Origin of the sequence: Ruegeria intermedia, from assembly GCF_900129345.1 — a bacterium.
Classification (GTDB): domain Bacteria; phylum Pseudomonadota; class Alphaproteobacteria; order Rhodobacterales; family Rhodobacteraceae; genus Ruegeria; species Ruegeria intermedia.
Genome location: NZ_FQVK01000006.1, coordinates 111,303 through 165,848, shown reverse-complemented (window position 1 = coordinate 165,848; position 54,546 = coordinate 111,303). Strand labels below are relative to the sequence as shown.

Genomic DNA, 54,546 nt, shown 5'->3' with positions numbered 1-54,546 from the left:
CGAACGGATGACGGTCCAAGGGCACCGGTCGAAATGCGATCTGGTCAGAGTCTCGTGGATGGATCGGGAGTAGTCCTCCCACTTGCCAAGGCCGGCGACGTCGATGGGGCTGAGCTTCCAGTATTTCAGCGGGTCGTTTTCGCGGTCCAGAAAGCGCTTCAGCTGTTCGGCCCGGCCCACGTTCAGCCAGAACTTGAACAGGCGGATGCCGTCATTGACCAGCCCGTCCTCCAGCCCCGGAAGCTGTCGGAAGAAACGCTCGCGCTCGTCCGGGGTGCAAAAGCCAAAGACGTTTTCGACCACGCCGCGGTTGTACCAGCTGCGGTCGAAGAACACGAGCTCGCCGGCCGAGGGCAGGTGCGGAATGTAGCGCTGGAAATACCACTGGCTGCGTTCGGCATCCGACGGTTTGCTGAGCGCCACGACCCTTGCGCCGCGCGGATTGAGGTTTTCGCGGAACCGTTTGATGGTTCCGCCCTTGCCTGCGGCATCGCGCCCTTCGAAGATGATGGCGATACGTTGACCGGTTTCCTTGACCCAGGCCTGCAGCTTGACCAGTTCGATCTGCAGCGCGTCCATCTGCCGGTCATAATCCTTGCGCTTCATCTTCTGTCGGTAGGGGTAGGTCGCAGACAGAATTTCGCCGCGGCGGGCGTTTTCGATCGCCTTGCGGACATCCTTGGGTGCGGACTTGCGGTAATAGTCGTTGATTGCCCCTTTCTGGGTTCCGGTCATGAAGCGCCTCGTAACACTGTTCACCGGCCACTATGGCCTGCTGGCCGGGCTAACGCAAACCGGCACGGTGTGCCGCCCGCGCGATGGCTGCGGCCACCTCGGGCGCGGCGACGACCTGTGGCATGTGGCCGATGCCCTGCAGTTCGACCAACTCGGCGCCCGGTATCCGATCGCGCAGGCGCCTCGAGTGCCAGTCCAGCCCCACGGTGGTGTCCGCAGTGCCGTGGACGATCTCGGTCGGGACTGAAATCTCAGGATAGCGCGGCTCGAGTTCCGTGACTTCATCCAGCAGGTTTGCACGTTGTTTGGCATTTGCGTGCATGGACGCGCGGCGCAAAGTCAGACCGGGACCGAAATGCCGGGCATAGCCTTCGGGCGCCTTTTGCGGGGCGAATACGGTATCCAGCGCTTTTTCAACATACCAGTCCGGAACGAAAGCGGTGATCAATGGCAAGAGCACTGCGCTGCCCCACGCCGTCGATGAGACTCGGTTGAACGAATCCAGCGGCGTTTCCCATGGCACTGCCGCGGGTGCGATCAGGGCCAGCGCCGAAATATCTTCCGGTCGCGTCACCGCCCAGGCTAGGGCGACCGAACCGCCATAGCTTTGCCCCGCGACGATGGGCTTGTCGGCGCCCAATTGGGCTGCGGCCCTTTGCAGGATGTCCGCCTGTTCGACGATGGTTTCGCCGTCAGCATTGAAGCTTTGCGAATATCCAAGGCCGGGGCGGTCGAACACGATGACCCGAAAGGACTTGGCCAGCAGCGGTGCCAGCGCAAAGGTCATGTCGCGGGTGTTGCCGCTGGAGCCATGGATCAGCACGACGTCAGGCCCCTGACCCATGACCACCGCATGGACGGCGATACCGTCGATGTCCAGGATTTGCCCCTCGGGCGGAAAGTCGGCCTGGGCTCGGGATTCCCGCTGGGCCGCAAGCCAGAGGGTCACGACCGCCAGCATTGCCGCGGCCGCCGAGAACAGTATCAGCGCCTTAGCGGCCAATTTCGTTCATGTCGAACGGGGTGGTCTGGTAGATCTCGTTGATCCAGTTCCCGTACAGAAGATGCGCGTGGCTGCGCCAGCGGTTCTGCGGGGTCTGGCTGGGATCGTCGTCGGGGTAATAGTTGATCGGAACGTTGATCGGCGTGCCGTTGGCAACGTCGCGGTCATATTCCTGTTTCAGCGTGTCGCTGTCGTATTCGAAATGGTTGAAGATATACAGCGCCCTGTGGGCGCGATCCTCGACCAGGCAGGGGCCGACCTCGTCGCTGCCCAACAGGGTGGTCAGGCCGGGGGCGGCGTCGATCTCGTCCTGGCGGACCTCGGTCCAGCGGCTGACGGGGATCACGCAGTCATCCGAAAAGCCGCGCAGAAACGGCGAGGCCGGCGCAAGGTTGCGATGCCGGAAACAGCCGAAAGCCTTGGCCGGAAGCATATGCTTTCGCACCCCGTGGAAATGGTAGATCATCGCCATCCCGCCCCAGCAGACGCCAAAGGTGGAATGCACGTTGGTCTGGGTCCAGTCGAACACCTCGGTCAGTTCGTCCCAATAGGTCACGTCGGTGAAATCCAGATGCTCGATCGGGGCACCGGTGATGATCAGACCGTCGAATTTCTGGTCCTTGACCTCCTGGAAGGGGCGATAGAACTCTTCCATGTGCTCGGCGGCGGTGTTCTTGGTCTGATGCTCGGTCATCCGGATCAGCGACAGTTCGATCTGAAGCGGGGTTGCCCCGATCAGCCGCGCGAACTGGTTTTCCGTCTGGATCTTCTTGGGCATCAGGTTCAGCAGCCCGATCTTCAGCGGCCGGATGTCCTGCCGCATGGCCTGATCCTCGGCCATGACCATGACGCCTTCCTTGGTCAGGACGTCAAAGGCGGGCAGGTCTGAGGGGATCTTGATGGGCATGGCTCAAACTTCTGGTTGGTCCGGTGAAAGGCTCTAGTTAGGACGCGGCGCGGCGGGCCTCAAGGGTGCGTTCGATCAACTCGTCGAAATCTCCGGCATCGCGTACCTGTCCGATCTGGTCGGCGGTGACGGTCACGCCCCAGTTCTCGGCCATTGCCCGATACCGCGGCTGGCGATGCGCAAGCGCTTGGGCATAGGTCCAGCGGATGAAGTCATCGGGGTTTACGTCGGCCTCGGCGCAGCCGTGCCGATCCAGATAGTCCTTCCAGACTCGGGTCAGAAATTCGGCCTGGTAGGACATGGGCTTGGGGGCCTTGTCAAAGCGGCGGATCAACTCGGCGGTGTGTGCGTCGTCGCCCTTGATCCAGATCATCAGGGTATGCCGCGACAGTTCCGACAGCACCCGGTCGGCCGGGTCATCGGGATCGACCCATTCACAGATCGACCCGCCGGTATCGCAGATGAAATGCGGGTACCCGTACAACCGTTGCGCGCGGTCGATGAAGTACTCGGTGTCCAGCAGAGCGTGGATCTCGGCCAGCCGGAACTGTTCCTGCCGGCGCCGGTATTCGGGCATGGGCAGGCCGCCCAGGTCCGGGTTTCCGGGCTTGCCCAGATAGGCGGACACGGGGGTCAGGTTCTCGAACGAGATATTCGAGCCGATATAGATGGAATCGGTCAGCAGCAGATCGCGCAGAAACGGCACCTTCATCGCCTCGGCCTTGGCGTTGTCGGTGATGTATTCGCCCATGTAGCGTGTGCCGATCCGGTAATCGATCGAGTAATGAAACCAATCGCCGGATTCGCGCAGGATATTCGAGACATAGGTTTTGCCCAGCCCCGACATCCCGAAAAACAGCACCTTTTTTCGTGCAGCCTCGCGCCATTCCCGTGCCGAGCCGTAGATCATGTTCCGCCGTCCCTTGTTTTGCTCTAGCTAGAACGCAGGGCGGGCGGCGTCAATCGCGCCGCCCGGATCGGCTGAGGATCGTCAGGCCAACGGCAAGAATGCCGAAGCCCAGATAGGCGTTGGGCGGAAGGGCCTCGTTTCGGACAAGGGCGCCAAGCGTGATCGCCACCGGAGGGATGATCAGGGTCACCAGCAGCAGATTGCCGCTGCCCGCCGCCGCAAGGACGCGGTAGTACAGCAGATAGGCGCCGGCCGTCGCCGCCACGGCGAAATAGCCGATGGCCAGCCAAGTCTCGGCGGGCAGGAGCAGGGCGGGAGGACCGTCGACCACCAGCATGACCGGCAGCATGAAAATCGTGGATCCGGTCAACATGCCGGCGGCCGAGACTTGCGGCGGCAGCCCGGACAGGTGAAGCCGCGCCCAGACCGCCGCCATCGCATAGGATACGGTGCCGGCCAGAATCGCCAGTTGCCCCATGCTCTGCAGGTCAAAGCGCAGCAGACTGCCGATGCCGATCGTGATGGAGACGCCGGCGAATCCGAGTATCACTCCGGTCAGGCGGGTCGCCGAGAGCCTTTCGTCGGGAAAGACCGTCGCGGCGGCCAGAACTCCGAAAATGGCCGTGGCGGCGTTCAGGATCGAAGTCAGGCCGGTATCCACATGAAGCTGGCCCCAGGCCATCAGCGTGAAGGGCAGGGCATTGTTCAGCAGCCCCATGACCAGGAAGGCGCGCCAGACCCGCCAACTGGTCGGCACGGGCAGCCGCTGGATCAGGACCACGGCCCAAAGAGCCAGCGCCGCCCAGAAAACCCTGTGAAACACGGTGGTGATCACCGGAACCGAATCCAGCGCGATTCGGATTGCAAGGAAGGACCCGCCCCAGATCAGTCCCAGCAGCAAGAGCTCGGCCCCGGAGCGGGGTGAGAGTGTTTTTTGTCGTGTCATACCGGCATTTTCCACACCCCAGCAGGGCAATCGACCCGGATCATGCGAAAAACCCCGCCACTTGGGCGGGGTTCATGTTTTCAACCGTTTGACGGTCTTCAGTTCAGCGCATAGGTGATCTGGAAGCCGACGCTCCAGGCGCTGTTGCCTTCGAAGGTGGCGCGTGCACCGGGGCCAGCGCCGTCGGCGATCGCGTCACCCAGATCGGTATAGCGAACCCCGGCCGAGATCTTGGCCTTTTCCAACGAGTAGGTGCCACCGAGGCCGATGCTCCAGAACCCGTCGGTGGGGCCGAGGTTGGACACGGGCTCGTCGGTGGAGGCTTCATACCCAAGCGTCACGGCGCCCGAGAATTGCTCGTTGAACTGATAGCCGAGGCCCAGCGAATAGGTCCAGGTCGGATCGTCATAGTCGACCAGCGGGTTCGCCGGCGGGTAGTTCGGCGGGTCATAGACGGTCTGGGGCCAGTCCACCCAGCGAACCGAACCAAACAGCAGGGTCTTGGGGGCCACACCGGTCTGGAAGTCCAGGTTGACGGATTGCGGCGAAACCACCTCGCTGTTGGTGTCGAAGCTGGCCACGAAGCCGCCCGGAGCCGGCGGCGGCGGGTTCAGCGACTCGGTCTGCGACAGATCGTGCGAGATCTTCGAGTTGTAGGTCAGTGCAACACGCGCGGCGATTTCGGGTTTCTCCCACGCCACGCCGACCACGTAACCCAGCGCGGTATCTGCGTCCGCGTCGACTTCGTACCCGGCTGCGGCCGGAACCGCGACATTGGCGCTGAGCCGTTGAATTCGCAGGCCACCGATTGCACTGAATCCGCCGTCGAACTTGTAGCGCAACAGGGCAGTGATCGCATCGGTATCCGCCTTTGCCCGCAGCACGTCAGTCCGGCCACCCGGGATCGGGTTCTGCGACAGCGGATAGCCGGCGCCATACGAGACGTCCGCGGCAAACGGTTCGTCGTAGATCAACGCGAAGTCCAACTTTTCGTTGATCGCACGTTTGTATGCCAGATGGGGCGTGAAGAAGTTGTTGGCCACCTCGCCCGAGTCCACCCCGAGCATGGTTCCGGTCACACTGGGCGATGTGTAACCCAGACGGAATTGGACAACCGAACCCTCTTCGAAGATGACATTGATGCCTTGACCACTCCGGTCGATACCGCCTGCATGTACGGCGGATGCCCCAACACACAGAGCGCACGCTTGCAGCAGCGCCTTTTTCATTTAATCCTCCCTTTTTCTCAACACTGACGCGCCGCTTTCTTGTTTGGTGAGTGACGACGACAGTTCATTTCACGTATGGATAATCGCGCGTTGTTTAAAAAACCGTCAACATGTGACCGAACGTTAGCTGTCGCGCATACTTTGCGGCCGTGTTGCATAATTGTTACGGCTTTCGGCGCGGACGTTCAGAAATATCCCTGCAAATATCACGGCGGCCCCAAGCAGGGTCCAGTGGTCGAGCGGTTCGTGATAGATGACCATTCCCACGACCGCGATCGTCGGCAGGCGCGCAAAGTCAAAGGGAATCACGACCGTCGCGGGCGCGATGGCCAGCGCGTTGGTGATACAGAAATGTGCCAACAGCCCCGCCAGCCCGACCAACAGAAGGAACGGCGCTGTTTGCAGGGTCGGCGCGGTGATCTGCCCGTCGATGCCCGATGCAGCCATCCCCATGACGGCCTGCATGCTGGTCAACCAGAAGACGATGCAGCCGATGCTGGCAAACTGCGTCAGCTTCTTTGTGGAAATCGTTGTCAACGCGAAGAAAATCGCCGAAGCCGTCGCAGCCGCCACCCCCGGAGAAATCGGGGTGGCACCGGGGCGGGTCACGATCAGAACGCCGACAAACCCGATCACCGCCGACAGCGCGCGGGTCGAGGTCAGGCGCTCGCCCAGCAACAGCGGCGACAGCAGGATGACCCAGATCGGTTGCGTGAATTCCAGCGCGAAGACCTGTGCCAGAGGTATGACGCTGACCGCGTAGAACCACAGGTTCTGGCCCGCGAAATGTACCGAGTTCCGAACAAGATGCAGCCCGAACCGCCGGGTCGAGACCTGATGCCATTTGCCGGTCAGTGTCAGAATGGTGGCGACCACGACCACACCGACGATGCTGCGATACATCATGATTTCGAACGTATCGTGGACGGTGCTCAGCTCGCGCCCCGCAACGGCCATCGAGGAAAACGACGCAATCGCGCCCGTCATCCACAGCGCCGTTCTGAGCATCGTCCTTGCGTTCTCGTTCATGTCGAATCCCTGCGCTGTCGCCGGTGCAGCGAACCAGACGCAGGCGGTTGGAACAACAATAAAAAAGCCGGGTCAAAGCCCGGCTTTTCGTGTCATTCCCACTCGATCGTGCCCGGAGGCTTGGAGGTGATGTCATAGGTGCAGCGGTTGATGCCCTTGACCTCGTTGATGATCCGGGTGGCGGTTTCGCCCAGGAATTCGTGGGTGAACGGGTAGTAATCCGCCGTCATCCCATCGACGGATGTCACTGCCCGCAAGGCACAGGCATAGTCATAGGTGCGCCCGTCGCCCATCACGCCGACCGTGCGCACCGGAAGGATCGCGACGAAGGCCTGCCAGATCTCGTCATACAGGCCGTGCTTGCGGATCTGGTCGATATAAATCGCGTCGGCCTCGCGCAGGATTTCCAGCTTTTCGCGGGTGATCTCGCCCGGGCAGCGGATCGCCAGGCCCGGTCCGGGGAAGGGGTGGCGGCCGATGAAGCTGGGTGGCAGGCCCAGTTCGCGGCCCAGCGCGCGAACCTCGTCCTTGAACAGTTCGCGCAGCGGCTCGACCAGTTTCAGGCCCATCTTTTCGGGCAGGCCGCCCACGTTGTGATGCGATTTGATCGTGACCGACGGGCCGCCGGAAAACGACACCGATTCAATGACATCGGGGTAGAGCGTGCCCTGGGCCAGGAACTCGGCACCCTCGATCGTGTCGGCGTGTTTCTGGAACACGTCGATGAACAGCCTGCCGATGATCTTGCGCTTGGTCTCGGGGTCCGAGACGCCCTCGAGCTCGCCCAGGAACAGCTCGCTTTCATCCGCGTGGATCAGTTGGATGTTGTAGTTGTCGCGGAACATCGAGACGACTTCCTGCGCCTCGTTCTTGCGCAGCAGGCCGTGATCGACGAAGACGCAGGTCAGCTGGTCGCCGATCGCCTCGTGGATCAAAATCGCCGCGACCGAGCTGTCGACACCGCCCGACAGTCCGCAGATCACCTTTTTGTCGCCGACCTGTTCGCGGATCTTGCGGATCATCTCATCGCGATAGGCGCCCATGGTCCAGTCGCCCTTGAACCCGGCCAGTTTCACGAAATTCTCGTACAGTTTTGCGCCCTTGGGGGTGTGGTGCACCTCGGGGTGGAACTGAACGGCATAGAAATGGCGGCTGGTATCGGCCGTGATCGCGAAAGGCGCGTTGGGCGAGGTGCCGAACACCTCGAACCCCGGCGCGATTTGGCTGACATGGTCGCCGTGGCTCATCCAGACCTGTTCGTCGCCATCGGTGAACCAGCCCTCGAGCAGGTCGAGCTTGCCGCGCGGCGTCACGAAGGCCCGCCCGAACTCGGCGGTGCCATGGCCGCTTTCGACCTTGCCGCCCAGCTGATGCATCATCACCTGCTGGCCGTAGCAGATGCCCAGGATCGGAACGCCATATTCGAAGATCTCTTGCGGAACGCGCGGCGAACCTTCGCGGGTCACGCTGTCCGGTCCGCCGGAAAAGATGATGGCGCGCGGGGCCATGTTCCGCACGAAGTCCATCGTGACGTTCTGGTAGGGGTGGATTTCGCAATAGACGTTCAACTCGCGCAGGCGGCGGGCGATCAGCTGCGTTACCTGGCTGCCGAAGTCGATGATCAGAAGGCGGTCATGGGATGTCTCGGTCATACCCGGCCTTTAGGTCGGAAGCCTTGCATGTGCAAGCGCCTTGACGTCATTTGGCGGAAAAGAGTGACGCGGAGTGCATCGAATGACCGAAATCACGCTCAGGCCGGCGGTCTTGGGGGACGCGGACGCCATTCGCGCATGTATCCGGGCCGCCTATGCGGACCCGGCGGCGCGGATTCCCGATCTGCCGGATGTCGCGGCGGGACTCGAAGACGACATAGTGCAGCATGTGGCCATCTTGGCAGAGATGCAGGGCGAGACTTCGGGTGTCGTCATCTTCGGGCCCGTGGGGCGGGCGATGATGGTGTTCAACCTGGCGGTTTCGCCGGCTGCACAGGGGCAGGGGTTAGCTCGCAAGCTATTGGCGCAGGCGGAAGCCCAGGCCAGCAGGTCAGGGTGCGACCGGTTGAAGCTGACGACCCACCGCTTGATGCAGGATACCCGCGCGATGTACCGACATCTGGGCTGGAACGAGGTCGCCGCGCAGGGCAACAAGGTCTTCTTTGAGAAACCCCTGTGATCCCCGAACGCACCGGACTTGAGGGGTTGACCTGACGCGCCATGTCGCTTTTCCCCCCAATGCGCCGGAAATCACATCTGATGGCGCGTCAGATTCCAGTAACACACATACCAACCTAAACAGTCACACGGGGTCATCTGATGGCAGAGGCAAACACCCGACGCAGAGCGCGCGGTGGCGGCGGCGCCGCCCGCCGGGCCGAACGCACCGCGGTTCGGATCGAAACGGCGAAATACATCGAGCGCAACATTCCGAACTTTGAGGTTCTGAACGACGAGGCGCTGGAGATCATCGAAACCAACGCCGAGACCGTGCTGGAAGAAGTCGGCGTCAACTTCGTCGACAACCCGGCGGCGCTGGAGCGCTGGCGCAATGCCGGCGCCGATGTCGACGGGGAACGGGTGCGCCTTCCGCGGGGCCTTGCGCGCGAGTTGATCAAGACCGCGCCCAGCCAGTTCACGCAGCACGCCCGCAACCCCGAGAAATCGGTGGTGATCGGCGGGCGTAGCCTGGTGCTGGCCCCGGTCTATGGGCCGCCCTTCGTGCGCGATGCCAAAGGCGGGCGCCGCTATGCCACGATGGACGATTTCAACAAATTCGTGAAACTGGCCTACATGTCCAAGTGGCTGCACCATTCGGGCGGCACCGTCTGTGAACCCACCGACGTTCCGGTGAACAAGCGGCACCTGGACATGCTGATGGCGCACATGACGCTGTCGGACAAACCCTTCATGGGTTCGGTGACCGATCCCAGCCGGGCGCAGGATTCGGTCGAAATGTGCGAGATTCTGTTCGGCAAGGAGTTCGTGCAGGAAAACACGGTGATGACCTCGCTGACCAACATCAACTCGCCGATGACCTTCGACGACGTGATGATGGGGTCGCTGGAAGTCTATGCGCGCAACAATCAGGCCTGCATCATCTCGCCCTTCATCGTGGGCGGCGCGATGGCGCCGGTTTCGGTGGCGGGGACGCTGACGCAGGTTCTGGCAGAGGTGCTGGCCGGTGTGGCCTACAGCCAGATCATCCGACCGGGCGCGCCTGCCATTTTCGGCGCGTTCGTGTCTTCGATCGACATGAATTCGGGCGCACCTACGTTCGGAACGCCGGAAGCCGCGCACATCACCTATGGCGCAGGTCAGTTGGCACGGCGGCTGGGCCTGCCCTATCGGTCGGCCGGATCGTTCTGCGGGTCGAAGCTGCCGGATGCGCAGGCAGCGTATGAGACCGCGAATTCGTTGAACATGGGCTTGCTGTCGGGCGTGAATTTCATGCTGCATGCCTGCGGTTGGCTGGAAGGCGGCCTGGTCGCGGATTTCGAGAAATTCGTGATGGATGCCGACCAGTTGGGCGTCCTGCATGGGTTGGCCAAGGGGGTCGCCTATGACGAAAACGCGCAGGCAATGGATGCGATCCGCGAGGTGGGGCCGGGCGGCCACTATCTGGGCTGCGCCCATACCCAGGCCAACTTCAAGGACGCGTTCTGGAAGACCGAACTTCTGGACTACAAGCCCTTTGAGACCTGGGAAGAAGAGGGCGCGCGCGACACGCGAACTCTGGCCTCGGCGCGGGTCGAGCATCTGTTGGCTCACTACCAGCAACCGCATCTCGACCCCGACAAACTGGCCGCGCTGACCGCCTATGTCGAGGAAAAGAAAGCGTCGATGCCCGACGCCTTCTCCTGATCAGTGACAGGCCGAGGCGCGGCTGGCCTGATACAGTTGCGCCTCGCCCGCCAGTGCGATCAATAGGTCCAGGTGACGGACCAGGGAATAGGCCGGATCGTTGATGCGCCGCCGGTCCTCCATCTCGCGCTCCAACTCCATCAGTCGCATCAGCGCCGCCCCCGATCCGGGCAGGGCGCCAAAACCCAGCACACGCTGCAAATGCCTGTTGCGGTCGTAATCCCGTGCCCCCAGTTTGGCCGCCCGAGCCAACAGGCGGGGACGGCGAAGGGATGTGATCATCGAGGTCAGGTCCTGCATCGGGCAATCCTTTGTTCTGTGTTGGATGCCTCACTGTTGCACAACCTAGGCGGGTGTTGCCTTGTTGGGGCTCCCTCCGAACGATGGTTTCACCACTGTTTATGATTTTGAATCAATTCTGGTTGGCGCCGTTGGTGGTTAACGAACGAGTAACGAAACCAACCCTAGTTAGATTTGGTTAACACTTTATCCAACGGCGGATACTGGCAGTTTGGTTTGTCGACGAGGGCGTACACCAATGGACAACATCATGGCTTCCACCGTTCCAACCTGGGTCCCCGAGGGCGCGCAGCGCTATCTGGCCCATACCGAAGCGGGGCGGTCGATCCGGGATCTGGCGCGATCGGCCGGATGCCACGCGTCAACCGTTCTCAGGCAGATCCGGCGCATCGAAATGCGGCGCGACGATCCGCTGGTCGATGCGGCCTTGCAATCGCTGGCGGAAACTCACTTCGCCGATCAGAGCCGGCGGCAAGAGGAAGATGACGAACCCAAGCCGTCCGAACCGGCGGCCAAAGACGAAGAGTTCGACCGCGAGGCCCTGCGGGTGCTGCGCCGCCTGTGTGAAACCGGCGCGGTTCTGGCCGTTGCCGAGGACATGGACAAGGCTGTCGTGGTGCGCGACAGCGGAGCAGCCGGCGCGACCCGGACCGCCGTTGTCGATTGCAAGATCGCGCAGGCCCTGGCGTTGAAAGACTGGATCTCGTGCGACAATCCCGGGCGGATCAGCCGCTATCGGATCACGCCGACAGGGCGAACGGCGCTGGGTCAGTTGATCGCCGATGCGGAAAACCGGGCCAGGGCCAGGGCGGAATACGGCATGGCCGAGGCGCCGGCCGCGTTTCAGCATCGCGACGCGACACGACCGAGCTCCGCCCCACGCGCGCGTCGGATCCGCTATACCGCCGCCGAAAGCCCTCTGGTCGCCCTTGCGCGTCGGCGAGACCGGGACGGCAAGCCGTTTCTGGATGAAAGCCTGGTGCGCGCCGGCGAACGGCTGCGGGAAGATTTCGAACTGGCTCAGCTGGGGCCTCAGGTCACGCAGAACTGGGACAGGTTCCTGACCGGCGGCGGGCGCGTCGGGTTCGAGGGCGATGCGCCGGTTGCGCGGGGGTCTTCCGAGGCACGCGACCGCGTGGCCCGCGCGTTGTCGGACCTGGGGTCGGGGCTGAGCGATGTGGCCCTGCGCTGCTGCTGCTATCTGGAAGGGTTGGAGCTGGCCGAAAAACGCATGGGCTGGTCGGCGCGCTCGGGCAAGATCGTTCTGCGCATCGCGCTCCAGCGGCTCAAGCGGCATTATGAAATGCAGGCCGAGAGCGACCGGCGGATCGGGTGATCCGCCGCGCCCTTCATTGGTTTGACTTGCGAAAAATGCGGCGCGTGATAGTCAGGGGTTATGAATTTTACCCTCAGACAGCTGCAATACTTCCGCGCGGTGGCCGAGCAGCGCAACTTTGGCCGGGCGGCGCAGGCGTGTCATGTATCCCAACCGGCGCTGTCGGTGCAGATTCGGGCGTTGGAAGACATCATGGGCGGGCCGCTGTTCGAGCGGCGCGCCCGGGACATTCTGCTGACTCCGTTGGGCCGCGACGCGCTGGACCATGCGCGGCGAATTTTGGGCGCGGCCGAGCGGTTGGACCGGTTCGCGCGCGATCATTCCAGCGGGCACCGCAGCCTATCGGTTGGCCTGATCCCGACCGTCGCGCCTTACCTGCTGCCCGGTGTTCTGGCCGGGTTGCGGTCGGCGGATCTGTCCCTGCGTGTGCAGGTGCGCGAAGCGCGCACCGAACGGTTGCTGTCGATGCTGAAAGCGGGCGAGATCGACGCCGCCGTGCTGGCCCTGCCGGTGGGCGCGCGCGGCCTGGCCGAGGTACCCCTCTTCGAAGATCGCTTTCTGCTGGCTGGCAGCGAGACTCGTCTGAACAGCCTGACCGTCAGCCCAGACGCTCTGCGCCCGATCGACCTGAACGCGGCCCAGCTGATGCTGCTGGAAGACGGGCATTGCCTGACGGATCAGGCCCTTGAAGTGTGCGGGCAGGATCGGACCAGCGCCCATATCAACATGGGCGCGTCGTCCTTGGCCACGCTGTCGCGATTGGTGGCCGAGGGGTTCGGCCTGACCTTGATTCCCGAGTTGGCGGCGCGATCCGAGGCCGATGCCGTGCCGGGGCTGAAACTGCTGCGGTTCGGCGCCCCGGAGCCCGCACGGCAGATCGGCCTCGTACGACGCGACTCGTCAGACGGGGCGGAGTGGTTCGGTCAACTGGCCGAGGTGATCCGGCAGGTCGGTGAAAACATCGTGTCGGAAACCCGAAACTGAAAAGGGCCCGCGCGCGGCGAGCCCTTCGCATGGAGGCTGGGTGAAGGCTCAGGCCATTTCGGGCTGCTGCGCTTCCTCCAGGTGCTTCATCAGGTTCTCGGGCGACGAAACGCCATAGGGGTCCTCGGGGCAGTTGTCCATCAGGCCGGGCTCTTGGAACCACGCCTCGATCACGCCATCGTTGATGATGGCGGCATAGCGCCACGACCGCATGCCAAAGCCCAGATTGGCCTTGTCGACCAGCATGCCCATCTTGCGGGTGAACTCGCCCGACCCGTCGGGAATGACCTTGACGTTCTTCAGCCCCTGATCCTGCGCCCATTTGTTCATGACGAAGCTGTCATTGACCGACATGCAGTAGATCTCGTCGATGCCCTTGGCCTTGAACGCCTCGTAGTTGTTCTCGAACCCCGGCAGCTGGTAGGTCGAGCAGGTGGGCGTGAACGCACCGGGCAGCGAGAACAGGATGACCCGCTTGCCTGCAAAATAGTCGGCCGTGGTCTTGTCTTCCCAGCGGAACGGGTTGGGCCCGTCGATCGAGTCGTCGCGCACGCGGGTGTGGAATGTCACGTCGGGCAGCTTGGCTCCGGTTTTCATGGGGCATCTCCTGTGATTCACATTTGTTCGGCCCGTGGGTTAAAACGATTCCAAACCGGCTTCAACACGGGATGTGCTGCGTTTGCGAATATCCTCTTGTCCGCGGAAATCATGTCGAAATTTGCGTTGATCCCCTAGGAAGTTGCGCTCCTATTCTGCATCTGCGAAACGCCGACGCATGGCAGCTATGCATGGCTGGCGTAATACATCCGACCGGTTTATGTTATGCACCAACCAAATTGACTCAAAGTCAGGAAACCGGCCCCGTGCGCGATCTGAAAATCCCTGAACAACGTCACCCGGAAAAGGCGCATAAGCCCGACAATGCGCAGCCGAAAAAGCCCAACTGGATCCGGGTGAAAGCGCCCGGTGGCAAGGGCTATGCCGACACGCGCCGGATCATGCGCGACAACAACCTGGTCACCGTCTGCGAAGAGGCCGGCTGCCCGAACGTGGGCGAATGCTGGAGCCAGGGCCACGCGACCATGATGATCATGGGCGAGATCTGCACCCGCGGCTGCACCTTCTGCAACATTGCCACCGGGCGCCCCGATGCGCTGGACGCGTTCGAACCGGGCCGGGTGGCACATGCGGTGGAAAAGCTGGGCCTGAACCACGTCGTCATCACCTCGGTCGACCGCGACGACCTGGCCGATGGCGGGGCCGAGCATTTCGCACAGACCATCCGCGCGGTGCGTCACCGCTCGCCCAAGACCACGATCGAGATCCTGACCCCGGATTTCCTGAAATGCGATCCGTCGGTTCTGGAAATCGTGGTTGCGGCCAAGCCGGATGTGTTCAACCACAACCTTGAAACCGTGCCGGGCCTGTACCCCGAGGTGCGCCCGGGCGCGCGCTATTTCCACTCCCTGCGTCTGCTGCAGAGGGTCAAGGAACTGGACCCGTCGATCTTCACCAAGTCGGGCATCATGGTTGGTTTGGGCGAGAACGAACAGCAGGTGCGCCAGGTCATGGACGACATGCGCGCCGCCGATATCGATTTCCTGACCATCGGCCAGTATCTGCAGCCCACGCCGAAACATCACCGCGTGGACCGCTTTGTCACGCCCGAAGAGTTCGCGGCTTATGAAAAAGCCGCCTATGGCAAAGGGTTCCTGATGGTTTCGGCCACGCCGCTGACCCGCTCGTCGTACCATGCGGGCGATGATTTCGCGCGCCTGCGGGCAGCGCGGCAGAAAAAACTGGGGCAGGCGTGACGCCGGAAAAGCTGGCGCAACTGACCGAGTTGCGCCACGCATTGCACCAACGCCCCGAGGTGTCAGGTGAAGAGGCTGAAACCGCCGCCTTCATCGCCGAGCAATTGCGCGGTTTGGCCAGCAGGGTCCTGACCGGGATCGGTGGGCACGGGGTCGGGGCCGTGTTCGACTCGGGCCAGCCGGGGCCGACAGTCGGTATCCGCTGTGAACTGGACGCACTTCCGATTTTGGAAATGCCGGGCAAACCCTGGTGCTCGCAGGTTCTGGGCAAGGGTCATCTGTGCGGGCATGACGGCCACATGACGATGGTGTTGGGCGTGGCGCAGGACCTGGCGCAAACGCCCGTGCCACGCGGTCGGGTCGTGCTGATCTTCCAGCCCGCCGAAGAGACTGGACAGGGCGCGCGCGACTTTCGGAACGACCCGCAATACGCTGAAATACAGCCGGATTTCCTGTTCTCCCTGCACAACCTGCCGGGGCTGGAGCTGGGCGCGGTCGAGCTGTGCTCTGGCCCGGCCAATTGCGCCTCGCGCGGGATGCGGGTGCGGCTGACGGGCAAGACCTCGCACGCGGCGGCCCCGCAGGACGGGCTGTCGCCGGCCTCGGCCATGGCGCTGTTGATACCGACCCTGGCTGCCTTGGGGCCGGGCGGCGAACTGACTGAGGATTACGCGCTGACCACCGTCACCCACGCCCAACTGGGGGCCCCGACATTCGGCGTTGCGCCGGGTGAGGCCGAGATATGGGTCACGCTGCGCACCGTCTCGGACGCACGTATGGAGCAACTGGTCGATCAGGCCGAGGCGCTGGTCCGCAAGGCCGCCGCCGATGAGGGGCTGGGTGTTGAGATCACCTATGACGACGTGTTTGAGGCCTGCGTCAACCACCCCGAGACCGTGCAGATCCTGGCTCAAGCCTGCGCGCAGGCCGGGGTGCAACCGCGCCTGACCACCGTGCCGCAGAGGTTCTCGGAGGATTTCGGGCAGTTCGCCAAGGGGTCGAAAACCGCCATGTTCTGGCTGGGGTCCGGGGTTGACCATCCGCAACTGCACAACCCCGACTATGATTTCCCCGATGCGCTGATCCCTGTCGGCGCGGGTATCTTTCTGGCGGCAATCCGTCAGGTTCTGGACGCGCCGGTCACGGCCTGAGCTTGCGCGGCTGGCTGGTTGCCCATTCGGGCCACCAGCCCATGTATTCAACGCCGGCAATCACCAGGCACAGCACGATCAGGCCCAGCACCAGCTTGACCCGCTGGTCCGAGGGCGGATTGCGCGCCCATCGGGACATTCGCAGAAGGTGGCGCAGGATCATGGGGCCTCGAATCCGCGGCGGGATCAGTCTTGGGTAAAGCGGACCTTGCCGATGAAGGGCAGGTTGCGGTTGCGTTGGGCATAGTCGATGCCATAGCCCACGACGAATTCGTCCGGGATTTCAAAGCCGATCCAATCGGCGCGGAAATCGACCTCGCGGCGGCTGGGTTTGTCCAGCAGAGCAATCGACTTGAGCCGTTTCGGCTGGCGACTGCGCAGCAGGTTGGTGACGTGGTTCAGCGTGTGCCCCGTGTCGACGATATCTTCGACCACCAGCACGTCGCGCCCTTCAATTGCGCCGCGCAAGTCCTTGAGAATGCGAACTTCCCGGCTGCTTTCCATTGAATCGCCATACGAAGACGCCTCGAGAAAATCGACCTCGATCGGCAGGTCCAGTTCGCGCACCAGATCGGCGATGAACACGAAGCTGCCGCGCAGCAGGCCCACGACCACCAACTTGTCGGTATCGCCGAATTCGCGGGTGATTTCGCGGCACAATTCCTCGATCCGTGCCGCGATGGCCTTGGCCGAGATCATCTCATCTATCACATATGCGCGCTGGCTCATGGCTGCCCCCTTGATCTTTGGCGCGCAACATACGACATGACGCGCCATTGTCACGTTCCAAAATGTCCAGGTTGCCATGCCCACTCATTCGGAAACCCGTCACCTGCCATACACCGCGCAGCAGATGTACGATCTGGTTGCGGATGTGGCGAAATACCCCGAGTTTCTGCCCTGGTGTTCGGCCGCGCGGATCCGACGGACCTATGCGGCGGGCGAGGCGCAGGTGATGGAGGCCGATCTGGTGATCTCGTTCAAGGTGTTCCGCGAACGGTTCGGCAGCCGGGTGACGCTGTACCCCGAGCAGAAGAAGATCGACACCGAATACCTGGACGGCCCGTTCAAATACATGAAATCCGACTGGCATTTCGAGGACGCCCCCGAGGGCGGCTGCAACGTGTCCTTCCACGTGGATTTCGAGTTCAAGAACGCCGTGTTGCAGGGCATCATCGGCGTGGTCTTCAATGAGGCGATGCACCGGATCGTGCGCGCCTTCGAACAGCGCGCGGCCAGCCTCTACGGCTGAGGCTTTACCCGGCGCGCTCGCACGTTAGACTGCGCCGCATGACTGAATTTACACGCGCTCTTTCCGAATTCGCCGCCGGCCCGGTCAAGACAACCGCGCAGGCGCGGATCGTGACGTCTCTGTCCGCGCTGGACTGGCTGGCGGTTGGGCGCGCAGGGGTCAACGAGCCGGTCTCGCGCATCCTGCGAGGGACGGTGCTGGACGAAGGCGGGGCCGGACAGGCCACCCTGTTCGGCGGCGGGGCCGCGCAGATGCGCGCGGCGGCTTTGGTCAACGGCACGGTGTCGCATGCGCTGGACTATGATGACACGCATTTCGCCCATATCGGCCACCCCTCGGTGGCGGTCTTTCCCGCCGCGCTGGCCGTGGCCGAATGGCAGGACCAGCCCATCGTCGATTTGCTCGAGGCGGCCTTGGTGGGGATGGAACTGTCCATCCGCATTGGCCTGTGGCTGGGGCGCGGGCATTATCAGATCGGGTTTCACCAGACCGCGACGGCGGGCGCGTTCGGAGCGGCCGTGGCAGCCGCCCGCCTGCTGGGATGCGATGCAGCGGCCATGCGCCGGGTTCTGGGGCTGACCGCGACGCGGGCGGCGGGCCTCAAGGCGCAGTTTGGCACCATGGGCAAGCCCTACAATGCGGGGCAGGCGGCTTCGGTCGGGGTCGAGTCCGCGCTGCTGGTGCAGCGGGGGTTCGTTCCCAATCCCGATGCCCTGACCGGCCCGTTCGGGTTTGGCGCGACCCATCACGGTGCCGATGATACAGCCACGGCTCTGTCGGGACTTGGGGATGAGTGGCTGTTCGAAAGCGTCAGCCACAAGTTCCACGCCTGCTGCCACGGGCTGCACGCCGCGCTCGAGGCGGCGAGGGATCTCGACATCGCCGAACCCGAGGTGGCCGAGATCAAGATCCGCACCCATCCCCGATGGATGAGCGTCTGCAATCAGACCGCGCCGACGACCGGGCTGGGTGCCAAGTTTTCCTATCGGACTGTGATCGCGATGCAGGCGTTGGGATACGATACCGCCCTGCCTGAAAGCTACACGGAAAAGGTCTGCGCCGATCCGCGCCTGCAATCCCTGCGCGACCGGATCACGGTCGAAGCGGATGAAACGCTGTCCGAGACCGAGGCCCGCTTGGCGCTGCTGCGGCGGGACGGGGCGCGGCGCGAGGCAACCCACGATCTGGCTGCGCCGATGGCCTTGTCCGACCGCGAGGACCGGGTCCGTGACAAGGCCGCCAAACTGATCGGCGCGGACGAGGCCGATGCGATCTGGTCGATGCTGCGCACCGGCGGGCGCGCAGCGGATCTGGCGAAACGATTGGTTGACTAGACCACGCGCCAGTGCAGCGGGAAGCCGGGGTCGAACACGGTGACCGGGCCATCGCGTGTTTCGATCTTGTCGGGGTAGGTGACCGGATCGCCCTTCTGCAAGGTGATGGTCTGATCGTTGACGGGCAGCCGGTAGAACCTTGGCCCGTTGACCGAGGTGAACCCTTCCAGCTTGTCCAGCGCACCCGCGCGGTCAAAGACCTCGGCCACCAGAGACATGGTATTCGTGGCGGTGAAACATCCCGCGCAGCCGCAGGACGTCTCTTTGTTGGCGTCCGTATGCGGGGCGCTGTCAGTCCCCAGAAAGAACCGTTCGTCGCCCGAGGTCGCTGCATCGACCAGAGCCTTGCGGTGCTCTTCGCGTTTGGCGACGGGCAGGCAGTAATAGTGCGGCTTGATCCCGCCCACAAGGATGTGGTTGCGGTTGATGATCAGGTGATGCGCGGTGATCGTGGCGCCCAGATCGGTTTCGTTGGCGCGCACATACTCCACGCCGTCACGTGTGGTGATATGCTCCATCACCACACGCAGGCCCGGCGTGGCCTTGCGGATCGGGTCCAGAACGCGGTCGATGAACACCGTCTCGCGGTCGAAGATGTCGATCTCGGCATCGGTAACCTCGCCATGCACGCAGAGCGGCAGGCCGATCTCGGCCATCCGGTCCAGCACGGGGCGCACCTTGTCGAAATCCCGCACGCCCGAGGCCGAGTTGGTCGTGGCCCCTGCCGGGTACAGCTTGACCGCCTTGACCAGACCGCTGGTATGGGCCGCGGCCATGTCGTCGGGGTCGGTATCCTCGGTCAGATACAAGGTCATCAACGGCTCAAAGCTCATGCCTTCGGGCAGGGCGGCCAGGATACGGTCGCGATAGGACGCGGCCTGAGCGCCGGTGACCACCGGGGGCACAAGGTTGGGCATGATGATGGCCCGAGCGAAATGGCGGGCGGTTTCGGGCAGGACGGCCTGCAGCATGGCGCCATCGCGCAGATGCAGGTGCCAGTCATCGGGGCGGCGGAGCGTCAGAGTATCGGTCATGGCGCCGGGCTAGCACAGGCAGGCCGCACGGGAAAGTGACAACAAACCTTGCCAAGCGACCAGATTGCCGCAAGTCCCGGAAAGATCACGGTCTTGACGCGCAGCGGCAGCCATGACCTGTTGTGCCAAGGGAGATTGAGACACATGAGCCAGCCAGATTCCATCGATGCCGTTCAGAAGATGCTGGGCGAGCAGGGCTATGTCTGTGGCCGTGCGTTGGCCACTGTGGTGTTCCTGTCGCTGAGACTGGGCCGGCCGCTGTTTCTGGAAGGTGAAGCGGGCGTCGGCAAGACCGAGATCGCCAAGGCCCTGGCCTCTGGACTTGGCCGCCGCCTGATCCGGCTTCAATGCTATGAGGGGCTCGATGCGTCCTCGGCCGTCTATGAATGGAACTTTCCCGCCCAGATGGTGGCCATCCGCACCGCCGAGGCGGTCGGCGGATCCGACCGGAAGGGCCTGCAGGAGGAGTTGTTCAGCGGCGACTACCTGATCCGCCGCCCATTGCTTGAAGCGATGGAGCCCGACCCGGCTGGCCCGCCGGTGCTGCTGATCGACGAACTGGACCGCACCGACGAACCGTTCGAGGCCTTCCTGCTGGAGGCGCTGAGCGATTTCCAGGTGACAATCCCCGAGATCGGCACGATCAAGGCGCCCGAACCGCCCATCGTCATCGTCACGTCGAACCGCACGCGCGAGGTGCATGACGCGCTCAAGCGCCGCTGCCTGTACCACTGGGTCGACTACCCCGATTTCGACCGCGAGTTGGAGATCCTGCATGCCCGCGCGCCCGAGGCCGCCGAGGCGCTGAGCCGCGAGGTGGTGGCCTTTGTCCAGCATCTGCGCACCGAGGATCTGTTCAAGAAACCCGGCGTGGCCGAGACCATCGACTGGGCGAAATGCCTGCTGGCGCTGGACGTGATCAACCTCAGCCCCGAGGTGATCGGCGACACGCTGGGCGCGATCCTGAAATACCAGGACGACATCCAGAAACTGCAGGGCTCCGAGGCCAAGCGCATTCTGGATCAGGCCAAAGCCACGCTCGAACCGGTCTGATGACGTCGCGGCGCCAAAACACTCCGGGGGCCTAGCGATGGCCGAACAGCTTCCGCTGGAAATTCCGGCCGATCCGAAACTGGCGCAGAATATCACCCATTTCGCGCGCGCCTTGCGCAAGGCGGGACTGCCGATCGGCCCCGGCCGCGTGGTCGACGCCATCCGCGCGGTGCAGGCGGCGGGCTTCACCCGCAAGCAGGATTTCTATTGGACCCTGCACGCCTGTTTCGTGAACCGGCCCGAGCATCGCACGGTATTCGCCCAGATCTTCCGTCTGTACTGGCGCGATCCGCGGTATCTTGAGCACATGATGTCGATGATGCTGCCGGCCATTCGCGGCGTTCAGGAGGAACGCATGGCCGAGGCGGGCGAAAAACGCGCGGCCGAGGCCCTTCTGGACGGGGTCGAGCGGGACGAACCAAAAGGCGCCGAGCAAGAAGGCGAAAGCGAAATCGAGATTGACGCCACGCAGACCGCCTCGTCCGAGGAACGGCTGCGGTCGCTGGATTTCGAACAGATGAGCACCGCGGAAACCGCGCAGGCCAAGCGCATTCTGGCGCGGTTGCAACTGCCTGTGGACCCGATCGCCTCGCGCCGGGGTCAGGCCAGCCATCTGGGCCAGCGGATCGACCGGGCGCGCACCTTGCGTGCGGCCATGCGTCAGGGCGGCGAAATGCGACAGATCGCGCTGGTCAAACCGAAGCCGCGCTGGCCCAACCTGATCGCGCTGTGTGACATCTCGGGGTCGATGAGCCAGTACAGCCGGATCATCCTGCACTTCCTGCACACGGTCTCGAACGCCAAGGGGGCCGGCTGGGCCAAGGTGCATGCGTTCACCTTCGGCACGCGGCTGACGAACATCACGCGGCACCTGCATCAGCGCGACGTCGATGCCGCGCTGGCCGCCGCCGGGGCCGAGGCGCAGGATTGGGAGGGCGGCACGCGCATCGGCGAATGCCTGCACCAGTTCAACCGGGACTGGTCGCGCCGGGTGATGGGGCAGGGGGCCGTGGTGCTGCTGATCACCGACGGGCTGGAGCGGGGCGACCCCGATCTGCTGGAAAAAGAGATCGAACGCCTGCACCTGTCGGCCCGCCGGCTGATCTGGTTGAACCCGCTGCTGCGCTGGGACGGGTTCGCGCCCAAGGCCCAAGGCGTCGCCACCATGCTGCCGCATGTGGACAGCTTTCGCGCCGGGCATTCGATTGCATCGCTCGAGGATCTGGCCGCCGTGATTTCACGACCCGACGATCACGGAGAGAAAGCGCGCCTGATGGCGGCTTTGTCACAGTAGCTACTGCATCAGTTTCTCATTGCATTCGCGCGCCATTTCCATGGCCTTGTAGGTGCCGGTCAGATCGACGGTGAAGCCAAAGGACTTCTCGGGGAACACGATCATCACCTTCTGGCGCGCCAGATCATCGGCGAATTGCGGATCGTCCGACAGGACGTAGCCGCCCGAATAGCCCTTGGTGATGTTGCCCTTCATGCCGGTCGCCTCGCCGACATACAGGTTGTCGCCCAGCAGGATCGCGACGCCTTCCTTCTCGCCGCGTTTGATGTCGGTTTCGGCCTTGGTGAAGACACCGACATATCCCACGCCGCGATCTTCGGTCAGGCCCATCTGAACTACGTTCTCGGCGTCGTCCACGGCCTCGATCAGGCAGGATTTCTTGTCGTTGTCGATGAAGACCTTCCAGCCCTCGACCTCGCCGTATTTTTCGAATGTGTCTGCCCAGACGGGGGCTGCCGCGGCAAGCGCCGCGAAAAATGATGCGGAAATGTATTTCAACATGATCGTCTCCAAATCTCGAAAATCAGGGGTGCCGCATTGCGGCGTCGCGAGGGTAGAGCGGCGGCCCGCGTGAATCAACCGAAGGTTCCCCGGCCATTTGATCCAAATCATGCGGGAAATGGAATATTTAAGATATGAGGGAAATGGAATGTGAGAATCCTTAGGAGAAAATGCCATGCCAATGACCTGGAAAACGGGCGGAGTTCTGCTCGGCCTTGTGTTCTTTTTGGCGATCTTGCTGGTCAAGCCGATCGGCGTGTCAACGCAGTTCGTCATTCTGGACGGCATCATCGCCGATGCCGTCAACCCGGATCTCGTGACCGCAACCGATGACGGTTTTACCTCGACCAACGCCTATCTGGCGAAATCCGGGGGCAAATACGCCAAATCGGTCGGGAACCCGCTGAATTATTCCTTTGTCTTCGTCCTTGCGATGATGCTGGGCGGGTTTATTTCCGCCATGGCCCGGGGCGGCATCGACGCCCGGGACCACAAGGTCCCCGCATTGTGGCGGGCCAATTACGGTGACGACCCCGTGAAACGCTATCTGGTCGCCTTTCTGGGCGGGTTCATCGTGTTGTATGGCGCACGACTGGCCGGAGGCTGCACGTCCGGGCACATGATGTCGGGCATGATGCAGACGGCCGTCAGCGGGTACATCTTCGCCGCCGGCGCCTTTGCCGCCGCGATCACCGTTTCGATCCTGATGTTCAAGAAGGAGGCCTGAGCCATGATGTCGATCATACTTGCAATTGCCATCGGGGCCGCCTTCGGCGCGGTTCTTGATCGGATCGGCGCGTCGAACCCGACCGTCATCAACAAGATGCTGAACCTGACGGATCTGCGACTGGCCAAGGCGATCATGCTGGCCATCGGGCTTGGGTCGGTTCTGATGTTCACCGGTCAGATGATCGGGCTGGTCGATGTGGGGCACATGTCGGTCAAGGCGGCCTATGCCGGCGTCTTCCTGGGCGGGCTGCTGCTGGGGGGCGGCTGGGCCATGGCGGGCTATTGCCCCGGTACGGGCGTGGTGGCAGCGGCCTCGGGGCGCAAGGACGCGCTGTTCTTCGTGGCCGGCGGTCTGCTGGGCGCCGCGGCCTACATGGTGACCTATCCGATGTGGAAGGCCAGCGGTCTGCTCGACCCGATCTGGGGCGGAAAGGTGACGCTGGGCGTCGTTCCCGGTTCGGGCTATGACGGGGTTACCAACCTTCCGGGAGACATCCTGGGCATCGTCCTGGGGCTGGCGTTCATCGCCATTGCCTTTGCGCTGCCGGAACGGTTGCTGGGCCAACCCTCGGGGCAGGCGCATCCGGCCGAGTGACGGCCCTCTGCCCACATCCCTGACAACCCGGCGCACGGTGAAGCGCCGGGTTGCTTTTCATCCCGCAAAACCTGCTTATGTAGAAGCGGATCAGGCGGGAGGCTTCGATGGACAGATTTGACAACAGCCCGGAAACGGCTCTGGCGTGGTTCCGCAAGGGGCGTGGCGCCGCGTTGGCCACCGTCGTCGAAACCTGGGGCAGCGCGCCGCGGCGGGTGGGGGCCCAGCTGGTCATCGGCGGCGACGGCCGGATCGAAGGCTCGGTCTCGGGCGGCTGTGTCGAAGGCGCGGTGATCGTCGAGGCGCTTGAGGCCATGCAGGAGGGCGAAGCGCGCCTGTTGGAATTCGGCGTCAGCGACGAGGATGCCTTTGCCGTCGGGCTGGCCTGCGGCGGCACGATCCGGGTTCTGGTCGAGCCGGTGGGCTCGGTCCTGCCCGAACCGATGCTGGCCGAACTGGTGGCGGCGCGGGCGCGGCGCGAGGCGCTGGCCTATGAGGTCAATGTCGAGACGGGACACCGGGCGCTGCGGCGCAACGCCTATGCGGACCGGCTGCGCATGGATCGATCAGGGTTCGAGGAAGACGGCCAGACCTTCGTGGCCGTACACAACCCGCCCTTGCGGCTGATCGTGGTGGGCGCGGTCCATATCGCGCAGGCGCTGGTGCCGATGGCGCGGATTGCAGGCTATGACCCGATCATCATCGACCCGCGCGAGGCGTTTGCGTCCAAATCCCGTTTTCCCGGTGAAAAGCTGCTGACCGACTGGCCGGACGAGGCCGTGGCCAGCATCGGACTGGATGCGCGTACGGCGGTGGTTCTGCTGACCCACGACCCCAAGCTGGATGATCCGGCCCTGCAGGCCGCGCTGAATTCAGACGTGTTCTATATCGGCGCTCTGGGGTCGTCGCGTACCCATGCCAAACGGGTGCAGCGGATGACCGAGGCGGGTTTTTCGGCAACGCAGTTGCAGCGCATCCACGGGCCGATCGGTCTGGATATCGGCGCGGCCGGACCGGCCGAGATTGCCGTTGCGATCATCGCGCAGATGACGGCGGTGCTGCGGGGCAAGGCATGAAATTCGGCCCTGTACCGGTTGCGGACGCGAAGGGCGCGATCCTTGCGCATTCGGTCATGGCAGGCACCAAAAAGCTGCGCAAGGGATTGGTGCTGGACGACACGCATGTCGCCCTGTTGGCCGAGGCGGGCGTGTCCGAGGTGGTGGTCGCGCGGCTGGAACCCGGCGACTGTCACGAGGACGAAGCCGCGCGCCAGTTGGCTGCGGCACTGGCCCCGGATCCGAAAGGGGCCAACCTGTGCGTGACCGAGCCGTTCACGGGGCGCGTCAACCTGATTGCGGATCAAGCTGGCGTAGCCGTTCTGGACGTTGAGGCTCTGCTGGCGTTCAATCAGGTCAACCCGATGATCACGGTGGCCACCGTTCCTCAGCATCAGCAGATGGGTGCGGGTGGCATGGTGGCAACGATCAAGGTCATTTCCTACGCTGTGCCGCTGGCGGACGTTCAGCAAGCGGCAAAGCTGGCAAAGGGGGCCATTCGCCTGGCGCCGCCGATATTTGGCAGCGCCGGGTTGGTGGTGACCGACATTCCCGGCGGGCCGCCGAACGACAAGGGCATCGCCGCGATGCGCGGCCGGGTCGAGGCCCTGGGGCTGAGCCTGGACGACGTGCAGATCGTTCCGCACGCGGTCGACGCTCTGGCGCAGGCATTGTCCCGGATGAACGTCGATATCGTCATGGTCCTGACCGGCTCGGCAACGTCCGATGTCGCGGACGTGGCGCCGCAGGCCGTTCTACGCGCGGGAGGGCAGGTGGATCGTTTCGGCATGCCGGTTGATCCGGGCAACCTGCTGTTTCTCGGGGCTTTGGGCAAACGGCCGGTCATCGGGTTGCCGGGATGCGCACGTTCGCCCGCCTTGAACGGGGCCGACTGGGTGCTGTCGCGGGTCGCCTGCGGTATTCCGACGACCGGTGCCGATATCGCGGCGATGGGCGTCGGTGGTCTGCTCAAGGAAATCCCGACCCGTCCGCAACCCCGCGCGAAACGCAAAGTGACGTAACGGCAGTTTCGCCCCGCTGGCGACTAGCAATAGATGTTGGCGATTTGCCCCCGAGGGACGGGTTGGAAACGGCCAAGATTTTTGTTCTCAAACGACTTTCCCCGTGTTTAACTCGGGCCAAGGATAAATACGAAAATGGGAGGAACTTATGACACAGGTCTCAATGACCGTGAACGGAAAGACCGTGAGCGGTGATGTCGAGGGCCGAACGCTGCTGTCCAGCTTTCTGCGCGATCACCTGTCGCTGACCGGTACCCATGTGGGCTGTGACACGGCCCAATGCGGCGCCTGCGTGGTTCATGTGAACGGCGAGGCGGTGAAGTCCTGCAACATGCTGGCGCTCGAGGCGGACGGGGCCGAGGTCGGCACCATCGAAGGACAGGCCAACCCGGACGGATCGCTGAACGTGATCCAGCAGGCGTTTCAGGATCATCACGGCCTGCAATGCGGTTTCTGCACGCCCGGCATGGTGATGTCGGCGGCGGCTCTGCTGAAGGAGAACCCGCGCCCGACCGAGGCCGAAATCCGCAAATACCTGGAAGGCAACCTGTGCCGCTGCACCGGGTACCACAACATCGTCAAGGCGATCATGGCCGCGTCCGGCCAGGACGTCAGCCACATCGCCGCCGAGTGATGCCGCTGCGGGCGCAGGAGGAGGCGCCCGCGGGTTGACAGGGATGCGCCCAGGCATCCGTTTATGGGAGGAGAACAAGCAATGCCCAAAGACAGTGGCATCGGAGCCAGTTCCAAGCGCCGTGAGGACGTGCGCTTTTTGACCGGAGCGGGCAATTACACCGACGACATCAACATCCGCGGTCAGGCCTATGTGTATTTTCTGCGATCCGACATCGCGCATGGCCGGATCAAAAGCATCGACACATCCGCCGCCGAGGCCATGCCTGGCGTTGTCAGGGTGTTCACCGGCAAGGATTTCGAAGGCGTGAGCGGCATGCCCTGCGGCTGGGAGGTGACCGACAAGCACGGCGCGCCCATGCAGGAACCGCCGCACCCGATCCTGGCGCAAGGCAAGGTGCGCCATGTGGGCGACCCGATCGCGGCCGTCGTGGCCGACAGTCTTGAGCAGGCCCGCGACGCGGCCGAGGCGATCGACGTGGATATCGAGGAACTGCCCGCCGTTCTGGACATGAAAGCCGCCGCCGAAGAGGGCGCGCCGCTGGTCCATGACGATCTGAAGAACAACATCTGCTATGACTGGCAGTTGGGCGAGGCCGACGATGACAAGGTGAACGAGGTGTTCGCCAATGCGGCGCATGTTACCACCTTGGAACTGGTGAACAACCGTCTGGTCGCCAACCCGATGGAGCCGCGCGTGGCCGTGGCGGAATACAGCCGGGGCACGGATGAATACACGCTTTATACCACCTCGCAGAACCCGCATGTGATCCGGCTGCTGATGTGCGCCTTCGTGCTGGGCCTGCCCGAGCACAAGGTCCGCGTCGTGGCGCCGGACGTGGGTGGCGGTTTCGGCACCAAGATCTTCCACTATGCGGAAGAGGCGTTCTGCACCTTCGCCGCCAAGGCCTGCAACCGCCCGGTCAAGTGGACGGCCAGCCGGTCCGAGGCGTTCATGTCGGATGCACAGGGCCGCGACCATGTCAGCAAGATCGAGCTGGCGCTGGATGCCGACAACAATTTCGTCGGGCTGCGGACCCACACCTATGCCAATCTGGGGGCCTATCTGTCGACGTTTTCCAGCTCGGTGCCGACCTGGCTGCACGGGACGCTGATGGCGGGCAACTACAAGACGCCGGTGATTCAGGTGAACGTGCGGGCGATGTTCACCAACACCGTGCCGGTGGATGCCTATCGCGGCGCAGGCCGCCCCGAGGCGACCTATCAGCTGGAGCGCGTGATCGACAAAGCCGCGCGCGAGCTGGGCGTTGACCCGGTGGCGCTGCGCCGGCAGAATTTCATCACGCAGTTCCCCTATGACACGCCTGTGGCGCTGACCTATGACACGGGCGACTACAACGGCACCATGGACAAGCTGGAGCAGGCCGCCGATTTCGCCGGCTTCCCGGCACGTCGCGCCGAGAGCGAGGCGCGGGGCAAGCTGCGCGGCCTGGGTGTGAACTGCTATATCGAGGCCTGCGGCATCGCGCCTTCGAACATCGTGGGCATGCTGGGGGCGCGTGCGGGCCTGTATGACGCGGCAACCGTGCGGGTGAACGCCACCGGCTCGATCAGCGTCATGGTCGGGGCGCACAGCCACGGGCAGGGGCACGAGACCGCCTTTCCGCAGGTCGTGGCCGACATGATTGGCATCGACGAGTCGATGGTCGAGATCGTGCACGGCGATACCTCGAAGATCCCATTCGGCATGGGCACTTATGGGTCGCGCTCGCTGGCGGTCTGCGGATCGGCCATGGTCAAGGCGACCGAGAAGGTGATCGAAAAGGCCAAGAAGATCGCGGCGCATCTGCTGGAGGCGTCCGAGGCCGATATCGAGTTGAAGGATGGCCAGTTCACCGTGGCCGGCACCGACAAGTCTGTGGCCTGGGGCGATGTGACCCTGACGGCCTATGTGCCGCACAACTTCCCGCTGGAGGTCGAACCGGGGCTGGAGGAGACCGCGTTCTATGATCCGGCCAACTTTACCTTCCCGGCCGGCGCCTATGCCTGCGAGGTCGAGGTTGACCCCGAGACCGGGCAGGTGACCATCGAACGGTTCACCGCGGCCGATGATTTCGGCAACATCATCAACCCGATGATCGTTGACGGCCAGGTGCATGGCGGCATCGGGCAGGGCATCGGTCAGGCCCTGCTGGAGAACTGCGTTTATGACGAGAACGGTCAGCTGCTGAGCGCGTCCTTCATGGACTATGCCATGCCGCGGGCCGATGACGTGCCGTTCTATACCGTGGATCATTCCAGCCAGACGCCATGCACGCACAACCCGTTGGGCGTGAAGGGCTGCGGCGAGGCCGGGGCGATCGGGTCTCCGCCTGCGGTGGTCAATGCCGTGATCGATGCGCTGCAATCGGGCGGCAAGGCGGTGGACCACATCGACATGCCGGTCAGCCCGTCGCGCGTTTGGGCGGCGATGAACAGCTGAGTGGAGAGGTTGGGGTGCGAGGGGCCAGCCCCTCGCGCTCCCCGGAATATTTTTTGCCAGATGAAGGGCGGTTCCGCGCCTTTCGGAAAGGAAGAGCGAAATGTACAATTTCGAGTTCAAGAGCCCCTCGACCATTGCCGACGCGGTTGCGGCATTGGCAGGGGAGGATGCGCAGGCGTTGGGGGGCGGGCAGACCCTGATCCCAACGATGAAGCAGCGCTTGGCGGCGCCCGCGACATTGGTGAGACTGGGCGGCATTCCCGAATTGAAGGGGGTGTGTGTCGAGGATGACGGATCTATTGCCATCGGTGCAGCCACGACCCATGCGACCGTGGCGCGAGAGGTTGCCGACAAGTATCCGGCGCTGGCGGATCTTGCCGGACATATCGGAGACCCGGCCGTGCGCAATCGGGGGACGATTGGTGGATCGCTTGCCAACAACGACCCCGCGGCGTGTTACCCGGCGGCGGTGTTGGGATCGGGTGCCATGGTCGTGACCAATTCCCGTCAGATCGCTGCCGATGACTTCTTTCAGGGCATGTTCACGACGGCACTGGACGAAGGGGAGATCATCACTTCGGTTCGGTTCCCGGTTCCGCAGGCTGCGAGCTATCAGAAATTCCTGCAGCCGGCCTCGCGCTTTGCGTTGGTCGGCGTGTTCCTCGCGCGCTTTGCCGATGGGGTGAGGGTGGCCGTGACCGGCGCCAGCGAGGAAGGCGTTTTCCGCTGGGCCGAAGCCGAGCAGGCGCTGAACAAGGAGTTCCGGCCCGATGCCCTGATGGATCTGCGCGTCAACCCGATGAACATGATCGGAGATCTGCACGGCAGCAAAGAATACCGCGCCCACCTGGTGGGTGTGATGACACGACGGGCCGTGCAGGCCTGTATCTGACGTCGCGATCAAGGAAAGTCCCGGTGATGGGGCTTTTCACTTGGTGCGCAGGCGCGGAAGCCTGGCGGGTTGCCAGTAAGCGCCTGCGTCTTCGCGGGCTTGCTGGTACCGGTGGACTCGTTCTGCGGCGGCGTCTCCGCTCTGCTCGAAGAGATGGCCCAGAAGCGCTTCGATTGCGGCCATGGCACCGGAAAAGCTTGAGAACAGATGCCTCGACCGTGTGCTGACCGTCAGGGTCACGTCCGCGTCGATGCCCGGCGCGATCACGTCACTGTCGGCCAGCAGGATCAGCCGAAGCCCCCGGTTGCGGGCAAATCGCATGGCCTGGATCGTATCGGCGGAGTAGGGGTGCACCGTCATGGCAAACAGGCAGTCACCGTGATCGGCCTCGAGAAGATCGTCGATGGCTGATCCCATGTGGCGCGGGATAAGGTGAAGGCCGGGATGCGCCATCCGTCCTGCATAGTGGAAATAATAGGCCAGCGCATAGCTGGCGCGCGTGGCCGTCACGAAGCACCTGCGCGCCGAAGTCATGAGTGTCACCGCGCGCTGCACCTTGGCCGGGTCCAGCAGGCGCAATGACCTCGACACCACGTTCAGCTCATTCCGGGCGAATCCGGCCTGGGCCGCGCCGAACTCGCCACTCTCGGCCATGCGCGACAGCCAGCTTTGGTTGAGGCGGTCTTCCCGGTCGGTCGTCAGGTCGTGGCGGAACGGACTTCGAAAGTCCTCGAAACGTTCATAGCCCATGTACCGTGCCAGCCGGATGACCGCGTTCGTGCTGACGCCGATCTTGTCCGCCGTGGTGCGGATCGGATCCAGCGCGAAATCGGCCGGGTGGTCGATGATATATTTGGCGGCGGCCTGAAGCTGGGCCGGCATGCGGTCGATTTCGTGGCGCAGCCGGTCGATCAGTTGGGGGGTCGAGCTTTGCATGGGAGAAGAAAAACAAATGTTATGAAAATTTCAATCAGAAAACAGCGAGCCGAGATATACATCTTGGGCAGATTGAACGGATGAGACCATGAGCGAAACTCGACAACCAAAAGCGCGGCCCTATGTACTGGTCGCTCCGAACGGGGCGCGCCGGCAATATTCGGACCACCCGGCGATCCCCTTGACGATCGGCGAGATCGCGGCGACCGCACGGGCCTGCCATGCGGTCGGTGCGGATGGTCTGCACCTGCATGTGCGTGAAGATGACGGGACGCACTCGCTGGATGCGGGGCGATACATCGAGACACTGGCCGAATTGCGCCGCACCGTTCCCGCGCTGGACATCCAGATCACCACCGAGGCTGCGGGCATCTTTGATGTTGCGGCGCAGTACGACTGCTTGCGTCTGGTTCAGCCCGCATGGGCGTCGATCGCGGTGCGAGAGATGGCCCGCGCGCCCGAGTTGGCAGAGCGGGTCTATGCGCTGTGTGTCGATCAAGGTACGCGGGTTCAGCATATCCTGTACGATGCGGCCGATGCGGAGCTGTTGCAGGACTGGCAGGCGCGCGGCGTGGTTCGGGCGGGGCAGGAAGACCGCCTGCTTGTTCTGGGGCGCTATGCGACGGGCCAGGAATCCCGGCCCGCGGATCTGGACGCCTTTCCCGAAACCCACGCGCCATGGATGGTGTGTGCGTTTGGTCGGCGTGAACATGACTGTCTGCTGGCGGCGGCGCGTCGTGGCGCCGACGTGCGGGTCGGGTTCGAGAACAGCCTGACGGATGCCGATGGAAATATCTGGCCGGACAATGCCGCCTCGGTCGCGGCGCTAGTGGCCCGTTTGAAAGGACTTTGACATGAGCCATGTTTTTCCCCGCCACACCAAGGCCCAGTTGCCGACGGCGGCCAAGGGCGACGGGTGCTATCTGATCGACACGCAGGGCAAACGGTACCTGGATTGCGGGGATGCGGCGGTCTCGTGTCTGGGGCATTCCGACCCGCACGTGATCCGCGCGGTGCAGGAGCAGGTTGAAAAGGTCGCCTTTGCCCATTCTGGGTTCATGACGTCGGAACCGGCCGAGGCGCTGGCGGATCTGCTGATCGCGCAGGCGCCGGGCGAGCTTGAGCGGGTCTATTTCGTCTCGGGCGGGTCCGAGGCGACCGAGGCGGCGATCAAGCTGGCGCGTCAGTATTTCCTGGAAGTCGGGCAGCCCGAGCGCTCGCGGGTCATCGCGCGCCGCCAGAGCTATCATGGCAACACGCTGGGGGCGCTGTCGGCCGGTGGCAATGCGTGGCGCCGGGCGCAGTTCGCGCCGATGCTGATCGAGATGAGCCATATCGCGCCCTGCTATGAATATGCCGAGAAGCGGGACGGCGAGACCAGCTTGGGCTATGGCCAGCGCGTCGCGGATGAGCTTGAGGCCGAAATCCTGCGGCTGGGGCCGGAAACCGTGATGGCTTTCATGGCCGAACCGGTCGTCGGGGCCACGCTGGGGGCGGTGCCGGCCGTCGAGGGCTATTTCAAGCGGATCCGCGAAATCTGTGACCGGTACGGCGTTCTGTTGATTCTGGACGAGGTCATGTGTGGCATGGGCCGCACCGGGCATCTTTACGCCTGCGACCATGAGGGGATCGCGCCGGATATCCTGTGCATTGCCAAGGGTTTGGGGGCCGGGTACCAGCCCATCGGCGCGACCCTGTGTACCGCGGCAATCTACGAGGCGATCCGCGACGGGTCGGGCTTTTTCCAGCACGGGCATACCTATGTCGGTCATCCGGTCGCGACCGCGGCGGCGCTGGCCGTGTTGCAGAAGCTGACCGATCGCAACCTGCCCGAGCGGGCGCGGGCGATGGGCGATGCCCTGCACGAAAGGCTGCAGGCTGCCTTCGGCCAGCACCCCAATGTCGGCGACCTGCGCGGGCGCGGACTGTTTCGCGGGATCGAGCTGGTGGCCGATCGCGACACGCGCGCGCCGTTCGATCCGGGCCTGGGCGTGGCTGCGAAAATCAAGAAGGCAGCGTTTGACGAAGGGCTGATCTGCTATCCCATGTCCGGCACCCGCGATGGCCGGAACGGTGATCACATCCTGCTGGCGCCGCCTTTCATCATCGAACACACGCAGCTGGACGAACTGGTCGAAAAGCTGGGTCGCGCGATGGCGCGGGTGATCTGAACCGGTCAACGAAAAAGGCTCCCTCGGGTCGAGGGAGCCTTGATGCCCTGTACGGGTGCCGTGTTACTTCTGCGGCAGCGGCCCGATCATCATGATCATCTGGCGGCCTTCCATCTTCGGCATGTTCTCGATCTTGCCGATTTCCTTCACGTCCTCGGCCACGCGCTCCAACAGTTCGCGCCCCAGATTCTGGTGCGCCATCTCGCGGCCGCGGAAGCGCAGGGTCACCTTGACCTTGTCGCCCTTTTCCAGAAACTTGACCACGTTCCGCATCTTCACTTCGTAGTCATGGGTGTCGGTGTTGGGCCGGAACTTGACCTCCTTCACCTCGATGACTTTCTGTTTCTTGCGGGCTTCGCTTTCGCGCTTCTGCTGTTCGTACTTGTACTTGCCAAAGTCCATGATCTTGCAGACCGGCGGATTCGCGTTGGGCGAAATCTCGACCAGGTCCAGGCCGGCGTCGGCGGCGAGTTGCATGGCTTTGGCGGGATGAACCACCCCGACATTTTCACCATCGGCGCCGATCAGGCGGATTTCGGGGGCACGGATCTTGTCATTGACGCGCGGGCCGGTGTCGCGTTGCGGCGGCGCGTTGTGAGGTCTGCGAGCTATGGGTTCATTCCTTTGATAATTGCAGAATTTCGAACCCGGAATTTAAACTGAGACCCGGCGTCTTTCAAGCAGGATAACGCGGGCCGGACACGAAAATCGTTGCCCCTGCCGCACGAAAGACGGCGGCCGGCGCATGTGGCGCCGGCCAGGTCCGATCTCAGCCGACAAAGGCCTTTTCGATCACGAATTCCTTGGGGTCCGAGTTCGCGCCTTCGCGCAGGCCGAACTCTTCGAGAATGGCCTTGATGTCGTGGTTGAAGGCCAGGCTGCCGCAGACCATGGCGCGGTCGGTCTCGGGCTTGATGCCGCCCTCGATACCCAGATCCTTGAAGACGGTGCCGTCCTTCAGCAGGTCGGTGATCCGGCCCATCTTGGGGCTCTGTTCGCGGGTGGTTGTCGGGTAATAGCGAATCTTGTCGGCGAAACCTTCGCCGATCAGTTCCTCCAGCATCTCGTCCTTTCGGATGTTTTCGATCAACTGGCGGCCATATTCCAGCTCGGCCACTTCGCGGCAGGTGTGGGTGATGATGACCTCGTCATAGTCCTCATAGGTCTGCGGCTCGCGCAGCAGCGAGGCGAAGGGCGCAAAGCCGGTGCCGGTGGCAAAGAACCAGATCCGTTTGCCCGGCAGCAGCGCGTCATGCACCAGCGTGCCCACCGGCTTGGGCCGCAGGATGATCTGGTCGCCCGGCTTGATGTGCTGCAGCTTCGAGGTCAGCGGGCCGTCCTGCACCTTGATCGAGTAGAACTCGAGCACGTCGTCCCAGGACGGCGAGGCGATGGAATAGGCGCGCAGGATCGGCTTTCCGTTGTCGCCCAGCAGGCCGATCATCACGAATTCGCCCGAACGGAACCGCAGCGATTGCGGACGCGTCACCTTGAAGGAAAACAGGCGGTCGGACCAGTGTTTCACTTCCAGAACGGTCTGGGCGTCCGGCAGGACGGGGGCCTTCACGGCGGTTGCTTCGGTCACGGGCTTCATCTCGGTCATCGTTTCACCTGCCGGTCTGCTAAACCGGCATCTCCGTTTAATCTTTGATCCATGTCAGGAAAAGGGGGCAGATTGCCCCGTTCGTTGCGTCACCCGCGCATGCGAGCCTGATAGTCGTGGTCCTGCCAGTTGGCGCGGGCCAACCACTGGTCCTCGGGCTGGCGGGCGGCAAGCTCGGCGTCGATCTCGACCTCGTCGAAACCGCTGCGTCGGGCCATTGCGTATTGATCGGCCAGAACGTGCCCCTTGGCGCGCAGGCGGCCGGTATAGCCCTTCAGGCGCAGGATGCGCGCGATGGTGAAACCGCGCCCGTCGGCGAAAGAGGGGAAATCCACCCGCACCATCCGTGCATTGCCCAGCCTGTCGAACAACTCGTCGGGGTCGGTGTCCGACGTCACGTCCAACGCGATCACGTCGTTTGCAGCATCGTCCAGCGAGACGAAGCCGTCGGTCCAGTCATCGGGGGCAAAGCCCCCGTCGGTCACGATTACAGTCATGTTTTCTCTCCGCTGCGCACCATCTTGCCGTTCACGAAATGGATGCCGCATTCTTCCTTGTTCAGATCGCGCCAGCGCCCGGCGCGGGGGTCTTCGCCTTCTTTCACCGGCGAGGTGCAGGGCGCACAGCCGATCGAAGGGTAGCCTTTGGCCACCAACGGGTGCCGCGGCAGCCGGTTTTCTTCCATATAGGCCCGCACGTCCCCGGGCGCCCAATGGGCCAGAGGGTTGACCTTGATCCGGCCGGTGCCGTCCTCGACCTCGAAGAACTCGAGCGCGGCGCGGGTGCCCGACTGGAACCGTTTGCGCCCGGTGATCCAGCCGTCAAAGCCCGCCAGCGCCCGCTGCAAGGGGATCGTCTTGCGCAGCGTGCAGCAGGCATCGGGGTCGCGCAGGCGCAGCGCGCCATAGGGGTCGTCCCGCTCGATATCCTCTTCGTCGGCGCGGATTACCCGCACGTTCTTCAGGCCCAGCCGCTCGCTGACCTCCTGCTGATAGATCAACGTCTCGGTGAACAGCATCTGGGTGTCCACGAACAGCACCGGGGTGTTCTTGTCGATCACCGCCGCCATGTGCAGCAACACCACCGATTCAGCGCCAAAGCTGGAAACCAGGGCGATCTTGCCGGCATTCTCCAGCGCCCCATGCATCACGTCATGGGCGCTGTGATGCCGGTAGCGGGCGTTGAGCGCCTCGACCTTCTCGGTCAGCGTCTGGCGCTCCTTGCCCAGCTCGGTCTGGATTTCGTCAAGCGGCATTGGCGCGCGCCTCGGGGTACAGGGCCGCCTTGAACGGCGCCATGCCGACACGGCGATAGGTCTGCAAAAAGGTCTCCTCGGGGCTCTCGCGCTGGTCCAGATAGGTTTCGATGATCCGCTCGATGGCCGGAACGATCTCGTCATAGGCAAAGCCCGGGCCGGTGCGGTCGCCGATGGCGGCCGTTTCGGTGGCGTCGCCACCCAGCGTGATCTGGTAGTTCTCGACGCCCGCGCGATCCAGGCCCAGGATGCCGATGTGACCCACGTGGTGATGCCCGCAGGCGTTGATGCAGCCCGAGATCTTGATCTTCAGGTGGCCGATGTCATGCTCCAGCTTCAGCTCGTCGAACCGGGTCGCAATCTGCTGCGCCACCGGGATCGAGCGGGCCGTTGCCAGTGCGCAATAGTCCATGCCGGGGCAGGCGATGATGTCGCTAATCAGACCGATATTCGCGGTGGCCAGGCCGTGCTCTTTCAGCCTGGCGTGGATCGCGGGCAGGTCCGATTTGTGGACATGCGGCAGGATCACGTTCTGTTCGTGGCTGATGCGCAGTTCGTCATAGGCGTATTGCTCGGCCAGATCGGCTATCACGCGCATCTGTTCGGCGGTCGCGTCGCCCGGCGTCTGGCCGTGTGCCTTGAGCGAGATCGTGACGATCGCGTGATCGGCCTGCTTGTGCGGCGCGATGTTGGTATCGACCCACGACCGGAACACCGGATCGTTGGAAAAGGCGCTTTCAAACGACGCAACCGAACCTTCGCGGAAGGCGGGCGGGTCGAAATGCGCCTTGATCTGTTCCAGCAGCGCCATGTCGGCGCCCTTGAATTGCGGGCGGACCTGCAGGAAGCGTTCGTTCACCTTGGCGCGGATCGCGTCGATGCCGTGTTCATGCACGGTGATCTTGATGCGCGCCTTGTACTTGTTGTCGCGCCGGCCGATCTGGTTCCATACGGAAACGGTGGCCTCGAGATAGGCCAGAAGGTCGTCGAAGGCGACGAAGTCAGACAGTTCCTTGCCGATCATGGGCGTGCGGCCCAAGCCGCCGCCGACCAGAACGCGAGCGCCCAGAACGCCGTCGCGCTCGACCAGTTGCAGACCGATGTCATGGGCCTTGATCACGGCGCGGTCATGCTCGGACCCGGTGATGGCGATCTTGAACTTGCGCGGCATGAACTGAAACTCGGGGTGGTCGGTGGACCACTGGCGCAGCAGTTCGGCATAGGGGCGCGGATCGGCGATTTCATCCGCTGCGGCACCGGCGAAATGGTCGGCGGTCACGTTGCGGATGGTGTTGCCGCTGGTCTGGATCGCGTGCAGGCCGACCTCGGCCAGCGCGTCCAGCATGTCGGGCACGTCGCGCAGCTTGGGCCAGTTGTACTGGATGTTCTGGCGCGTGGTGAAATGGCCGTAACCCTTGTCCCACTTCTCGGCCAGCAGGGCCAGCTGCCGCATCTGGGCGCTGTTGAGCGTGCCATAGGGGATGGCCACCCGCAGCATGTAGGCGTGCAGTTGCAGATACAGGCCGTTCATCAGGCGCAGGGGCTTGAACTCGTCCTCGGTCAATGATCCGTCGATGCGGCGTTCGACCTGGGCGCGGAACTGTGCGTTGCGCTCGGCCAGGAATGCTTTGTCAAACTCGGAGTAGCGATACATGGTCTGGCTGTCCTTTTTGCAGCCCCGGAGCCCGGGGCCTTTTTACGGGGAGAGAGGGGCCTGAGGTCAGGCCCGGGGCTGCGGGGAAGTTTCCTGTTTGCCGTGGGCATAGTTGGACGGGCCGGTGCGGCGGAAATCTTCCCGGAAATGAGTGGGTTCGGGGCCGTTTTCCCCGGCGACGGCATCGGCCAGATAGGCGCCGACGATCTTGTCCACCTGACGCTGCGCGTCCAGCAGACGCAGCTGCGCGTGGGCTTCGTCGGTGATCAACTCGGCCTCGCGCAGATCGCGCGACCAGCGGTCATCGGCGGTCAGATAGATCACGTCACCCTCCAGCAGATCGTTGGCGGTGACGACTTTGGGGGCAAAAGCGCGGGCCATCAGGCGTGCTCCTTCTTCAATTCGGTTGCGGCCCGGACCGCGGCGCGCGGGGCAAGGCCGTAGAACATCAGCGCAGGGCCGGTCATGTCGGCCTGCGACAGGTCGGACGCCAACCGGTCCAGCGTGGTTTCCAAAATCCGCTGGTCGGGGCGCGAGGCGTTTTCGATCAGGGTGACCGGCGTGGCCCGGTCGGCGCCGTGCATGAGCAGGCGACCCTGGATGAAACGGGCGGATTTCTTGCCCATGTAGATCGCGGCCACCGAACCCGGACGCGCCAGCGCGGTCCAGTCGTGGTCGGCAAAACCCTGCATGTCGTGCCCGGTCAGGAACCGGACCGACGAATTGCGGCCCCGGCGCGTCAGGCTCTGCCCGATGCTGGCGGCCGCGGCCGAGGCGGCGGTGATTCCGGGAATGATGGCCCAGGAAATGCCCGCCGCGTCCAGCGCTTCGATTTCCTCGTCCAGCCGCCCAAAGACGGTGGCGTCCCCGGATTTCAGGCGCACCACGCGCTGCCCTTCCACGGCCAGCCGTACCAGCAGTGCGTCAATGTCCTCTTGCCGCCACGAGGGGCCGAATCCGGCCTTGCCCACGTCGATCAGCCGGGCCGAGCGACCGGCGATCTGCAGAATGGCGTCGCTGATCAACCGGTCGTGCAGCACCACGTCGGCCCGGTCGAACGCGGCCACGGCCTTGACCGTCAGCAGGTCCGGATCACCGGGACCGGCGCCGACGAAATCGACATGGCCGGTCTTGGGGGCTGTGTGCGTCTGTTGCATCTGGGCGGTCCGCCGGTTGTTTGACTTGACCCTGAATATAGGAAATATTCCCTGATGAGTGCCAGATTGCGCGACAAATAAGGACAAATGTTCCCAAAGGCTCGCCATTCGGGACGTGGGTTTGGAAACGAAAGGAAAATTGGAATGTCGGTGCGCATCGACGACATGGATCGGAAAATTCTGGCCGAGCTGCAGCGCGATGCCAGCCAGTCGCTGGACGAAATCGCGGCTCGCGTCGGCAGCTCGAAGACGCCGGTCTGGAATCGCATCCGCAAGATGAAGGGCGCCGGGATCATCGGGCAGCAGACCGTTCTGCTGGATGCCGAGGCGCTGGGGTTCGAGGCCACGTTCTTCGTGCTGATCCGCACCTCGGAACACGAGGCCGACTGGCAGCGCAAGTTCCTCAAGGCCCTGCGGGACCGTCCCGAAGTGCAGGAGGCGCACCGGCTGGCGGGCGATATCGATTACATCCTGAAGGTGCGGGTCAGGAACGCACGCGCGTATGATGCGTTCTATCAGGCGCTGATTTCCGAGGTGCGGGTCTACAACGTGACCGCCCTGCTGTCGATGGAAGAGATCAAGTCGACCACGATGCTGCCGCTGAACGCGCTGGCCGAGGCCTGATCAGACCCGCACCATCAGCCGTTGCAACCCGTGGAAGTGGTAGCTGTTGGAATAGATTGGCTGATCGGTCAGGTGCAGGCCGGGGCAGCGGTCGAACAGGATGGGCAGGGCGATGCGCATTTCCAGCCGCGCCAACGGCGCGCCGACGCAGAAATGCAGGCCGCCGCCAAAGCTGGTGTTGGTCTGGACCTGACGCGTCGGGTCGAACCGGTCGGGATCGGACCAGACCGACGGGTCGCGATTGGCCGCCCCCAGCAGCAGCGCCACCTGGTCGCCGCGGGCAAAGCGGTGACCGAACAGTTCGACCTCCTCGTAGGCGTACCGGGTGAACATGTGCAGAGGCGGGTCATAGCGCAGGATCTCTTCGACCGTCGCGTCGATGCGGTCGGGTGTCAGCGCCTCGGCCCCGGTTCCCGTCTCTAGCAGGGTTTTCACGCCATTGCCCAGCGAATGCACCGTCGCCTCGTGACCGGCATTCAGCAGCAGGATGCAGGTGGCGATCAGTTCATCGCGCGAGAGTTTCTCGCCATCCTCCTCGGCCGCGATCAGCCGGGTGATCAGGTCGTCCCGCGGGTCCAGGCGGCGCCGATCCACGTAGTCGTTCAGAAACGCGGTGAATGCGGCGGATGCGCGGGCGGCATCGTCCTCGGTCTGGCGCGTGCGGCTGGCCTGATACATGGCCACCATCGCGTGCGACCAGTCCAGCAGTTGCGGCGCCATGGATTCGGGCACGCCCAGCAGGCGGCAGATCGTGATCACCGGAACCTGGGTGCAATAGGCATCCAGCAGGTCGAAGGGCGCGTCCGGGAAGGCGTCGATCAGGTCATGGCACAGCCGTTCGATATCAGGTGCCAGCGCGGTGATCGCCCGCGACGTGAAGGCGCGCAGCACCAATGACCGCAGGCGGGTGTGGCGGGGCGGCTCGGCCTCGAGCAGCGAATGCGCCTCGACCGAGAGCCAGGGCGCCAGGTGATCTGGGCCGGCGGTCGCCTGCTCGGGCGGCACCTCGCGCCCGAACCGCCGATCGCGCAGCAAGGCCTGCACGGCGGCCAGCGACACCGCGGCGGGCATGTCATATTCGGGCCAGTACACCAGATCGCCGTGCTGTCGCGCGGAGTGATAGAACGCATAGGGGTTCTGCACGAAGGTCGGGTCGGTGGGGGCTTGCGACAGGATGATCATGGCAGACAGACTTGCCATGAGCCTTCGTGAATGCAAGACCCTGTAACATGCAAAGGCTTCTTGTTCCGGTCGGGTTTCTGTTGGCGGTCGCGCTGTTGGCGGCCGGGGTGTGGTCCTACGGCTATCGGCAGGCCCTGTTTCAGCTGAGCGAAAAGGCGCAGGCAGATCTGGAATTGGCCTCGGACCGTCTGAGCTCGCAGTTGCAGGTGTATCAGGAACTGGCGGTTCTGATGGCCGAGCATCCGGCGCTGCGCAACCTGGAAACCGAGGCCGACCGGGCCGCCGCGCGGGCGCTGCTGCTGGAGGTTGCCGACAAGTCCTCGGCGGTGGATGTGATCTTTGCGGATACCTCGGGTCGCGTGCTGGCGGCGGCGCAGGACGTAGTCGGGGGCAGCGTGGCCGAATACCCGGCGTTTCGGCGCGCGATGCAGGGCGCCCTGGGCAGCGCGCATGGCGTATTGGGCGAGACCGGGAACCGGATCTATTCCTACGCCGCGCCGTCCTTTGCGCCCGACGGACGGGTCAGCGGTGTGTTGATGGTGATTGCCGATGTCGAAGATGTCGAACGCACCTGGCGCGGCAGCACCGAGGCGGTGTTCTTCGTCGACCGGTCGGGGCAGGTTTTCATCACCAACCGGTCCGAGCTGCTGTTCTGGTCCCGACCACCGGGCGAGGTGGGACTGCGGCCCCCCGGTCAGCCGGCGGGGGACTTCCGGTCCACCCGGATCGGTCCGCATGAAGTGTGGACCATCGGGTGGGGGCCGTATCTGCCCCGGCGGGCCTTGCACCTGACCCGGGATCTTCCGGTGATCGGCATGACGGGCGAGGTGCTGATGGATGTCGCGCCCGCCCGCCGGCTTGCCGCCTTGCAGGCAGCGGCGGTGGCGGCGATCTGCCTTGCTTTCGGGGCCTTGCTGTTTCTGGCTACCGAACGTCGGCGCACCCTGGCGCAGGCCAACGCGGTTCTGGAAAGCCGCGTGGCTCAGCGCACCCGCGCGCTGACGGCCGCGAACGCCGCCCTGCGTCGCGAAGTGGCCGAACGGCAGGAGGCCGAAGCCGCGCTGAAACGCGCGCAGGCCGATCTGGTCCAGGCCGGCAAGCTCAGCGCGCTTGGCAAGATGTCGGCCGGCATCAGCCACGAATTGAACCAGCCGCTGATGGCGATCCGCCAGTTCGCCGACAACGGCGCCGCCTTTCTGGCCCGGGGCAACTCCGAAAAGGCGCGGGAAAACCTGGGCCGGATCGCGGACATGGCCGCGCGAATGGCGCGAATCATCAAGAACTTACGGGCCTTTGCGCGCAATGAAAGCGAGCCGATGGGCAAGGTCGATCTGGTGCAGGTGTTGAACACCGCCGTCGAGATGACCGAAAGCCGCCTGAAATCCGACGGTATCGCCGTCAAGTGGCGCCCGCCCAATGCCCCCGTTCCGGCCTGGGGCGGCGAGGTGCGGCTGGTGCAGGTTTTCGTGAATCTCATCAACAATGCCGCTGACGCCATGGAGGGCCGCGACCGGCGGCAGCTGACCATCACCCTTGACCGGGCCGAGCGCATCCGGGTGGGCATCCGCGACACCGGCCCCGGCATCGCCGACCCCGACCGCGTGTTCGAGCCGTTCTATACGACCAAGACGGTCGGCTCGTCCGAGGGGATGGGGTTGGGCCTGTCCATCTCGTACGGTCTGGTGCAAAGCTTCGGCGGCGAGATTCGCGGCGCCAACACCGAGGATGGTGCCGAATTCACCGTCGAACTGGAGCCGTACGAAAAGGAAGCCGCCGCATGATCCGCTCGGTCCTGCTGGTCGATGATGACGCCGCCGTGCGCGAGGCCCTGGCCCAGACGCTGGAACTGGCCGAACTGACGGTCATTCCGGCGGGGTCGTTCGTGGCCGCCAAGGATCATATCCAAGCCGGCTTTCCCGGCGTGATCCTGTCCGACATCCGCATGCCGGGGCGCGACGGGTTTCACCTGCTGGCGCATGCCCGGTCGGTCGATCCCGACCTGCCGGTGATCCTGCTGACGGGCGAGGGCGACATACCCATGGCGGTGCAGGCCATGGGGCAGGGGGCGTTTGACTTTCTGGAAAAACCCTGCGCGGCCGCGGATCTGTTGGCGGTGCTGGATCGGGCCTTTGCCAAGCGGGCCGAGGTGCTGGCCGAACGCCGGGCCAAACGCGAGCTGGAAAAGGGCGACCCGGCCGCGCGGCTGCTGTTCGGACACTCGCCCCAGGCCGAAGACCTGCGTGCCCGCGTGCGCAGCGTGGCCCCGACCCAGGCCGAGGTTCTGGTGACCGGTCCGCCGGGAAGCGGGATTTCCAAGGTTGCCGAGGTTGTCCACCTGATGTCGCCGCGCGCGCAGGGGCCGTTCGTCAAGCGCCCGGCGGCCGGGCTGACGGCGCAGGACCTGCGACAGGTGGCAGGGGATGCGGCCGGCGGCTCTCTGTTTCTCGATGAGGTGTCGGCCATGCCCGAGGCCACTCAATACGCCACGCTCGACCTGATCGAAGCGGGCGCCGGGGTGCGCATCATCGCCGGCACGACCGCGGATCTTGCCGCGCTGGTGGCCGAGGGCCAGTTCAACGCCGATCTGTTCTATCGGCTGGACGTGATGCGGGTTCGGGTGCCGTCCTTGGCGGAACGCCCCGAGGATATCCCGGTGATCTTTCGTCACTATGTGGCCCAGGCGGCCGAACAGGCCGGGATCGCCGCGCCCGACGTCACGCCCGAACACCTGGCCAGCCTGATGGCGCGCGACTGGCCGGGCAACGCCCGGTCGCTGATGTCGGCTGCCATGCGTTTTGTCCTGGGCATGCCCGAGGAGGTGGCGGCGGCGGCCGATCTGGGATTGGCCGAGCAGATGGCCCGGGTCGAGCGGTCGCTTTTGATCGCGGCGCTGGGGCGGCACAACGGCAAGGCCTCGGAGGCTGCGCGGTCGCTGAAGCTTCCGCGCAAGACCTTCTATGACAAGCTGGCGCGTTACGGCATCCGCCCCGAGGACTATCGCCGCTAGGCCGATGTCGATTCGCGGTCGATTCGACGGGTGTGCGGTTTTTCGCACGGGCGCGCACCTTGCTGTGCGGATTTTCGCACAGCACTCTCCGGGCGGCCATTCAGGTATGTTGGATACGCTTTTTAAGACACAGAAAATAAAGAAAAAAAATCAAAATCCCCGCAGGCTCGCCGAAACGTTGATCGGCTGCGTCCGATTCGCTTCACTTCTGCGCATCTGGCGCCTTGGAGGGCGCCAACGGAGGTTTCAAAACGTCTGGGAGGACATCAACATGAAATTCCTTGCAACAGCTGCAACCGCTCTGGCCCTGTCCGTGACCGCGACGGCCGGCTTCGCCCAATGCGACGACGGTGAGATCGTCGTCAAATTCGCGCATGTGACCAACACCGACAAGCACCCCAAGGGGATCGCCGCCTCGCTGCTGGAAAAGCGCGTGAACGAGGAAATGGACGGCAAGATGTGCATGGAGGTCTATCCGAACTCCACGCTCTACAATGACGACAAGGTGCTTGAGGCGATGCTGCAGGGCGACGTGCAACTGGCCGCGCCCTCGCTGTCGAAATTCGAGAAGTTCACCAAGCAGTTCCGCCTGTTCGACCTGCCGTTCATGTTCAAGAACATCGACGCGGTGGATGCCTTCCAGGCGTCCGAGGCCGGCCAGGAGATGAAGGACAGCATGCAACGCCGTGGCCTGCAGGGGCTGGCCTTCTGGCACAACGGCATGAAGCAGATGTCGGCCAACAAGCCGCTGCTTCTGCCCAGCGACGCCGAGGGGCTCAAGTTCCGCGTGCAGTCCTCGGACGTGCTGGTCGCGCAGATGGAAGCCATCGGCGGCAGCCCGCAGAAAATGGCCTTTTCGGAGGTTTACGGTGCCCTGCAGCAGGGCGTTGTGGACGGGCAGGAGAACACCTGGTCGAACATCTACGGCAAGAAGTTCTTCGAGGTGCAGGACGGCATCACCGAAACCAACCACGGCATCATCGACTATCTGGTCGTGACCTCGGTGGACTGGCTGGACAGCCTGGATCCGGACGTGCGTGACCAGTTCCTGACCATCCTCGCCGAGGTGACCGAGCAGCGCAACAAAGAGGCGTTTGCCGTGAACGAGCAGGCCAAGCAGGCGATCATCGACGCCGGCGGCACCATCCGCCAACTGACGCCGGAACAGCGTCAGGCTTGGGTCGATGCGATGAAGCCGGTCTGGGAAAAGTTCGCCGGTGACGTCGGTCAGGACAAGATCGACGCGGCGCAGGCCATCAACGCCGGATTCTGATCCGGCCGCGCCCGACCCCTTGGCAACCTGCGAGTTGCCGAGGGGCGGGCAGGGCGGGCCCGACGGCCCGCCGCCAATTCTCTCAATGAAAAACGTGGGAACAGAAAGATGTCTGGTGCGAAATCCGGCCCGACGGGGCTGGTCGACCATATCGAGGAAACCCTGATCGCGCTGCTGCTGGGGCTGATGACGGCGGTGACCTTCGCCAACGTGATCGCGCGCTTCGTCTTCAATTCCAACATCCTGTGGGCGCTGGAACTGACCGTGTTCGCCTTTGGATGGCTGGTGCTGCTGGGCGCATCCTACGCGGTCAAGAAGCACGCCCATCTGGGCGTGGACGCGATCCTGAACATGCTGGCCCCCGGGCCGCGCCGGGTCATGGCGTTGGTATCCGTGGGCTTCTGTTTGATTTTCTCGCTGCTGATGCTGAAAGGGGCCTATGACTATTGGGCCGTGTTTGCCGATCTGCCGCCGACTTCGGGGCGCTGGTTCCCCACGGGGTTCGACTTTTCGGCCCGCAGCCAGAGTTTCTATGAGGTGGACGACATTCCCATGGTCGCGCCGCTACGCTTTCTGGAAGACCTCATAAACTATGGCGATCACTACGAAAAACTGCCCAAGGTCGTGCCTTATCTGGTGCTGCCGGTTTCCATGCTGCTGTTGGTGATCCGCTTCGCCCAGGTGGGCGTGCAGATCTGGCGCGGTGAAACCGACCGTCTTGTGGCCAGTCACGAGGTCGAGGACGAAATCGAAGAGGTCCGGGCCCAGCAGGGAGAGCATGACTGATGGACGTTGTTCTTCTTTTCTCGATGGTCGTGGGGCTGCTGCTGATCGGCGTTCCGATTGCGGTGGCGCTTGGCCTCAGCTCGACTCTGTTCCTGCTGATCTATTCCGACAGCTCGCTGGCCTCGGTCGCCGCCACTTTGTTCGAAGCCTTCGAGGGCCACTTCACCCTGCTGGCGATCCCGTTCTTCATCCTGGCCTCGTCCTTCATGACGACCGGCGGGGTGGCGCGGCGGATCATCCGGTTCTCGATCGCCTGCGTGGGGCACCTGCCGGGCGGTCTGGCAATCGCGGGCGTGTTCGCCTGCATGCTGTTCGCGGCCCTGTCGGGCTCGAGCCCCGCGACGGTGGTCGCCATCGGCTCGATCGTGATTGCCGGGATGCGGCAGGTGGGCTATTCCAAGGAATTCGCCGCCGGCGTGATCTGCAACGCGGGCACGCTGGGCATCCTGATCCCGCCGTCGATCGTGATGGTCGTCTATGCCGCCGCCGTCGAGGTCTCGGTGGGCCGGATGTTCCTGGCGGGCGTCATTCCGGGCCTGTTGGCGGGGCTGATGCTGATGGTCACGATCTACGTCATGGCCAAGGTCAAGAACCTGCCCAAGGGCGACTGGCTGGGCTGGGGCGAGATCTTTGAATCGGCGCGCGAGGCGGCCTGGGGCCTGTTCCTGATCGTCATCATCCTGGGCGGCATCTATGGCGGGATCTTCACCCCGACCGAGGCCGCGGCGGTGGCGGCCGTCTATGCCTTCTTCATCGCCAGCTTCGTCTACAAGGACATGGGGCCGTTGCGCACGGCCGATGGCGAACAGAACATGTCGCTGCTGAAAAAGCCCCATGCGCTGATTACCGCCTTCTTCCACGCTGACACGAAGCACACCTTGTTCGAGGCCGGCAAGTTGACGGTGACGCTGCTGTTCGTGATCGCCAACGCGCTGATCCTCAAGCATGTTCTGACCGACGAGCAGGTGCCGCAGCATATCGCCAACGCGATGTTGTCGGCAGGGCTGGGGCCGGTGGCGTTCCTGATCGTGGTGAACGTGATCCTGCTGATCGGTGGTCAGTTCATGGAGCCCTCGGGCCTGCTGGTCATCGTGGCGCCGCTGGTCTTCCCGATCGCCATCGAGCTGGGCATCGACCCGATTCACCTGGGCATCATCATGGTGGTCAACATGGAGATCGGGATGATCACGCCGCCCGTGGGTTTGAACCTGTTCGTCACCTCGGGCGTCGCAGGCATGCCGATGATGAGCGTGGTCCGCGCCGCGCTGCCCTTCCTGGCGGTGCTGTTCGTGTTCCTGATCATGGTCACCTACATCCCGTGGATCTCGACGGTGCTGCCGAACACCTTCATGGGCCCCGAGATCATAACGAACTAGCGGGAAGGATCCGATCCGAACCGGTGCGCCGGTTCGGATCCCTCAGGCCGGGTCGCCGTATTTCGCCAGATAGTCCGCGACCCACCGGATGCCTCCGTAGGCCCGCCGCCGCCGCGCACCCCAGGATCCGATGTCGTCGTTGACAAGTTCGTCGGGATTGGGCCGGCCGTTGAAGATCACGATCTTGGGACGCCGGGGCAGGTTCCGATAGGGTTTGTAGATCAGGCCGAACGGCCAGTAGGGCACCAGGTGGATCAGGCCGATGCACCAGTTCTTGGGGAAGCACCGACGCCTGTAGGCCAGGGCCGAAATATAGTTCTGGTCGTTTTCGTATTTCGGCAGATGGGTGTCGCCGTCAAACTCGTCGAACAGGTGATATTGCTGGGACGGGACAAAGCCCACCACGGATGAATTGCCACGGGTGACCTTGTTCATCAGCCACGGCACGAGATCCCAGAAACCGGCCGGAATCATCCGCCAGACGAAGCCGCGGAACTTGGGCATCAGATACAGCCCGCCCTTGTCCAGCGTGATCTGGAACAGCGGGTCGAGATCGCCGGTGATCAGCAGGTCGAGGTCCAGGAACAGCGCCGCATCGTACTGGCCGACGATCCGGCGGTCGAACATCTGAAGCTTGGGCCATTTTCCATGCGTCCAAAGCGGGCGGTCCAACTGGGGAAAGGCAAAGGGCTGCCGTTTGATGCCGGGCTCGAGTCCCGTGAAATCATCGGAGATGCAGATGAAATCGTGCTCGATCGACAGGTTGTCCTGAACCGCCCGGTACAGCAGGTTGACGTATTCGGGGCCGTAGAGATTGCCCCATTTCATGCAGATGACACAGACTTTCATGGTTCCGGCCCCGGGTTTGAGGTGATCGCACGGCCAAGCCGGCATTCGATTGGCGGCAGACGGGTCAGGCCTGTTCGAGCGCCGAGATGATGCCCGAGAAATCGCCGGCCTTCAGGCTGGCCCCGCCGACCAGCGCACCATCCACGTTCGACACGCCGAAGATCTCGGCCGCATTGGCGGGTTTTACCGAGCCTCCGTACAGCAACCGCACCGACCGCCCCACACCCTCGCCGAACCGACGTTCAAGCCGGGCGCGGATGAAGTCGTGAACCTCGCCGATCTCGTCCAGCGTCGGGACCTTGCCGGTGCCGATGGCCCAGATCGGCTCGTAGGCAATCACCAGGTTTTCGCCGGTCGACTGGTCGGGCACCGACCCCGACAGTTGCCCGCCGATGATGTCCAGCGTGTTGGCGGCTTCGCGCTGCTCGAGGCTTTCGCCGACGCAGATGATGGCGACCAGGCCGGCATCCATGGCCGCACGGGCCTTGGCACGCACGTCCTCGTCCTGTTCGCCGTGGTCCTCGCGCCGTTCGGAATGGCCCAGAATCACATGGGTCGCACCCGCGTCCTTCAGCATCTCGGCGCTGATGTCGCCCGTATGCGCGCCAGAGCGTTCGGCATGGCAATCCTGACCGCCGATGGCGATGCTGTCCCCGACCGTTTGCGCCGCGCGGTGGATCAGGGTGGCCGGCGGACAGATCAGAATATCGACCGTGGGCGCGGGGTGGCTTTGCTCCAGCGTTTGCAGCTCGGACAGCGCGGCCCCGGTTCCGTTCATCTTCCAGTTGCCTGCCGCCAGCTTGCGTCGCATGTCGGGTCCTCCGCGGTCGTTGATGCGTTTATGGTTGTACTCCAGTTAGCACCGCTGCCCGGGCGTGACAATTCCGGTTGCGAGGCGCCGGTTTCGCCGCCACTCTGCGGGGGCCAATTGGACCTGTATGCCGATGATCGACGACCTGGATCTTGCAAAACTGGACCGCCGCGCGCCCGAAGATCTGGCGCGCCTTGCCGATGCAGCGCAACGGGTCGGGTTTCTGACGGTCTCAAATACCGGATTGACCGCAGATCGCGTGCGTTCCGTCATCGAAACCTACCGCGCGTTCTTCCACCTGCCGCGCGCCGACAAGCGGGCGGTGGACATGGCGCGGACGGGCGCGAACCGCGGCTGGGGCGCGCCCGGGTCCGAGCAGGTCGACCCGGATGCCAACCCCGACTACAAGGGAGTATTCGATTGCGGGTACGAATTGCCGCCGGGAAACCCGTATCAGGGCCGGGGGCTGAGCGTCTATGCGCCGAACTTGTGGCCCGCGCAGCCGCCCGAGTTTCGCGCCGTCATCCAAGCCTATTACGCGGATGCCTGTGCGGTGGCGATGCGGATCCTGCGGGCCATCGCCTGCGCCCTGGGGCAGGACGCCAACAGTTTCGACCGGGCATTCGACACGCCGATGGCCTTGCTGCGCGGCAACTACTATCCCCGGCGCCCGGACTGGGCAGGCGCAAAGGATTTCGGCATCGCCGCGCATACCGACTATGGCTGTCTGACTCTTCTGGCCACCGACGGTCAGCCCGGGCTCGAAGTTCAAATGCCCGGAGGCGAATGGCAACCGGTGCAGGCTGACCCTGGCACTTTCATCATCAATTTCGGGGAAATGCTGGAATTCTGGACCGCGGGGCGCGTCAAGGCCACCATGCACCGCGTCAGGGGCGGTCGGGACGAGCGGATCTCGGTTCCGCTGTTCTTCAACCCGTCCTACGACACCAATGTCGCGCCGCCCGGTTCAGGCCGGACGATCAGCGCCGGGGACCATCTGACCCGGCGCTTTCAGGAAACCTATCTGCACCTGAAACAGAACCCTTAACCCTGCTGGGCCAGCGACTCGTCGAACTTGATCGATTCGCCGCAGCCGCAGGCATCGACCACGTTGGGGTTCTTGAATTTGAACCCCGATTCCAGCAGCGAGGTTTCATAGTCGATTTCCGTGCCGAACAGGAACATCTGGGCCATGGGCGCAATCATCACCCGGGCGCCGTCCTGTTCGACGACCTCGTCATTCGGGTCGGCCTGATCGACATATTCCATCGTGTATTCCATGCCGGCGCATCCGCCCTTCTTGACGCCGATGCGCAGGCCGGCATGGCCGCCCGACTTCATCAGCCGAACGATCTGCTCGGCCGCCTTCGGGGTCATCGTCACGGCCTGCTTGCCGGGAATGCCAAACATCATGCTCTCCGTATTCGCGCGTTATTCATAATCTAGGGCGGCCGGGGCAAAGGCTCAAGCCAGCCCGGTGGTTTCGTGTCTTTTTCTGCCGGGCGCGCCTGGCCCATGGCCGAGATTGCCCGTGGCGTTCATCTCTCTATGCTAAAGGTGGGGCGGTGTGATCGCGCCGCCGCTTTGGGACAGGAGGCCCCGAAATGACACGATCCCTTTTCGCCCCGATCTTGTGCAGCGTTTTCGCGGCCTTGACTGCCTTTCCGGCCGTGGCTGATCCGGCCCGGCATCCGGTCAATTGCGCCACCGCCGAGGGCGATCTGAGAGCCATTGCCGCCGAAAGGAAGCACGCCCAGGCGCAGCAGGCCGAAAGCATCCTGGCCATCACGCCGGCCGGCGCCTTGCTGGGGCTGGTCGCGGGGACCGAGCAGAAAAGGCTGAAGATGCTGTCGGGCGACTATGTCGAGCAACTGGACGCCCGCGCCGCCGAGATCAAGGCAACCTGTGGCCTGAAATGAGCGCAGGCAAAGAAAGATCGCGATGCCGGGTCCCCCGGACGTGCGGCGTTACATGAAGCCCAATTCCAGGCGGGCCTCGTCCGACATCATTTCCATGCCCCAGGGCGGTTCCCAGGTCAATTCGACGTCGACCTCTTTGACCCCGGCCACCGGCTCGATCGCCTCGACCACCCAGCCCGGCATGTCGCCCGCCACGGGGCACCCCGGCGCGGTCAGCGTCATGATGACCTTGACCGCGTTGTCGTCGCTGATCTCGATCGTGTAGATCAGACCCAGATCATAGATGTTCACGGGAATTTCAGGGTCAAAGACGGTCCGGCAGGCCTCGACCACGGACTCGTACAGAGGATGCTCGACGGTAGAAGGCGCGATCAACGGGGTGCCTTCCAACTGTTCGCTTGGGTGGGTCATGGATGCCTCGGCTTGTTACCTGAGCGATTATATAGGGAAAGCCGCCGCCAGCGTCCAGAGGCGGATGGCGCCCAAGGGCCGGGCGCCATCGTGGTCATTCGTTGATGTCACGGTCAAAGGTCTTTACCTGACCGTGCGGCAGGGCGAACATGCGCCGCAGGATCAGCCAGGCGATCAGGGACAGGGCCGCAAAGATCAGCAGCAGCACGGCCAGGCCCGGCGCAATGCCGGGGATTGCCAGAAGCAGCCCGGTGATGGCGGCGCCGATCGCGAAGCCCAGGAAGATGAAGCCGGGCAGGGCGACTTCGAGGATGCCCAGCACCAGTGCCGCCGCCAGCCACAGCCACCAGGTCAGCCAGAACGGATCAGCCATCATTTGCCCCCTTTCAGCATGTTGAAGGCATTGCCGAAGGCCTCGAGCGCGTTGGCGGGCACCACGATCGTCTGGCTGCCATTGCCTTGCCCCAGGGCGTTCAGCGCTTCGACCTGTTTCAGGGCGACCTGATACTGGGCCGCTTCCAGACCGTTGTCCTGGATTGCCTTGGCCACGACCTGGGTCGCATAGGCTTCGGCGTCGGCCTGGATGCGGCGGGCCTTGGCGGTCTGTTCGGCGGCATAAAGTTCGGCATCGGCCTGCAGCTCGACGGCGCGCTTCTGGCCCTCGGCCTCGGTCACCTGGGCGCGGCGGGCGCGTTCGGCGTTCAACTGCTGAAGCATCGCGTCGCGGGTGGCCTGGTCCAGGTTCACGTCCAGAATCTCGGCCCGGGTCACCTCGATGCCCCAGTCGTCGACGGCGGTTTCAACGCTTTCCTGAATGCGCTCGATCAGCTGTGCGCGGTTCGACTGAACCTCGTCCAGATCCATCTTGCCGATCTCGGCGCGCACGATGCCTGCCACGGTGGTGGCGATGGCGCCATCGACGTCACGGATGCGATACACGGTCTTTTCGGGTTCCAGAATGCGGTAGAAGACGGATGTGTCGATCTGCACCAAAACGTTGTCCTTGGTGATGGCGTCCTGCGTGGCGTTGGGCAACTGGCGTTCCAGAATCGAGATCTTGTGGCGCGCAACGTCCAGAAACGGCACGATGAAGTTGATTCCGGGGCCCAGCACCGAATGCAGGCGTCCGAACCGTTCGACCACGTATTTCTCGGATTGCGGTACGATCTTGATGCCCTTCAGGATGACGACGACCATCAGGACGGCCGCCAGAAGGAAAATGATGTTGGATGAAAGCAATCCGATGATCTGGTCTTCGGTCATGTCTGTCCTCTTTTGTTGTGTACGACTGTATACATTTGGGGAGTGAGTCGCGTAATTTCAACTCTGGTATGACGGGAACGGTTTTTGAATCCCACGACGGATTGCTGCATCGCGCTGCCGAAATTCCGGTCTGTGACCGCTTTGCATCCTTGGCTGGTTGCGCTATCGGGGCGGGATGAAACTGATCATCGACACCGATCCGGGCATCGACGACGCGATGGCCATCGCCTATGCCGCCGCTGCGCCGGAATTCGACCTGGTGGGGCTGACCACCGTATTCGGCAACACGCATGTGGAACAATCCAGCCGCAACGCCCGTTATCTGGCGCACCGGCTGGGTCTGGACGTTCCGGTTGCCTCGGGGGCGGGCGTCGCACGAGGCGCGGACGGTCATATGCCCTCGCGGCACGTTCACGGCGACGAGGGGTTTGGCGACCTGACCGAGATCCCCGAGATCGGGCAGAACCACGATCTGCCGGCGGCGGAATTCCTGGTGGAGATGGCGCGCCGGCACGGCAAGGACCTGACAGTCTGCGCGGTGGGGCCGTTGACCAACATCGCAGACGCGATGCGGCTGGACCCGGATTTTGCGCGCAACATCGGGCAATTGGTCATCATGGGCGGGGCGGTGTTCTGCCCCGGCAACATCAATGCTCATGCCGAGGCCAACATCTTTCACGATCCCGTTGCGGCGGACGAGGTGTTCTCGACCGCAGCGCCGACGGTTCTGGTGGGGCTGGATGTCACGCTGAAAACGCTGTACCGCGCCGATGATTTCGAGTCACTGGCCAAAAACGCCCCCGAAACGGGCGGGTTCCTGCGTGACATTTCCCGGTTCTACCTGAACTTCTACCGCGAGGTGGCGGGGCTGGACGGTTGCGGCCTGCACGACTCGACCGCCGTCATCGCCTGTTCGCACCGGTCGATGTTCGGCCTGCACGAAACCGGCTTGCGGGTCGTCCAGGATGGCGAGGCGCGGGGCGCGACCCGACCCGATCCGTCGCGCCCGCCGGTACTGGTGTGCACCGACGTGAACGGAGATCAAGTCGTGGATCTGTTCACGCAGCGGGTTGCGACATTGCCCTGACGGGTTGCATTGCGCGCGTCGATCGGGCAAAGCCTGCCCGGTTCAGCGACCCGAGGCGATGACATGACCCAGCGTTTTTCATTCGAACTGAAGGCCACCGACGGCAAGGCCCGCACCGGCGTGATCCACACGCCGCGGGGCGAGGTGCGCACGCCGGCCTTCATGCCCGTGGGCACGGCCGCCACGGTCAAGGCGATGATGCCCGAAAGCGTGCGGGCCACCGGCGCCGACATCCTGCTGGGCAACACTTATCACCTGATGCTGCGGCCCACGGCCGAACGGATCGACCGCTTGGGCGGGCTGCACAAGTTCATGAACTGGGAACGCCCGATCCTGACCGACTCGGGCGGGTTTCAGGTGATGTCCTTGGCGGGCCTGCGCAAGCTGACCGAGAAGGGCGTGACCTTCAAATCGCATATCGACGGTTCCAAACACGAGCTGACACCCGAGCGGTCGATGGAGATCCAGCGCCTGCTGGGGTCGGACATCGTGATGTGCTTTGACGAATGTCCCGCCTTGCCCGCCGACCGCGACCGGATCGCCGAGTCGATGCGCCTGTCGATGCGATGGGCCGAACGGTCGCGCGAGGCTTTTGGTGACCGGCCCGGCCATGCTCTGTTCGGGATCATGCAGGGCGGGTTGGAGCGCGACCTGCGCGAAGAAAGCGCCGAGGCGCTGAAGGCCATCGGTTTCGACGGCTATGCCGTTGGCGGCCTTGCCGTGGGCGAGGGGCAGGAGGCCATGTTCGACTGTCTGGACTATGCGCCCGATTTCCTGCCCACCGACAAGCCGCGCTATCTGATGGGCGTGGGCAAGCCCGATGACATCGTGGGCGCCGTGGCGCGCGGGATCGACATGATGGATTGCGTGCTGCCGTCGCGTTCTGGGCGGACGGGGCAGGTGTTCACCCGCCGCGGTGTCGTGAACATCAAGAACGCGCGCCATGCCGACGATCCGCGCCCTTTGGACGAACAGTGCAGTTGTCCGGCCTGCTCGAATTACTCGCGTGCCTATCTGCACCATGTGTTCCGCGCCAACGAAATGATCTCGGGCATGCTGCTGACCTGGCACAACCTGCACTATTTCCAGGAAATCATGCAGGGCATGCGGGACGCCATCGCCGCCGGTACCTTCGAAGCCTGGC

The 54,546-nt window shown here is 63.8% G+C and carries 58 protein-coding genes (2 of these 58 running past the window's edge); 29 read left to right on the top strand and 29 right to left on the bottom strand.

Annotation, left to right across the window (positions count from 1 at the left end):
* The 8 genes from ppk2 to guaA all read right to left on the bottom strand — a co-directional run.
* A protein-coding gene (gene ppk2, locus F3H26_RS06660) for a polyphosphate kinase 2 (protein ID WP_149775268.1) crosses the window boundary here: on the bottom strand, positions 1 to 735 show its 5' portion. The gene continues 135 nt to the left of window position 1, outside the view; 735 of the gene's 870 nt are visible here — the first part of the coding sequence; the start codon lies at positions 733 to 735; its stop codon lies off the left edge, out of view.
* A gap of 49 nt (positions 736 to 784) precedes the next feature.
* On the bottom strand, positions 785 to 1,738 hold the full coding sequence (locus F3H26_RS06655) for an alpha/beta fold hydrolase (protein WP_394349763.1): 954 nt from the start codon (positions 1,736 to 1,738) through the stop codon (positions 785 to 787).
* Positions 1,728 to 2,645: a homoserine O-acetyltransferase MetA gene (gene metA, locus F3H26_RS06650; RefSeq protein WP_149775267.1), complete on the bottom strand. Its 918-nt coding sequence runs from the start codon at positions 2,643 to 2,645 to the stop codon at positions 1,728 to 1,730. Before metA ends, F3H26_RS06655 begins: the two co-directional genes overlap by 11 nt.
* Before the next feature lie 37 nt (positions 2,646 to 2,682).
* Positions 2,683 to 3,555 (bottom strand): ATPase, encoded by an 873-nt coding sequence (locus F3H26_RS06645; protein ID WP_149775266.1) that lies wholly within the window; start codon positions 3,553 to 3,555, stop codon positions 2,683 to 2,685.
* A gap of 49 nt (positions 3,556 to 3,604) precedes the next feature.
* Positions 3,605 to 4,501: a DMT family transporter gene (locus F3H26_RS06640; RefSeq protein ID WP_149775265.1), complete on the bottom strand. Its 897-nt coding sequence runs from the start codon at positions 4,499 to 4,501 to the stop codon at positions 3,605 to 3,607.
* Between the two features lie 98 nt (positions 4,502 to 4,599).
* Positions 4,600 to 5,730: an OmpP1/FadL family transporter gene (locus F3H26_RS06635; protein WP_149775264.1), complete on the bottom strand. Its 1,131-nt coding sequence runs from the start codon at positions 5,728 to 5,730 to the stop codon at positions 4,600 to 4,602.
* A 123-nt stretch (positions 5,731 to 5,853) separates the two neighbouring features.
* Positions 5,854 to 6,759: a DMT family transporter gene (locus F3H26_RS06630; RefSeq protein WP_149775263.1), complete on the bottom strand. Its 906-nt coding sequence runs from the start codon at positions 6,757 to 6,759 to the stop codon at positions 5,854 to 5,856.
* A gap of 92 nt (positions 6,760 to 6,851) precedes the next feature.
* Positions 6,852 to 8,411 (bottom strand): glutamine-hydrolyzing GMP synthase, encoded by a 1,560-nt coding sequence (gene guaA / locus F3H26_RS06625; RefSeq protein WP_149775262.1) that lies wholly within the window; start codon positions 8,409 to 8,411, stop codon positions 6,852 to 6,854.
* Positions 8,412 to 8,493: 82 nt separating this feature from the next.
* Here guaA and F3H26_RS06620 point away from each other — a divergent pair, with 82 nt between their 5' ends.
* Positions 8,494 to 8,931, top strand: coding sequence for a GNAT family N-acetyltransferase (locus F3H26_RS06620; protein ID WP_149775261.1), 438 nt, complete (start codon positions 8,494 to 8,496; stop codon positions 8,929 to 8,931).
* A gap of 140 nt (positions 8,932 to 9,071) precedes the next feature.
* Positions 9,072 to 10,616, top strand: coding sequence for a trimethylamine methyltransferase family protein (locus tag F3H26_RS06615; RefSeq protein ID WP_149775260.1), 1,545 nt, complete (start codon positions 9,072 to 9,074; stop codon positions 10,614 to 10,616).
* Here the strand turns inward: F3H26_RS06615 and F3H26_RS06610 are convergent, their stop codons facing one another.
* Positions 10,617 to 10,916, bottom strand: a complete 300-nt coding sequence (locus F3H26_RS06610) for a DUF6477 family protein (RefSeq protein WP_188127713.1) — start codon at positions 10,914 to 10,916, stop codon at positions 10,617 to 10,619.
* Between the two features lie 238 nt (positions 10,917 to 11,154).
* Here F3H26_RS06610 and F3H26_RS06605 point away from each other — a divergent pair, with 238 nt between their 5' ends.
* Entirely contained in the window at positions 11,155 to 12,252 is a 1,098-nt protein-coding gene (locus tag F3H26_RS06605; protein WP_149775259.1) for a DUF6456 domain-containing protein, read from the top strand.
* A gap of 60 nt (positions 12,253 to 12,312) precedes the next feature.
* Positions 12,313 to 13,236 (top strand): LysR substrate-binding domain-containing protein, encoded by a 924-nt coding sequence (locus F3H26_RS06600; protein WP_149775258.1) that lies wholly within the window; start codon positions 12,313 to 12,315, stop codon positions 13,234 to 13,236.
* A gap of 48 nt (positions 13,237 to 13,284) precedes the next feature.
* Here the strand turns inward: F3H26_RS06600 and F3H26_RS06595 are convergent, their stop codons facing one another.
* Positions 13,285 to 13,833 (bottom strand): peroxiredoxin, encoded by a 549-nt coding sequence (locus tag F3H26_RS06595; protein WP_149775257.1) that lies wholly within the window; start codon positions 13,831 to 13,833, stop codon positions 13,285 to 13,287.
* A gap of 266 nt (positions 13,834 to 14,099) precedes the next feature.
* Between F3H26_RS06595 and lipA the strand changes: the two genes are divergently transcribed.
* Together lipA and F3H26_RS06585 are read left to right on the top strand one after the other, a co-directional pair.
* Entirely contained in the window at positions 14,100 to 15,050 is a 951-nt protein-coding gene (lipA, locus tag F3H26_RS06590) for a lipoyl synthase (RefSeq protein WP_149775256.1), read from the top strand.
* Positions 15,047 to 16,201, top strand: a complete 1,155-nt coding sequence (locus F3H26_RS06585) for an amidohydrolase (protein ID WP_149775255.1) — start codon at positions 15,047 to 15,049, stop codon at positions 16,199 to 16,201. The genes lipA and F3H26_RS06585 overlap by 4 nt, the downstream gene beginning before the upstream one ends.
* On the opposite strand, the gene F3H26_RS19420 is transcribed toward F3H26_RS06585, so the two are convergent.
* On the bottom strand, positions 16,191 to 16,340 hold the full coding sequence (locus tag F3H26_RS19420; protein ID WP_165615114.1) for a hypothetical protein: 150 nt from the start codon (positions 16,338 to 16,340) through the stop codon (positions 16,191 to 16,193). The genes F3H26_RS06585 and F3H26_RS19420 overlap by 11 nt on opposite strands.
* Before the next feature lie 47 nt (positions 16,341 to 16,387).
* A complete protein-coding gene (hpt, locus tag F3H26_RS06580; RefSeq protein WP_149775254.1) occupies positions 16,388 to 16,930 on the bottom strand; it encodes a hypoxanthine phosphoribosyltransferase in 543 nt (180 codons plus the stop codon).
* Positions 16,931 to 17,006: 76 nt separating this feature from the next.
* On the opposite strand from hpt, the gene F3H26_RS06575 reads away from it, so the two are divergent.
* Positions 17,007 to 17,453, top strand: coding sequence for a type II toxin-antitoxin system RatA family toxin (locus tag F3H26_RS06575; RefSeq protein WP_149775253.1), 447 nt, complete (start codon positions 17,007 to 17,009; stop codon positions 17,451 to 17,453).
* 38 nt (positions 17,454 to 17,491) lie between these two features.
* Entirely contained in the window at positions 17,492 to 18,787 is a 1,296-nt protein-coding gene (locus tag F3H26_RS06570; protein WP_149775252.1) for an MmgE/PrpD family protein, read from the top strand.
* Here the strand turns inward: F3H26_RS06570 and pyrC are convergent.
* Positions 18,784 to 19,821 carry a dihydroorotase gene (gene pyrC / locus F3H26_RS06565; RefSeq protein WP_149775251.1) on the bottom strand — a complete coding sequence of 346 codons (1,038 nt, stop codon included), beginning with the start codon at positions 19,819 to 19,821 and terminating at the stop codon, positions 18,784 to 18,786. The genes F3H26_RS06570 and pyrC overlap by 4 nt on opposite strands.
* A gap of 144 nt (positions 19,822 to 19,965) precedes the next feature.
* Between pyrC and F3H26_RS06560 the strand changes: the two genes are divergently transcribed.
* Positions 19,966 to 20,874, top strand: coding sequence for an AAA family ATPase (locus F3H26_RS06560; protein ID WP_073279503.1), 909 nt, complete (start codon positions 19,966 to 19,968; stop codon positions 20,872 to 20,874).
* 37 nt (positions 20,875 to 20,911) lie between these two features.
* A complete protein-coding gene (locus tag F3H26_RS06555; RefSeq protein WP_149775250.1) occupies positions 20,912 to 22,168 on the top strand; it encodes a vWA domain-containing protein in 1,257 nt (418 codons plus the stop codon).
* Here F3H26_RS06555 and F3H26_RS06550 read toward each other — a convergent pair whose 3' ends face one another.
* Positions 22,169 to 22,669, bottom strand: a complete 501-nt coding sequence (locus tag F3H26_RS06550; RefSeq protein WP_149775249.1) for a hypothetical protein — start codon at positions 22,667 to 22,669, stop codon at positions 22,169 to 22,171.
* Between the two features lie 181 nt (positions 22,670 to 22,850).
* Here F3H26_RS06550 and F3H26_RS06545 point away from each other — a divergent pair, with 181 nt between their 5' ends.
* The 7 genes from F3H26_RS06545 (at position 22,851) to F3H26_RS06515 (ending at position 30,038) form a co-directional block, all read left to right on the top strand.
* Entirely contained in the window at positions 22,851 to 23,396 is a 546-nt protein-coding gene (locus F3H26_RS06545; RefSeq protein ID WP_223162452.1) for a YeeE/YedE thiosulfate transporter family protein, read from the top strand.
* Positions 23,397 to 23,399: 3 nt separating this feature from the next.
* On the top strand, positions 23,400 to 23,993 hold the full coding sequence (locus F3H26_RS06540; RefSeq protein WP_149775247.1) for a YeeE/YedE thiosulfate transporter family protein: 594 nt from the start codon (positions 23,400 to 23,402) through the stop codon (positions 23,991 to 23,993).
* A 107-nt stretch (positions 23,994 to 24,100) separates the two neighbouring features.
* Entirely contained in the window at positions 24,101 to 25,069 is a 969-nt protein-coding gene (locus tag F3H26_RS06535) for an XdhC family protein (RefSeq protein WP_149775246.1), read from the top strand.
* On the top strand, positions 25,066 to 26,070 hold the full coding sequence (locus F3H26_RS06530) for a molybdopterin-binding protein (protein ID WP_149775245.1): 1,005 nt from the start codon (positions 25,066 to 25,068) through the stop codon (positions 26,068 to 26,070). Before F3H26_RS06535 ends, F3H26_RS06530 begins: the two co-directional genes overlap by 4 nt.
* 148 nt (positions 26,071 to 26,218) lie before the next feature.
* A complete protein-coding gene (locus F3H26_RS06525) occupies positions 26,219 to 26,704 on the top strand; it encodes a (2Fe-2S)-binding protein (protein ID WP_149775244.1) in 486 nt (161 codons plus the stop codon).
* An 81-nt stretch (positions 26,705 to 26,785) separates the two neighbouring features.
* On the top strand, positions 26,786 to 29,146 hold the full coding sequence (locus F3H26_RS06520; RefSeq protein WP_149775243.1) for a xanthine dehydrogenase family protein molybdopterin-binding subunit: 2,361 nt from the start codon (positions 26,786 to 26,788) through the stop codon (positions 29,144 to 29,146).
* A 100-nt stretch (positions 29,147 to 29,246) separates the two neighbouring features.
* The gene (locus tag F3H26_RS06515) at positions 29,247 to 30,038 is read left to right on the top strand and encodes an FAD binding domain-containing protein (RefSeq protein WP_149775242.1); all 792 of its coding nucleotides are present in this window, start codon (positions 29,247 to 29,249) and stop codon (positions 30,036 to 30,038) included.
* A gap of 36 nt (positions 30,039 to 30,074) precedes the next feature.
* Here the strand turns inward: F3H26_RS06515 and F3H26_RS06510 are convergent, their stop codons facing one another.
* Positions 30,075 to 30,974, bottom strand: a complete 900-nt coding sequence (locus F3H26_RS06510; RefSeq protein WP_149775241.1) for a MurR/RpiR family transcriptional regulator — start codon at positions 30,972 to 30,974, stop codon at positions 30,075 to 30,077.
* An 88-nt stretch (positions 30,975 to 31,062) separates the two neighbouring features.
* On the opposite strand from F3H26_RS06510, the gene F3H26_RS06505 reads away from it, so the two are divergent.
* Both F3H26_RS06505 and F3H26_RS06500 read left to right on the top strand, forming a co-directional pair.
* Positions 31,063 to 31,827, top strand: coding sequence for a BKACE family enzyme (locus tag F3H26_RS06505; protein ID WP_149775240.1), 765 nt, complete (start codon positions 31,063 to 31,065; stop codon positions 31,825 to 31,827).
* Between the two features lies 1 nt (position 31,828).
* Positions 31,829 to 33,145: an aspartate aminotransferase family protein gene (locus F3H26_RS06500; protein ID WP_149775239.1), complete on the top strand. Its 1,317-nt coding sequence runs from the start codon at positions 31,829 to 31,831 to the stop codon at positions 33,143 to 33,145.
* A 63-nt stretch (positions 33,146 to 33,208) separates the two neighbouring features.
* Here the strand turns inward: F3H26_RS06500 and infC are convergent, their stop codons facing one another.
* The 7 genes from infC to cobA form a co-directional block, all read right to left on the bottom strand.
* A complete protein-coding gene (infC, locus tag F3H26_RS06495; RefSeq protein WP_316635038.1) occupies positions 33,209 to 33,670 on the bottom strand; it encodes a translation initiation factor IF-3 in 462 nt (153 codons plus the stop codon).
* A gap of 244 nt (positions 33,671 to 33,914) precedes the next feature.
* Positions 33,915 to 34,748 carry a ferredoxin--NADP reductase gene (locus tag F3H26_RS06490; RefSeq protein WP_149775237.1) on the bottom strand — a complete coding sequence of 278 codons (834 nt, stop codon included), beginning with the start codon at positions 34,746 to 34,748 and terminating at the stop codon, positions 33,915 to 33,917.
* An 89-nt stretch (positions 34,749 to 34,837) separates the two neighbouring features.
* Positions 34,838 to 35,245: a DUF934 domain-containing protein gene (locus tag F3H26_RS06485; protein WP_149775236.1), complete on the bottom strand. Its 408-nt coding sequence runs from the start codon at positions 35,243 to 35,245 to the stop codon at positions 34,838 to 34,840.
* Positions 35,242 to 36,003, bottom strand: a complete 762-nt coding sequence (locus F3H26_RS06480; RefSeq protein WP_149775235.1) for a phosphoadenylyl-sulfate reductase — start codon at positions 36,001 to 36,003, stop codon at positions 35,242 to 35,244. The genes F3H26_RS06485 and F3H26_RS06480 overlap by 4 nt, the downstream gene beginning before the upstream one ends.
* The gene (locus F3H26_RS06475) at positions 35,993 to 37,657 is read right to left on the bottom strand and encodes a nitrite/sulfite reductase (protein WP_149775234.1); all 1,665 of its coding nucleotides are present in this window, start codon (positions 37,655 to 37,657) and stop codon (positions 35,993 to 35,995) included. The genes F3H26_RS06480 and F3H26_RS06475 overlap by 11 nt, the downstream gene beginning before the upstream one ends.
* 66 nt (positions 37,658 to 37,723) lie before the next feature.
* A complete protein-coding gene (locus tag F3H26_RS06470; RefSeq protein ID WP_149775233.1) occupies positions 37,724 to 38,038 on the bottom strand; it encodes a DUF2849 domain-containing protein in 315 nt (104 codons plus the stop codon).
* Positions 38,038 to 38,814 (bottom strand): uroporphyrinogen-III C-methyltransferase, encoded by a 777-nt coding sequence (gene cobA / locus F3H26_RS06465; RefSeq protein WP_149775232.1) that lies wholly within the window; start codon positions 38,812 to 38,814, stop codon positions 38,038 to 38,040. The genes F3H26_RS06470 and cobA overlap by 1 nt, the downstream gene beginning before the upstream one ends.
* Positions 38,815 to 38,958: 144 nt before the next feature.
* Between cobA and F3H26_RS06460 the strand changes: the two genes are divergently transcribed.
* The gene (locus F3H26_RS06460) at positions 38,959 to 39,438 is read left to right on the top strand and encodes an Lrp/AsnC family transcriptional regulator (RefSeq protein WP_149775231.1); all 480 of its coding nucleotides are present in this window, start codon (positions 38,959 to 38,961) and stop codon (positions 39,436 to 39,438) included.
* On the opposite strand, the gene F3H26_RS06455 is transcribed toward F3H26_RS06460, so the two are convergent.
* A complete protein-coding gene (locus tag F3H26_RS06455) occupies positions 39,439 to 40,620 on the bottom strand; it encodes a cytochrome P450 (protein WP_149775280.1) in 1,182 nt (393 codons plus the stop codon). It abuts the gene before it with no gap.
* Between the two features lie 47 nt (positions 40,621 to 40,667).
* On the opposite strand from F3H26_RS06455, the gene F3H26_RS06450 reads away from it, so the two are divergent.
* From F3H26_RS06450 to F3H26_RS06430, 5 genes are all read left to right on the top strand, one after another.
* Complete coding sequence (locus F3H26_RS06450) at positions 40,668 to 42,401, top strand: sensor histidine kinase (RefSeq protein WP_149775230.1); 1,734 nt, start codon at positions 40,668 to 40,670, stop codon at positions 42,399 to 42,401.
* Positions 42,398 to 43,627 carry a sigma-54-dependent transcriptional regulator gene (locus F3H26_RS06445; protein ID WP_149775229.1) on the top strand — a complete coding sequence of 410 codons (1,230 nt, stop codon included), beginning with the start codon at positions 42,398 to 42,400 and terminating at the stop codon, positions 43,625 to 43,627. The genes F3H26_RS06450 and F3H26_RS06445 overlap by 4 nt, the downstream gene beginning before the upstream one ends.
* A 271-nt stretch (positions 43,628 to 43,898) precedes the next feature.
* Positions 43,899 to 44,900 carry a DctP family TRAP transporter solute-binding subunit gene (locus F3H26_RS06440; protein ID WP_149775228.1) on the top strand — a complete coding sequence of 334 codons (1,002 nt, stop codon included), beginning with the start codon at positions 43,899 to 43,901 and terminating at the stop codon, positions 44,898 to 44,900.
* A gap of 108 nt (positions 44,901 to 45,008) precedes the next feature.
* Positions 45,009 to 45,686 carry a TRAP transporter small permease gene (locus tag F3H26_RS06435; protein WP_149775227.1) on the top strand — a complete coding sequence of 226 codons (678 nt, stop codon included), beginning with the start codon at positions 45,009 to 45,011 and terminating at the stop codon, positions 45,684 to 45,686.
* On the top strand, positions 45,686 to 47,062 hold the full coding sequence (locus tag F3H26_RS06430) for a TRAP transporter large permease (protein ID WP_149775226.1): 1,377 nt from the start codon (positions 45,686 to 45,688) through the stop codon (positions 47,060 to 47,062). The genes F3H26_RS06435 and F3H26_RS06430 overlap by 1 nt, the downstream gene beginning before the upstream one ends.
* 42 nt (positions 47,063 to 47,104) lie before the next feature.
* On the opposite strand, the gene F3H26_RS06425 is transcribed toward F3H26_RS06430, so the two are convergent.
* Positions 47,105 to 47,911: a hypothetical protein gene (locus F3H26_RS06425; RefSeq protein ID WP_149775225.1), complete on the bottom strand. Its 807-nt coding sequence runs from the start codon at positions 47,909 to 47,911 to the stop codon at positions 47,105 to 47,107.
* A gap of 64 nt (positions 47,912 to 47,975) precedes the next feature.
* Positions 47,976 to 48,722, bottom strand: coding sequence for a triose-phosphate isomerase (gene tpiA, locus F3H26_RS06420; RefSeq protein WP_149775223.1), 747 nt, complete (start codon positions 48,720 to 48,722; stop codon positions 47,976 to 47,978).
* 133 nt (positions 48,723 to 48,855) lie between these two features.
* Between tpiA and F3H26_RS06415 the strand changes: the two genes are divergently transcribed.
* Positions 48,856 to 49,770, top strand: coding sequence for an isopenicillin N synthase family dioxygenase (locus F3H26_RS06415; RefSeq protein WP_149775222.1), 915 nt, complete (start codon positions 48,856 to 48,858; stop codon positions 49,768 to 49,770).
* Here the strand turns inward: F3H26_RS06415 and F3H26_RS06410 are convergent.
* The gene (locus tag F3H26_RS06410; RefSeq protein WP_149775221.1) at positions 49,767 to 50,132 is read right to left on the bottom strand and encodes a HesB/IscA family protein; all 366 of its coding nucleotides are present in this window, start codon (positions 50,130 to 50,132) and stop codon (positions 49,767 to 49,769) included. The genes F3H26_RS06415 and F3H26_RS06410 overlap by 4 nt on opposite strands.
* Before the next feature lie 194 nt (positions 50,133 to 50,326).
* Between F3H26_RS06410 and F3H26_RS06405 the strand changes: the two genes are divergently transcribed.
* Positions 50,327 to 50,641 (top strand): hypothetical protein, encoded by a 315-nt coding sequence (locus F3H26_RS06405; RefSeq protein WP_149775220.1) that lies wholly within the window; start codon positions 50,327 to 50,329, stop codon positions 50,639 to 50,641.
* Between the two features lie 48 nt (positions 50,642 to 50,689).
* On the opposite strand, the gene F3H26_RS06400 is transcribed toward F3H26_RS06405, so the two are convergent.
* The 3 genes from F3H26_RS06400 to F3H26_RS06390 all read right to left on the bottom strand — a co-directional run bounded on the left by F3H26_RS06400 (position 50,690) and on the right by F3H26_RS06390 (position 52,315).
* Complete coding sequence (locus F3H26_RS06400; protein ID WP_149775219.1) at positions 50,690 to 51,052, bottom strand: SUF system Fe-S cluster assembly protein; 363 nt, start codon at positions 51,050 to 51,052, stop codon at positions 50,690 to 50,692.
* Between the two features lie 94 nt (positions 51,053 to 51,146).
* The gene (locus tag F3H26_RS06395; RefSeq protein ID WP_149775218.1) at positions 51,147 to 51,425 is read right to left on the bottom strand and encodes an NfeD family protein; all 279 of its coding nucleotides are present in this window, start codon (positions 51,423 to 51,425) and stop codon (positions 51,147 to 51,149) included.
* A complete protein-coding gene (locus tag F3H26_RS06390; RefSeq protein WP_149775217.1) occupies positions 51,425 to 52,315 on the bottom strand; it encodes an SPFH domain-containing protein in 891 nt (296 codons plus the stop codon). The genes F3H26_RS06395 and F3H26_RS06390 overlap by 1 nt, the downstream gene beginning before the upstream one ends.
* A 175-nt stretch (positions 52,316 to 52,490) precedes the next feature.
* Here F3H26_RS06390 and F3H26_RS06385 point away from each other — a divergent pair, with 175 nt between their 5' ends.
* Complete coding sequence (locus tag F3H26_RS06385; protein WP_149775216.1) at positions 52,491 to 53,402, top strand: nucleoside hydrolase; 912 nt, start codon at positions 52,491 to 52,493, stop codon at positions 53,400 to 53,402.
* 63 nt (positions 53,403 to 53,465) lie between these two features.
* Positions 53,466 to 54,546, top strand: the 5' portion of a protein-coding gene (gene tgt / locus F3H26_RS06380) for a tRNA guanosine(34) transglycosylase Tgt (RefSeq protein WP_149775215.1). 50 nt of this gene lie beyond the right edge of the window; only the first 1,081 of its 1,131 coding nucleotides appear in the window; its start codon is at positions 53,466 to 53,468; its stop codon lies off the right edge, out of view.

Excerpts from the sequence above, each read along its gene's own strand:
- tpiA (WP_149775223.1), bottom strand. The coding sequence starts at position 48,722 with ATGCGACGCAAGCTGGCGGCAGGCAACTGGAAGATGAACGGAACCGGG.
- F3H26_RS06500 (WP_149775239.1), top strand. The coding sequence starts at position 31,829 with ATGAGCCATGTTTTTCCCCGCCACACCAAGGCCCAGTTGCCGACGGCG.
- F3H26_RS06470 (WP_149775233.1), bottom strand. The coding sequence starts at position 38,038 with ATGGCCCGCGCTTTTGCCCCCAAAGTCGTCACCGCCAACGATCTGCTG.
- F3H26_RS06520 (WP_149775243.1), top strand. The coding sequence starts at position 26,786 with ATGCCCAAAGACAGTGGCATCGGAGCCAGTTCCAAGCGCCGTGAGGAC.
- F3H26_RS06595 (WP_149775257.1), bottom strand. The coding sequence starts at position 13,833 with ATGAAAACCGGAGCCAAGCTGCCCGACGTGACATTCCACACCCGCGTG.
- F3H26_RS06505 (WP_149775240.1), top strand. The coding sequence starts at position 31,063 with ATGAGCGAAACTCGACAACCAAAAGCGCGGCCCTATGTACTGGTCGCT.
- F3H26_RS06485 (WP_149775236.1), bottom strand. The coding sequence starts at position 35,245 with ATGACTGTAATCGTGACCGACGGGGGCTTTGCCCCCGATGACTGGACC.
- F3H26_RS06600 (WP_149775258.1), top strand. The coding sequence starts at position 12,313 with ATGAATTTTACCCTCAGACAGCTGCAATACTTCCGCGCGGTGGCCGAG.
- F3H26_RS06445 (WP_149775229.1), top strand. The coding sequence starts at position 42,398 with ATGATCCGCTCGGTCCTGCTGGTCGATGATGACGCCGCCGTGCGCGAG.
- F3H26_RS06620 (WP_149775261.1), top strand. The coding sequence starts at position 8,494 with ATGACCGAAATCACGCTCAGGCCGGCGGTCTTGGGGGACGCGGACGCC.
- F3H26_RS06490 (WP_149775237.1), bottom strand. The coding sequence starts at position 34,748 with ATGACCGAGATGAAGCCCGTGACCGAAGCAACCGCCGTGAAGGCCCCC.
- F3H26_RS06525 (WP_149775244.1), top strand. The coding sequence starts at position 26,219 with ATGACACAGGTCTCAATGACCGTGAACGGAAAGACCGTGAGCGGTGAT.
- F3H26_RS06390 (WP_149775217.1), bottom strand. The coding sequence starts at position 52,315 with ATGACCGAAGACCAGATCATCGGATTGCTTTCATCCAACATCATTTTC.
- F3H26_RS06425 (WP_149775225.1), bottom strand. The coding sequence starts at position 47,911 with ATGAAAGTCTGTGTCATCTGCATGAAATGGGGCAATCTCTACGGCCCC.
- F3H26_RS06435 (WP_149775227.1), top strand. The coding sequence starts at position 45,009 with ATGTCTGGTGCGAAATCCGGCCCGACGGGGCTGGTCGACCATATCGAG.
- F3H26_RS06510 (WP_149775241.1), bottom strand. The coding sequence starts at position 30,974 with ATGCAAAGCTCGACCCCCCAACTGATCGACCGGCTGCGCCACGAAATC.
- F3H26_RS06540 (WP_149775247.1), top strand. The coding sequence starts at position 23,400 with ATGATGTCGATCATACTTGCAATTGCCATCGGGGCCGCCTTCGGCGCG.
- F3H26_RS06415 (WP_149775222.1), top strand. The coding sequence starts at position 48,856 with ATGATCGACGACCTGGATCTTGCAAAACTGGACCGCCGCGCGCCCGAA.
- guaA (WP_149775262.1), bottom strand. The coding sequence starts at position 8,411 with ATGACCGAGACATCCCATGACCGCCTTCTGATCATCGACTTCGGCAGC.
- F3H26_RS06645 (WP_149775266.1), bottom strand. The coding sequence starts at position 3,555 with ATGATCTACGGCTCGGCACGGGAATGGCGCGAGGCTGCACGAAAAAAG.
- F3H26_RS06535 (WP_149775246.1), top strand. The coding sequence starts at position 24,101 with ATGGACAGATTTGACAACAGCCCGGAAACGGCTCTGGCGTGGTTCCGC.
- F3H26_RS06430 (WP_149775226.1), top strand. The coding sequence starts at position 45,686 with ATGGACGTTGTTCTTCTTTTCTCGATGGTCGTGGGGCTGCTGCTGATC.
- pyrC (WP_149775251.1), bottom strand. The coding sequence starts at position 19,821 with ATGACCGATACTCTGACGCTCCGCCGCCCCGATGACTGGCACCTGCAT.
- metA (WP_149775267.1), bottom strand. The coding sequence starts at position 2,645 with ATGCCCATCAAGATCCCCTCAGACCTGCCCGCCTTTGACGTCCTGACC.
- cobA (WP_149775232.1), bottom strand. The coding sequence starts at position 38,814 with ATGCAACAGACGCACACAGCCCCCAAGACCGGCCATGTCGATTTCGTC.
- F3H26_RS06460 (WP_149775231.1), top strand. The coding sequence starts at position 38,959 with ATGTCGGTGCGCATCGACGACATGGATCGGAAAATTCTGGCCGAGCTG.
- F3H26_RS06530 (WP_149775245.1), top strand. The coding sequence starts at position 25,066 with ATGAAATTCGGCCCTGTACCGGTTGCGGACGCGAAGGGCGCGATCCTT.
- F3H26_RS06640 (WP_149775265.1), bottom strand. The coding sequence starts at position 4,501 with ATGACACGACAAAAAACACTCTCACCCCGCTCCGGGGCCGAGCTCTTG.
- F3H26_RS06575 (WP_149775253.1), top strand. The coding sequence starts at position 17,007 with ATGCCCACTCATTCGGAAACCCGTCACCTGCCATACACCGCGCAGCAG.
- F3H26_RS06480 (WP_149775235.1), bottom strand. The coding sequence starts at position 36,003 with ATGCCGCTTGACGAAATCCAGACCGAGCTGGGCAAGGAGCGCCAGACG.
- F3H26_RS06570 (WP_149775252.1), top strand. The coding sequence starts at position 17,492 with ATGACTGAATTTACACGCGCTCTTTCCGAATTCGCCGCCGGCCCGGTC.
- F3H26_RS06450 (WP_149775230.1), top strand. The coding sequence starts at position 40,668 with ATGCAAAGGCTTCTTGTTCCGGTCGGGTTTCTGTTGGCGGTCGCGCTG.
- F3H26_RS06440 (WP_149775228.1), top strand. The coding sequence starts at position 43,899 with ATGAAATTCCTTGCAACAGCTGCAACCGCTCTGGCCCTGTCCGTGACC.
- F3H26_RS06385 (WP_149775216.1), top strand. The coding sequence starts at position 52,491 with ATGAAACTGATCATCGACACCGATCCGGGCATCGACGACGCGATGGCC.
- F3H26_RS06550 (WP_149775249.1), bottom strand. The coding sequence starts at position 22,669 with ATGTTGAAATACATTTCCGCATCATTTTTCGCGGCGCTTGCCGCGGCA.
- F3H26_RS06410 (WP_149775221.1), bottom strand. The coding sequence starts at position 50,132 with ATGTTTGGCATTCCCGGCAAGCAGGCCGTGACGATGACCCCGAAGGCG.
- F3H26_RS06455 (WP_149775280.1), bottom strand. The coding sequence starts at position 40,620 with ATGATCATCCTGTCGCAAGCCCCCACCGACCCGACCTTCGTGCAGAAC.
- F3H26_RS19420 (WP_165615114.1), bottom strand. The coding sequence starts at position 16,340 with ATGTCCCGATGGGCGCGCAATCCGCCCTCGGACCAGCGGGTCAAGCTG.
- F3H26_RS06400 (WP_149775219.1), bottom strand. The coding sequence starts at position 51,052 with ATGACCCACCCAAGCGAACAGTTGGAAGGCACCCCGTTGATCGCGCCT.
- F3H26_RS06545 (WP_223162452.1), top strand. The coding sequence starts at position 22,851 with ATGACCTGGAAAACGGGCGGAGTTCTGCTCGGCCTTGTGTTCTTTTTG.
- F3H26_RS06615 (WP_149775260.1), top strand. The coding sequence starts at position 9,072 with ATGGCAGAGGCAAACACCCGACGCAGAGCGCGCGGTGGCGGCGGCGCC.
- F3H26_RS06475 (WP_149775234.1), bottom strand. The coding sequence starts at position 37,657 with ATGTATCGCTACTCCGAGTTTGACAAAGCATTCCTGGCCGAGCGCAAC.
- F3H26_RS06605 (WP_149775259.1), top strand. The coding sequence starts at position 11,155 with ATGGACAACATCATGGCTTCCACCGTTCCAACCTGGGTCCCCGAGGGC.
- F3H26_RS06555 (WP_149775250.1), top strand. The coding sequence starts at position 20,912 with ATGGCCGAACAGCTTCCGCTGGAAATTCCGGCCGATCCGAAACTGGCG.
- F3H26_RS06395 (WP_149775218.1), bottom strand. The coding sequence starts at position 51,425 with ATGGCTGATCCGTTCTGGCTGACCTGGTGGCTGTGGCTGGCGGCGGCA.
- F3H26_RS06610 (WP_188127713.1), bottom strand. The coding sequence starts at position 10,916 with ATGCAGGACCTGACCTCGATGATCACATCCCTTCGCCGTCCCCGCCTG.
- F3H26_RS06515 (WP_149775242.1), top strand. The coding sequence starts at position 29,247 with ATGTACAATTTCGAGTTCAAGAGCCCCTCGACCATTGCCGACGCGGTT.
- F3H26_RS06405 (WP_149775220.1), top strand. The coding sequence starts at position 50,327 with ATGACACGATCCCTTTTCGCCCCGATCTTGTGCAGCGTTTTCGCGGCC.
- F3H26_RS06635 (WP_149775264.1), bottom strand. The coding sequence starts at position 5,730 with ATGAAAAAGGCGCTGCTGCAAGCGTGCGCTCTGTGTGTTGGGGCATCC.
- F3H26_RS06630 (WP_149775263.1), bottom strand. The coding sequence starts at position 6,759 with ATGAACGAGAACGCAAGGACGATGCTCAGAACGGCGCTGTGGATGACG.
- F3H26_RS06560 (WP_073279503.1), top strand. The coding sequence starts at position 19,966 with ATGAGCCAGCCAGATTCCATCGATGCCGTTCAGAAGATGCTGGGCGAG.
- hpt (WP_149775254.1), bottom strand. The coding sequence starts at position 16,930 with ATGAGCCAGCGCGCATATGTGATAGATGAGATGATCTCGGCCAAGGCC.